The organism is Mesorhizobium sp. M8A.F.Ca.ET.165.01.1.1, from assembly GCF_004792065.1.
In the GTDB taxonomy this organism is placed as follows: domain Bacteria; phylum Pseudomonadota; class Alphaproteobacteria; order Rhizobiales; family Rhizobiaceae; genus Mesorhizobium.
This window is the reverse complement of the sequence record NZ_SRTH01000029.1, coordinates 1-47,100: the sequence shown is the minus strand read 5'-3', so window position 1 is coordinate 47,100 and position 47,100 is coordinate 1. Positions and strand designations below refer to the sequence as shown.

At 58.3% G+C, this 47,100-nt stretch carries 32 protein-coding genes and 5 pseudogenes; 33 read left to right on the top strand and 4 right to left on the bottom strand.

The annotated features are described in order from the left end of the window. The 12 genes and pseudogenes from EN808_RS34165 to EN808_RS34110 all read left to right on the top strand — a co-directional run. A partial coding sequence (locus EN808_RS34165; RefSeq protein WP_127302982.1) for an ATP-grasp domain-containing protein occupies positions 1 to 894 on the top strand: 894 nt, incomplete at its 5' end. Between the two features lie 493 nt (positions 895 to 1,387). Beyond that, positions 1,388 to 2,557 carry a Xaa-Pro peptidase family protein gene (locus EN808_RS34160; RefSeq protein ID WP_126080651.1) on the top strand — a complete coding sequence of 390 codons (1,170 nt, stop codon included), beginning with the start codon at positions 1,388 to 1,390 and terminating at the stop codon, positions 2,555 to 2,557. Positions 2,558 to 3,070: 513 nt separating this feature from the next. Further along, a pseudogene (locus EN808_RS37430) lies at positions 3,071 to 3,440 on the top strand (transposase); the annotation flags it as partial. Positions 3,441 to 4,637: 1,197 nt separating this feature from the next. After that, positions 4,638 to 5,801, top strand: coding sequence for a M20 aminoacylase family protein (locus EN808_RS34150; RefSeq protein WP_126080652.1), 1,164 nt, complete (start codon positions 4,638 to 4,640; stop codon positions 5,799 to 5,801). Between the two features lie 190 nt (positions 5,802 to 5,991). Beyond that, the gene (locus EN808_RS34145; protein WP_126080653.1) at positions 5,992 to 7,107 is read left to right on the top strand and encodes an ABC transporter substrate-binding protein; all 1,116 of its coding nucleotides are present in this window, start codon (positions 5,992 to 5,994) and stop codon (positions 7,105 to 7,107) included. A gap of 85 nt (positions 7,108 to 7,192) precedes the next feature. Continuing rightward, positions 7,193 to 8,290: an ABC transporter ATP-binding protein gene (locus EN808_RS34140; protein ID WP_126080654.1), complete on the top strand. Its 1,098-nt coding sequence runs from the start codon at positions 7,193 to 7,195 to the stop codon at positions 8,288 to 8,290. Between the two features lie 17 nt (positions 8,291 to 8,307). Next, positions 8,308 to 10,080 (top strand): ABC transporter permease subunit, encoded by a 1,773-nt coding sequence (locus tag EN808_RS34135; protein ID WP_126080655.1) that lies wholly within the window; start codon positions 8,308 to 8,310, stop codon positions 10,078 to 10,080. Between the two features lie 122 nt (positions 10,081 to 10,202). Further along, the gene (locus EN808_RS34130; protein WP_126080656.1) at positions 10,203 to 11,909 is read left to right on the top strand and encodes an acetolactate synthase catalytic subunit; all 1,707 of its coding nucleotides are present in this window, start codon (positions 10,203 to 10,205) and stop codon (positions 11,907 to 11,909) included. A 15-nt stretch (positions 11,910 to 11,924) separates the two neighbouring features. Beyond that, positions 11,925 to 12,941, top strand: a complete 1,017-nt coding sequence (locus tag EN808_RS34125; RefSeq protein ID WP_126080657.1) for a cyclase family protein — start codon at positions 11,925 to 11,927, stop codon at positions 12,939 to 12,941. 12 nt (positions 12,942 to 12,953) lie between these two features. Then, positions 12,954 to 13,739: an SDR family NAD(P)-dependent oxidoreductase gene (locus EN808_RS34120; protein ID WP_126080658.1), complete on the top strand. Its 786-nt coding sequence runs from the start codon at positions 12,954 to 12,956 to the stop codon at positions 13,737 to 13,739. A gap of 64 nt (positions 13,740 to 13,803) precedes the next feature. Next, positions 13,804 to 15,245: pseudogene (locus tag EN808_RS34115) on the top strand (NAD-dependent succinate-semialdehyde dehydrogenase); the annotation flags it as partial. A 565-nt stretch (positions 15,246 to 15,810) separates the two neighbouring features. After that, a complete protein-coding gene (locus tag EN808_RS34110; protein WP_245466449.1) occupies positions 15,811 to 16,710 on the top strand; it encodes a hypothetical protein in 900 nt (299 codons plus the stop codon). 780 nt (positions 16,711 to 17,490) lie between these two features. On the opposite strand, the gene EN808_RS34105 is transcribed toward EN808_RS34110, so the two are convergent. Further along, entirely contained in the window at positions 17,491 to 18,498 is a 1,008-nt protein-coding gene (locus EN808_RS34105; RefSeq protein WP_126080659.1) for a hypothetical protein, read from the bottom strand. Between the two features lie 252 nt (positions 18,499 to 18,750). Here EN808_RS34105 and EN808_RS34100 point away from each other — a divergent pair, with 252 nt between their 5' ends. Continuing rightward, on the top strand, positions 18,751 to 19,224 hold the full coding sequence (locus EN808_RS34100; RefSeq protein WP_126080660.1) for a hypothetical protein: 474 nt from the start codon (positions 18,751 to 18,753) through the stop codon (positions 19,222 to 19,224). Positions 19,225 to 19,626: 402 nt separating this feature from the next. Here the strand turns inward: EN808_RS34100 and EN808_RS37425 are convergent. Further along, positions 19,627 to 19,747: pseudogene (locus EN808_RS37425) on the bottom strand (IS256 family transposase); the annotation flags it as partial. 379 nt (positions 19,748 to 20,126) lie between these two features. Here EN808_RS37425 and EN808_RS34095 point away from each other — a divergent pair. The 7 genes and pseudogenes from EN808_RS34095 to EN808_RS34065 all read left to right on the top strand — a co-directional run bounded on the left by EN808_RS34095 (position 20,127) and on the right by EN808_RS34065 (position 28,898). Continuing rightward, on the top strand, positions 20,127 to 21,791 hold the full coding sequence (locus EN808_RS34095; protein WP_245467327.1) for an ABC transporter substrate-binding protein: 1,665 nt from the start codon (positions 20,127 to 20,129) through the stop codon (positions 21,789 to 21,791). 1 nt (position 21,792) lies between these two features. Then, a complete protein-coding gene (locus tag EN808_RS34090) occupies positions 21,793 to 22,791 on the top strand; it encodes an ABC transporter permease (RefSeq protein WP_281013029.1) in 999 nt (332 codons plus the stop codon). After that, complete coding sequence (locus EN808_RS34085; protein WP_126080661.1) at positions 22,788 to 23,720, top strand: ABC transporter permease; 933 nt, start codon at positions 22,788 to 22,790, stop codon at positions 23,718 to 23,720. The genes EN808_RS34090 and EN808_RS34085 overlap by 4 nt, the downstream gene beginning before the upstream one ends. Continuing rightward, complete coding sequence (locus EN808_RS34080; RefSeq protein ID WP_126080662.1) at positions 23,717 to 24,724, top strand: ABC transporter ATP-binding protein; 1,008 nt, start codon at positions 23,717 to 23,719, stop codon at positions 24,722 to 24,724. Before EN808_RS34085 ends, EN808_RS34080 begins: the two co-directional genes overlap by 4 nt. Then, a complete protein-coding gene (locus EN808_RS34075) occupies positions 24,717 to 25,778 on the top strand; it encodes an ABC transporter ATP-binding protein (protein WP_126080663.1) in 1,062 nt (353 codons plus the stop codon). Before EN808_RS34080 ends, EN808_RS34075 begins: the two co-directional genes overlap by 8 nt. 187 nt (positions 25,779 to 25,965) lie before the next feature. Further along, a complete protein-coding gene (locus tag EN808_RS34070; protein WP_126080664.1) occupies positions 25,966 to 28,062 on the top strand; it encodes a S9 family peptidase in 2,097 nt (698 codons plus the stop codon). Between the two features lie 99 nt (positions 28,063 to 28,161). Then, positions 28,162 to 28,898 (top strand): annotated as a pseudogene (locus EN808_RS34065) (IS5 family transposase). A gap of 102 nt (positions 28,899 to 29,000) precedes the next feature. Here the strand turns inward: EN808_RS34065 and alr are convergent. After that, positions 29,001 to 30,170 (bottom strand): alanine racemase, encoded by a 1,170-nt coding sequence (gene alr, locus EN808_RS34060; RefSeq protein WP_126080665.1) that lies wholly within the window; start codon positions 30,168 to 30,170, stop codon positions 29,001 to 29,003. Positions 30,171 to 30,547: 377 nt separating this feature from the next. Between alr and EN808_RS34055 the strand changes: the two genes are divergently transcribed. The 13 genes from EN808_RS34055 to EN808_RS33995 all read left to right on the top strand — a co-directional run bounded on the left by EN808_RS34055 (position 30,548) and on the right by EN808_RS33995 (position 46,793). Then, complete coding sequence (locus tag EN808_RS34055) at positions 30,548 to 30,964, top strand: GNAT family N-acetyltransferase (RefSeq protein ID WP_126080666.1); 417 nt, start codon at positions 30,548 to 30,550, stop codon at positions 30,962 to 30,964. A gap of 223 nt (positions 30,965 to 31,187) precedes the next feature. Then, positions 31,188 to 32,441: a methylaspartate ammonia-lyase gene (locus EN808_RS34050; RefSeq protein ID WP_126080667.1), complete on the top strand. Its 1,254-nt coding sequence runs from the start codon at positions 31,188 to 31,190 to the stop codon at positions 32,439 to 32,441. A gap of 15 nt (positions 32,442 to 32,456) precedes the next feature. Then, positions 32,457 to 33,608 carry a CaiB/BaiF CoA-transferase family protein gene (locus EN808_RS34045; protein WP_126080668.1) on the top strand — a complete coding sequence of 384 codons (1,152 nt, stop codon included), beginning with the start codon at positions 32,457 to 32,459 and terminating at the stop codon, positions 33,606 to 33,608. Positions 33,609 to 33,744: 136 nt separating this feature from the next. Next, positions 33,745 to 34,656, top strand: a complete 912-nt coding sequence (locus tag EN808_RS34040) for a CoA ester lyase (RefSeq protein WP_126080669.1) — start codon at positions 33,745 to 33,747, stop codon at positions 34,654 to 34,656. 133 nt (positions 34,657 to 34,789) lie between these two features. Continuing rightward, a complete protein-coding gene (locus tag EN808_RS34035) occupies positions 34,790 to 35,716 on the top strand; it encodes a LysR family transcriptional regulator (protein ID WP_126080670.1) in 927 nt (308 codons plus the stop codon). A 195-nt stretch (positions 35,717 to 35,911) separates the two neighbouring features. After that, positions 35,912 to 37,345, top strand: a complete 1,434-nt coding sequence (locus EN808_RS34030; protein WP_126087044.1) for an NAD-dependent succinate-semialdehyde dehydrogenase — start codon at positions 35,912 to 35,914, stop codon at positions 37,343 to 37,345. Between the two features lie 6 nt (positions 37,346 to 37,351). Continuing rightward, positions 37,352 to 38,896 (top strand): fumarate hydratase, encoded by a 1,545-nt coding sequence (locus tag EN808_RS34025; RefSeq protein ID WP_126080671.1) that lies wholly within the window; start codon positions 37,352 to 37,354, stop codon positions 38,894 to 38,896. 502 nt (positions 38,897 to 39,398) lie between these two features. Next, positions 39,399 to 39,896, top strand: coding sequence for an Lrp/AsnC family transcriptional regulator (locus EN808_RS34020; protein ID WP_126080672.1), 498 nt, complete (start codon positions 39,399 to 39,401; stop codon positions 39,894 to 39,896). 1,413 nt (positions 39,897 to 41,309) lie between these two features. Then, positions 41,310 to 42,170: a DUF4231 domain-containing protein gene (locus tag EN808_RS34010; RefSeq protein ID WP_126087045.1), complete on the top strand. Its 861-nt coding sequence runs from the start codon at positions 41,310 to 41,312 to the stop codon at positions 42,168 to 42,170. A gap of 9 nt (positions 42,171 to 42,179) precedes the next feature. Continuing rightward, a complete protein-coding gene (locus EN808_RS34005) occupies positions 42,180 to 42,686 on the top strand; it encodes a TIR domain-containing protein (protein WP_126080675.1) in 507 nt (168 codons plus the stop codon). 676 nt (positions 42,687 to 43,362) lie between these two features. Beyond that, positions 43,363 to 43,539, top strand: a complete 177-nt coding sequence (locus tag EN808_RS36595) for a hypothetical protein (protein ID WP_164781893.1) — start codon at positions 43,363 to 43,365, stop codon at positions 43,537 to 43,539. 239 nt (positions 43,540 to 43,778) lie between these two features. Then, positions 43,779 to 45,185, top strand: coding sequence for an aminotransferase (locus EN808_RS34000; protein ID WP_063169303.1), 1,407 nt, complete (start codon positions 43,779 to 43,781; stop codon positions 45,183 to 45,185). Between the two features lie 870 nt (positions 45,186 to 46,055). After that, positions 46,056 to 46,793, top strand: a complete 738-nt coding sequence (locus EN808_RS33995) for a LuxR family transcriptional regulator (RefSeq protein ID WP_082826574.1) — start codon at positions 46,056 to 46,058, stop codon at positions 46,791 to 46,793. Positions 46,794 to 46,968: 175 nt separating this feature from the next. Here EN808_RS33995 and EN808_RS33990 read toward each other — a convergent pair. After that, positions 46,969 to 47,100 (bottom strand): annotated as a pseudogene (locus tag EN808_RS33990) (IS481 family transposase); the annotation flags it as partial.

Sequence of the window (47,100 nt, the reverse complement as noted above, 5' to 3'; positions counted from 1 at the left end):
AAATTTACTCAACGTCAGCTCCTCGCGGAGGCCGGCATTCCAATACCTGCTTATCGCTTAGCAGCGAATGCAGCGGAGGTTGAAATCTCTGCCGCCGAGATCGGCCTGCCGGTGATTCTGAAGCCAGTCATAGGCAGCGGCAGCATCGGTGTGCGATTATGCAGCACCGTCGATGAGTTAGCCGAACATACCACCTACCTATTGGGTGGGAAGCATATTTGGCGATCTTCACCGAGGATACTTGTTGAAGAATACGCGAATGGTCCAGACTACGGCGCTTACGCAATGGGAAATGAAATCGTTGGGATAGAGGCTGCTGTATATGGCGGCCAGCCGCATTTCGTCTGTAGTGAAGGAACCTTCCCAGCCCCGCTCATTGATGACGAGTACAAACTTATGGCCGATGTTTCGCTGAGTTGCTTGCGATCTCTCGGCCTTGGCTGGGGGCCAACCAGTATCCAATTCCGATGGACGACACGTGGTCCAGTCGTTATTGAAGTCAACCCGCGGCTTGGTGGTGGTCCTCAACCGGTTCATCTGGCTTACGGAGTCGACCTCGTCACCGAACACATCAAGCTTGTCATCGGTCGCGAATGTAACCTGCGCAAAAGCCATTCACATATCGCGGCCTGGCGCTCATTGTTTCCTGATCGCGATGGCATCCTCGATTGGATCCATGGCGGCAGTCAGGCTGCTGCTGTACCGGGTGTCGCCGAAGTCAAATTTTATGTTGAGCCCAAGACGCCGATCATCAGGAAGGGCGATTACCGAGACTCCATGGGGTACATTATCGCCGTTTCATCCAACCGTTCTCGGACAAAGTCGATACTCCAGCAAGCCATCGACCTAATCGACTGGTCGATCACACCATTTCCGACTGAACAGGAACAATAATCGGTTCCTCGTCTCTCCGCACCAGCGCAGATGTCCCAGCCAAAGAGTGATCGTTGCCGAACATTGGTGCGATTGAGAGCACGAAAGAGATGCGGAGCCATAGCTATACTTTGCGATCCGTGGCGAATCGCGATCGGTTGATTTTTGCTGATTCACAGAAGCCTCGTGCTTTGCTTTCCGCGACACGATCGTGAGTGGCGACTGATTACCTGCGCTCCAAAGGGGCTTTGCGCGAGCTAGGCTTCGCTTGATCAGGCGGCCGCCACCTGCTGAACAAGTCTCTCGGAGACATCTTGCAGCCAGATGACGTCGATATGGAAACTGCATTTGACCATGGCCGCTGGGCGTTCAATCGTCTGACTTCTCTAGCCGCGAGTTGAACAACAAGCACAGGACGATCAAGCCTCAGCGACCGGATTGTGCTGGCCAGTCTTAGCGGAGGCTGTGTCATTGTTGCGCGAATGCAAACCTCAAAAATCAATGGAGTAGACTCATGACGATCCCAAAGGGTGTACAGGCATTTCCACGCACTGAATACCTGCGCCGGCTGTCCGCCGTGAAGGCTGAAATGGAGGGACGCGACGTGGACGTACTGCTCGTTTTGGACGCTTCCAATATCACTTATCTTTCAGGCTATACCACGCCGTCCGGATATGTTCCTCAGGCGCTTGTGATTGACGGGGTGGCTGAGGAGCCGACATTCATCCTTCGTCGTTGCGATGCGCCGGCGGCCATGTACGAATGTTTCATGGAACAGGATAAGATCATCGGCTACCCGGAAGCGCTCATTGGCAATCTAGCCAACGACGGATACGATGCCGTCATCGACTTCCTGAATGAAGCTGGTCTCGCGAAACGGGGGCTGGGTATCGAGATGTCGAGCCTGCCTGCAGCGACATCGGAAAAGTTCAAGTCACGGCTGCCTGAGGCTCGCGTTGTAGACTGCACCAAGCTTGTCAGCTGGCTCCGCCTAGTCAAATCCGATCTCGAAATAGAAGTCATGCGGGAAGCCGCCGCCATTTCCGACGCCGCGATGAAGCGCGCCAGCGAAGTCATACGTGCCGGTGTAGCGGAAGCCGACGCGGCGGCAGAGATCGCGGCGGCGTTAATCCGGGGAGCGAATGGAAAGCCGGGAACGGCGCTGAAGGCCTTCTATCTCTGCGCCTCGCCTCGGATAGGTACCTGTCACATTCCGTGGACGGGGGACGTGTTCCGCGACGGGTCCCAGATCAATCTCGAACTCGGCGGCACTCGCCATGGATATTCCGCGGGCCTCATGCGTACTTTCTCGATCGGCGCCCCGTCCGAACGCCTGCGCCGCATTCATGAGGCCCAGGTCGAAGGCCTTGAGGCGGCACTCGCCGCAGTCCGGCCGGGATCAACGTGCAGCGAAGTGGCCAACGCGTTCTACAAGACGCTCCGCAAACACGGTTTCGAAAAGGAAACGCGCTGCGGCTACGCGCACGGCATTGGCTGGCTCGAACCGACTGCAAGCCTCCGGGATGGCGACACGACTGAGCTGAAGCCGAACATGACCTTTCATTTGATGCTGGGCAACTGGATTGAGGACGACTTCGGTTACGTGATCAGCGAGACATTCCGGGTCGCCGGCACCGGCGCTGAGGTAATCACAAACACGCCGCGGAAGATCTTCGAAATCTGAACGGGCAATCGTGTCCGGTCGCCTATCTATTCGATCGTGTTGATGTCAGGCGCTTCTAAGTTGTCCGAATCGCCGGCGTTTTGATGTCCTCCGGAGGGTCTTGCTTCTCTCCGGATTGGCTCTTGGGATTAGAAGAATGGCGGAAAGATCTGTTCGGCGTCTGATTCAATGATGCGATCAGCACGTGGACCGTAGCGAACTCCCTCCGAAGGACTTCTGTCCGCCAGTTGGCGGATTTGAGGTGACACTAGTTGCGATGGCTTCTGGAGCGATTGCGGTCAAGCTTGTTAGTGCTTCATGTCCTATTCGATTGTTCGATCGGTTGGCGACCATCTCCTCGTCCTGACTTGGCTTCGGCTGTGCCGCGGGGGACTGGCCGGTCGTGTTGGCCGGCAGGTCATCGCGTGCGCGACGTGGCTTTGATGGAGCTACGAGCCCGATGGCTGCGATCGCGGCTGGTCTCGCGGCGCACCGCGACGATTTCCAGATCCGTGCCTTCCTCATCGAACAGGCGCATGGCTTGGCCTCGTGCCACGGCAATACAGTACCGGAGGGAAGCCGACTGTCCGCCGCATCTCAAAACCAGGAAGCCGCTTATCTGCGAATTCTGTTAATCCAGGCGGCCAGCTTCGGCGCATGGCTGCAGAATGCCGCGCCGCGGCTTCATCGCAGCAAGCTCGCCACGGCACTGGCTATCGCTGAAGCGCCAAAGTCCCGACAGCGATCGAAGGCTTCGCTGTGCCGATCGCCGCGACCAGGAGATCATCGGCGCGACGCCGGCACGCTCATCAGGCGACGGCAGTTCGCCTCGTTCTGGCTGATCTCCTCGATCTCCTGGCTGACCGTTTCGATGAGCTCGTCGAGCCACAGCCAGTCCTCGTAGAGTCCAACGATCGGATCGCTCATGCGCGGCGATATCTCGTCGGCACGGTTCTCCAGGATTGCGAACTGCGAGTTGCGAAGTGCTCTCGCGCCGGGCAGCACGGCAATACCGTGCTGCGCAATGGCTGGACATTCGGCAGCACCGAAACGAGGTGACGGCCATCTAAACCGCCACCCCCCAGTGCGCGAGAAGCATGGAGCGAATATGAACGCACCCGGAATCTGTTTGACCCAAATGGTTGCCTGGCAACCTATCCGCTAATGAGATTAACGGTGCGTGCGAATTCCCCATCAAGGCCATGACACGCGAGCCGACCAAAAGGGCCGGATACATATGAGCGACTTCCGCTATCCTCCACGCCTCACTTGCGATCAGCAGCCGGTCCATACAATTGGGTCAGGTGGCCGCAAGCATGGTGTCTTGCCGTTTCCAGCGAAGTTCGGTGGCGTCCAGCCACGTGCGAGGCATGATCACCGCCAGTCTTCTGGCAAGCGCGACAATGGCTTTTTGCGTCCCTCGCCGATTGGCGACGTTCTTCGCCCCGGCCTTAAACCACGACCAATTTGCCAACGCGTCAGCGGGACTGGGCGGCCTCGAAGGCAACGACCTCTTCATGCCTAGGCCCGCAGGGGGACATGCATTCAACGCGCTCCCTTTCTCCCTGCTGAAATTACCCGGTCATGGCCGACTTCATTATCTCCGGAGGGACAACCCCGGTCGCCTACGAAACAAGATCGATCACGACCAAACAATTGCCCTAGCCACCTGACGGCGATCATCGATGCTGTGATTTGCGACAATGACGCTGCTTCCCGGACCCTTTTTCGATCGCAGCCTGATTATGCTCGATGTCGGAGGGAAATCCTAGCTTCCGCCGCCCCGTGACTAGTGCCATCGCCGAGGCCGCGGTCCACGCTGTCATGGATGATCTGGTCAGAGAGGGCCTCACGATCTTAATTCGGTGGGCCGGGCCGACGCGCGAGGACGCAGACATCCAAGGGTCAGTTCCGTAACCGACTTGCCCCACGGCGACCTAGCATGTGCTGGCCGGGACCGACCTCTGTGCTGAAAAGCGAGCCTCGGGTCCATCTCGTTACTAGATGTCGATGATACACAAAAGGCATTTGACGAAATCGTGCTGCGGAATGATGCTCGCTTAAATAAGGCACTAGGACAGAAAAAGCTGGGAACTAATAGATGTACAGCGTCGACACTTTCCGACATCTCCAGGAAGAAGCCACGCAATGGCGCCGCTACCTGCACCAGAATCCGGAACTGGGATACGAGGTGCACAATACGGCGAAGTTCGTTGCTGAGAAGCTGGCCTCCTTCGGTATCAATCACATCGAGACGGGCATCGCCGAGACCGGCGTGGTTGCCCTGATCCAGGGTGAGGGCGGGGAGGGGCCGACGATCGGACTGCGCGCCGATATGGATGCCCTGCCGATCCTGGAAGCGTCGAACAAGGCCTGGTCCTCGCGGATACCCGGCAAGATGCACGCGTGCGGCCATGACGGCCACACCGCGATGCTATTGGCGGCTGCAAAACACCTCGCCGCGACGCGCAACTTCAAAGGCTCAGCGGCTTTGATCTTCCAGCCCGCCGAGGAAGATGGACGAGGTGCTTTGAAGATGGTCCAGGAAGGAATCATGGAGCGCTTCAACATCTCCCAGGTCTACGGCCTGCACAACTCACCCGGCACTGACATTGGCCAGTTCGCCATCCGGGAGGGCGGTATGATGGCGGCGCTTGACGAGTTTGACATCATCGTCAAGGGGAGGGGCGGGCATGCAGCTTCGCCCCACAGGACTGTCGACCCTGTGGTCACCGCCGCACAAATCATCGTTGCCCTCCAGACCGTGGTGTCCCGCAACACCGACCCCACTGACGCCCTCGTCGTTTCTGTCACGAAGTTCACGGCGAGCCAAGCCTACAACGTCATCGCGGACCAGGTCGAAATGGGTGGGACTGTCAGGAGTCTGACCTCCGCCGTGCGCGATCTGGCGCAGCGGCAGATCAGGTTATGCGCCGAGGGCGTGGCCCACGGGATGGGCGCGGAAATTGAGTTCAGGCATCGGCGGCTCGAACCCCTTACATTCAATCACACGGCCGGAACACATTTCGCGATCACCGCAGCCCGCGGCCTCGTGGGCCATGACGCCGTAAACGACAACGTCAAGCCTTCGATGGGATCCGAAGACTTTGCCTACATGCTGGAAGCGCGGCCGGGCGCGATCATCCTCTTGGGGAACGGCTCGACGCCGGGCTTGCACAATCCCGCTTACGATTTCGACGACGAGGCGATCCCGTATGGCGTGGGCTATTGGGTAACCCTCGTCGAGAAGATTCTGGCGGCCTGACTTGTCGGGTTACGGCTCGTGAACCGGGCTGAACGGCGAGAGATGCTTCAGTTGACCGTGAAACGCGCAGGACAGGACCGCGTCGGCACCGCCACGTAGATCACTTCGCGAAGTCTCGATTGCGGCCGTCCGCTGGGTCGGCGAAAATTGCATATTCAATTATGCTCAACATTAAAAAAGGGGAATGGCCATGAGCTTCTCTATTATCATTAACCGCAGGCGTTTCCTGCAGGCAGCATCAACCGCCTTGGCTGCCGGCGCACTTCCTTCCATTGCCAGTAACAAGGCATCGGCGCAGACTCCTGGCGAACTGCGCGTCCTTGTCTACGGTGGCGATACCGGAAAGGCGATGATTGAGGCCTATGTAAAACCATTTGAAGCCGAAACAGGCATTAAGATGACCCCGATTACCGATCAGGGCGACCGGGCATCGATCGAGATGATGGTTGCGCAGAATAACGTCACCGTCGATGTTGTCACCGCTAACCAGGGATCTTCGTTCGAGTTGTCCCAAAAGGGTCTTTTTGAGCCGATCGATTATTCTATTTACAGGAATGAAGACCTAGACGGGCTCGCCGACTTCGCAAAGCAGCCGTTTGGCGTAGCTAACGTAGTTTATGCGTTCGTCATGGTCTACAATACCGAAAAATTCCCAGCGGGTAAGCTGCGGCCGACCACATGGGCGGAATTCTGGGACGTGAACAGTTTCCCGGGTGTCCGCAGTCTTGTCAGCGGCCAATATGGTTCAGAAGGCCCTTGGGAGGAAGCCCTTCTCGCCGATGGCGTAAATCCAAAGGATATATATCCTATGGACCTAGATCGTGTTTTCAAAAGTTTGGACAGAATAAAGCCCGATATTCGCAAATGGTGGGGAACAGGGTCCGAAATCCAGCAGATGATGCATGACAAGGCAGTAGATCTTGTAAATGCCTATGATGGTAGGGCCGGCACGTTGATCAAGCAGGGAGCACCGCTTGAAATTAATCGTAACCAGGCGAAAATAACTTGGGACTACTGGCAGATTGTGAAGGGGTCTCCTAACGCGCACGCTGCGCAACAGTTTGTCGCATTTACCGCGCGCGCCGACCGTCAGGCAGCATTTTCACAACTCATGCCGTTCGGCCCGAGCAACCTCAACGCGTTCAAGGTTCTACCGGAAGATATTGGGCGCTCGCTGGCCAGCCACCCCGACTACCTGAGGTCAAGTGTGCTAATCGACTCGAAATGGTACGCCGAGAAGGGATCGGACGGGCTCACGAACACCGAAAAGCTGGTCCAGCGCTGGAACGAGTGGATCCTGCTTTAAGCCCCTGTCGGCCTTTTGCGACGGCATTTACCGATGACGTGCCGCACCGAACCAGCACGTCATCGTTCGGCTTGGAGTGACGAACATGAATGCACCAGTCAGAACGCTGCATCCGCTAGCTAAGGATAGACCATTGGAGAAACTCGCTCTTTCCGAGCAAATCGAATTTCGGAACGTCACCAAATTATACGGTCAGGTCATTGCGGTCAGGAGCCTGTCGTTGACCGTTGGGCGCGGCGAGTTCCTCACGATCCTTGGTCCGAGCGGTTCTGGCAAGACGACGACACTCATGCTGCTGGCGGGGTTCGAGGCGCCTACCGAAGGTGATATCCGCATCGCTGGGAAGTCCGTCGCCTCGGTACCTTCCTATCGGCGCGATCAGGGCGTCGTCTTCCAAAGCTATGCGCTCTTCCCGCACCTCACCGTTCGCCGCAACCTTGAATTTCCGCTCGAGATGCGCGGCATCAGGTCGGCTGAGCGGGCCGCGAGAGCCGAACGCATCCTGTCACGTGTCCATTTGGACGGCTTGGGTGACCGCATGCCATCACAGCTCAGCGGTGGGCAGCAGCAGCGCGTGGCGCTCGCCCGGGCCCTCATAGCCGACCCTCCAATCTTGTTGCTAGACGAGCCGTTGGGAGCACTAGACCGTAACTTGCGTGAGCAAATGCAGGGTGAGATCAAGGGGCTTCACAAAGAGTTCGGAATCACTACGGTGTGTGTCACACACGACCAGGAGGAGGCGCTCACGCTTTCCGATCGGATCGTGGTGATGAACGCTGGACGAATTGAGCAAACTGACACGCCTGAGGCGCTATATGACCGTCCTGTCTCCCGGTTTGTCGCGAATTTCCTTGGGGACGCCAACATCCTCGATGATCCGTCATTCGCTGTTGAGTCGGATACGCCGCAACCGGACGGCACCGTCGCGATGATCCGGCCGGAACGTATACGGATCTCCGCCCCTGGCGCCACGAAGAGTGCCGACGCCGATCAGCGCCAGCATGTCGCCGGCACCGTGACCGATATGATCTATGCCGGCCCGCTGCGAAGATACCATGTGGCTGTCGGCGATAACGACGTGGTCATACGCGAACACGTCGCCGCGGGGCGTCAGATCTTCCAGATCGGGGACACCATTCAGCTCGACTGGTTGAGATCGGACATCCGCTTCGTCACGACGTGATCTCAGGGGACTCGCAGATGTTGACTTTACAAAAGCTTACGCGGGCCTCTGTTGTGCTGACCTTTCCGGCGCTCTGCCTCCTGCTACTCGTCTTTGCCATACCGATCGTCCAGCTCTTCTTAAACAGCATCAACGCCCCCGCGCTCTCCCTCGTCAATTACGTGACGTTCTTCGTGCATCCTGCGAACGTTCGCGTCCTCATCCAGACCATCGAGGTAAGCATCGTAGCCACGGTCATCTGCGCTATCATCGGCTACCCGACGGCCTACCTGATCACGGCTGCTTCGAAGCAGGTCCGGTCTGTCTTGGTCATCCTCGTCCTGATCCCGTATCTCACGAGTTCGCTGGCCCGAACCTACGCCTGGGTCATGATCCTAGGTGACCGCGGCCTTATCAATAACCTGCTGCTCGATCTGCGCGTCATCACCAGTCCTCTGCCTCTGATTTACAACCGTATGGCCATGTATATCGGCATGGTCCACATCATGTTGCCGATCATGATCCTGCCGCTAGTGAGCGTGATGCTCGGCATCGATAAGTCGCAAGTGGCAGCCGCGCGCAGCATGGGCGCGCGTCCGTTCTCGGCCTTCTGGCGCGTGTTCTTACCGCTCAGTCTGCCCGGCTTACGCAGTGGTGCGTTGCTCGTCTTCATCCTGAGCCTCGGATTCTACATCACGCCCGCAGCCCTTGGTGGCCTGCGCGATGCCATGCTCTCGACTTTCATCGCGGCTGAGGTGCAAAGCTCATTCAATCTCGGCCGGATAGGGGCAGCGTCATTTATTCTCCTCGCGATCGCGATGACGGTGCTCGCCGTCCTCAGACTCAATCCGGCCGGCCCCAAAGGCAATGCTGCGTCGGATCGGCGAAACCGTTTTCCCGCAGCGGGGGCCTTGGTGCGACATCTCACTGAGCTCGGCACGCTTCGGCGGGCGCGTCGCTGGAACATGCATCTTTACCGCGCTGGCGACGCCACCCATGTGTGGAGGTTCATAGGGATCACGGTAGTCATATTCACCCTACTCTTTCTCCTCTTCCCGGGCGTGGTGGTGATCATCGTGTCTTTTAGCGCCGGAACGCAGTTGGAATTCCCTCCATCCGGCTTTTCCGTGCAATGGTATCGTTCGTTTTTTGCCGATCCGTCGTGGAACGGGGCCGCGCTGAGCAGTTTCGAAATTGCAATCTCGGTAACCATAATCTCGACCATACTCGGCACGCTGGCCGCCTATGGACTCAGTCGCAGCGCGCCAATGCTGCGCAACGTGCTCACGTTGGTCCTCCTAGCACCGATCACCTTTCCGGTGATCGTGGTCGGCATCGCAGCCTACCTTGGTCTGGTATCCTTCGGCCTAGTCGGATCGAAGACAGGCATCGTCTTGGCGCACAGCATTGGCGCTATGAGCTATGTCGTAGTTGTCGTCGCGGCAACGCTGGCCAACTTTGACATTAGTCTTGAGCAAGCCGCTAAGAGCATGCGGGCCGGGCCGTTCCGGACATTCATGAGGGTGACTCTGCCTTTGATCCGGCCAGGCATCCTCGGCGGGGCGGTTTTTGCGTTCCTCCATTCGTTCGACGAAGTGGTCATATCCTTGCTCGTCAGCGGTCTATCCATACGCACGCTTCCCTTAAAGATGTGGGAAAACATCCGGCATGAAATCGACCCCACCGTCGCCGCGGTGGCGTCGCTGCTGATGCTTCTGCCCGTGCTCTGGCTCGTCGCCATGTACTTCATCTGGTGGCGGTCAAGATCCAGAATGCAAGCTGCCTCAGCCCGCATGCTCGCCGCGGTCTGAATCCGCACTACTCGTTAGGGCTCCCGGGCAGTGCCAGCGTGTCAACCGCACGGCATGTTACGCGCCTTGGGGCCGCGGTCACTCTGCGCCTGACCATTCAGAACTCTATAGGAAGAAACACGATGACAGAAATCGAACCTACCGTTGCCGTAACAATCGCTCGTGCGTTGTCGCGCCACGGCGTGAAGTTCATATTCGGTCAGAGCCTTCCTTCCGCCGTGATCCTCGCTGCGGAGGAAATCGGAATCCGTCAAATCGCCTACCGCCAGGAGAATATGGGTGGTGCGATGGCCGATGGTTTCGCGAGGGCCTCGGGACAGGTCGCGGTGGTCACCGCCCAGAACGGTCCAGCAGCGGCACTGCTCGTTGCACCGCTGGCCGAGGCCCTGAAGGCCAGCATCCCCGTGGTGGCTCTCATTCAGGAGGTAGAGCGACTGCAGGTGGATAAGAATGCCTTTCAGGAACTCGATCACCTGGCGCTTTTCGCATCCTGCGCCAAGTGGACGCGCCGTATTGGCACCGCGGATCGGGTTGACGACTACGTGGACGCCGCGTTCGTGGCTGCGGCGAGTGGCCGGCCGGGGCCTGCCGTCCTTTTACTGCCGGCTGACCTGCTCCGCGAGACAGCCCAGCCCAGCGCCCACAAGCGCGAGGCATGCCTCAGCGCCTGGCCCCTCGACCGGACCCGGCCGTCGGATGCCAGCATTGCCGAAGCGGCTTTCCTAATCGCGAAAGCCCATTGCCCGGTGGTCATGGCGGGTGGGGGCGCCCTTTCCACCGGCGCGCCATCGGCTCTGGCGAACCTTCAGGAATTTGCCTCGCTCCCTGTATTCACGACGAACATGGGGAAGGGTGCCGTCAATGAATTCCACCCCCTTTCATTCGGCGTGCTCGGATCCCTCGTAGGGCCAACATCGCTTGGCCGCTTCACGCGGAGCTTGGTCGAGGATGCCGACCTGATCCTGCAAGTTGGAACACGAAACAACCAGAACGGCACCGACAGCTGGCGCCTCATTCGTCCGGGTACAAGGATCATCCAGATCGACCTTGACCCGCAGGAGATCGGGCGCAACTACGAGGCAGTCCGCCTCGTCGGGGATGCAGCAGAAACCCTCAAAGCACTCACGCAGGCCCTCAAGACCCAAGATCTCAAGGCAAGGTCACAGGCGCGCCCCGGTCTGGCCGAGCGGATTGCCGATGCCTGGCGCCAGTTCGAGACGGTCAGGGCACCCCTTCTAAAGCAGGCAACCGCAGGGATCAGGCCAGAACGCGTGATGGCGGAACTGCAGAATCTGCTCCAGCCAGAGATGATCATCACTGCTGATGCAAGCTACTCATCGATGTGGGTCGTCGGTCATCTGCGAGCGCCACGGGAAGGGACGCGCTTCCTCACACCCCGTGGGCTCGCCGGGCTCGGATGGGGCCTTCCGCTCGCCATTGGAGCAAAAGTCGCGCGGCCTTCGGCACCTGTTGTGGCGCTTGTCGGGGACGGCGGCTTTGCCCATTCCTGGGCCGAATTGGAGACGATGGTCCGCATGGGAATTCCGGTGACGGTCGTCGTCCTGAACAACGGCATCCTCGGCTTCCAGAAGGACGCAGAAACCGTGAAGTTTGGGGCCTATACCACAGCCTGCCATTTTGCAGCGGTTGATCACGCGGCGATTGCGCGCGCCTGTGGCTGCGAAGGGATAAGAGTCGAGGACGCTGCGGCTCTGCCGGAGGTCCTCAAGCGAGCCCTCGTCGCCGAGCGGCCGACACTCATCGAGGTGATGACGGATCCCGATGCGCATCCTCCGATTTCGCTGTTTGCCGGGACCCTGGATCACTGAGCGGAATGGCGTTACGTGGGCAACCGATGGAACAATAAGCCGGAAGGCGCAAACCGGGGCCTGTTCGGCGCCGACGACGAAGTCGGGCGCCTCAACCTGATCACGGATGACATCCGACTGAAAGCGGCCGCCGAGATCAGGACCGGCCGGGCTTTCTGCCTCAGCTTGCCACTGGATCTCCCCGGCGGGACTGCGCTCAATCCGAACCGCAAGCCGCCGCGTCGTCATGTGGCGATACGCAAGCAGGGACTGCCGGCGGTGAACTATCCCCTATATCTGGAGAACACTCATTACATTGACGCGTCCTGCGATGACAGCGTGACACTATTCACACAATATTCGACGCAGTGGGACGCCCTTAGCCACATCGGGCAGCATTTCAACACCGACGATGACGGCACCGCTGAGATCGTCTATTATAATGGCTTCAGGGGCGGCACGGATGTTCTTGGACCCGATGCCGAAGGCGGAGCTCGCGCGCGCCGATTAGGCATCGACAAGTTCGCCGAGACCTGCGTCCAAGGTTGGGGCGTGCTGCTTGACCTAGGCAGGATCTATGGACGGGACCGAACCCTGGTCGGCTACGATGCCCTAGTGCGTGCTATGCAGACTCAGTCCGTTAAAGTCGAGGCGGGCGACATACTGTGCGTTCACACCGGATTCGCCAAACTTGTTGTCGACATGGACGGCAGCCCGGATCCGCGTGTTCTGCACAATGCCTGCGCCGTACTAGAGGGGCGGGACGACAGGCTGCTCCGGTGGATCGACGACTGCGGTATCGCCGCGCTGGTTGCCGACAACTTCGCGGTGGAGGCGTATCCGAATCGCGTACCGGACGGCTGCGACCACTGCGCCGGCCTGCCGCTGCACCAGCATTGTCTATTCAAGCTTGGCCTTGACGAGCTCTGGTATCTATCGGACTTGGCTGCGTGGCTAAGAGATCATAACCTTAGCCGGTTTTTCCTTACCGCTCCGCCTCTGCGCCTGCCCGGCTCGTTCGGCTTGCCGCTGACACCCGTCGCCACAGTGTAGGAGAAGTAGGTCGTGGACCAGGTTTCGCACGCGACCGCATTCGCCGGCAAGGTGGCTCTGGTGACAGGCGCCGCGCGGGGCATCGGACTTTCGATCGCCACCCGGTTTCTCAACGCCGGCGCCAATGTTGTGCTGGCGGACCTCTCCGAGAGTGACCTGAACGCCAGCATTTCGACCCTGTCTTCGGACTGTACTGGGCGGGCCTTGGCGGTGCGCGTTGATGTGTCCACAGACGCTGATGTCACGCGAATGGTCCAGGCTACATCGGCTCGATTCGGGCGGGTCGACATCCTGGTCAACAACGCGGGAATCTCTCCGAAACACGGCGGACGGAAGGCAACGGTTGAGGAGATGCTCGCCGTGGAGTGGCGTCAGGTTCTCGAAGTAAATCTGACAGGCGCCTTCCTCTGCTGCCGGGCTTGTCTTCCCCACATGCGGGCGGCGAAATGGGGCCGGATCATCAACATCGCATCGGTGGCCGGCCGAACGAAAACCGAGATTGCAGGAGCACACTATGCCGCGTCAAAGGCCGGCATGATGGCCCTTGCCCGCACCCTTGCGGTTGAAGTCGGCTCAGCGAACATCACGGTGAATTCCATTGCGCCGGGTCGCATCGAAACTCCGATGGCTGCCGCGGCTGGTGCCGAACTTAACCAGGCCTACGTCGCCAGCATTCCTGTCGGCCGACTGGGCACCGGTGACGACATCGCCGCTGCGGTCGCCTACCTGGCATCTGAAGACGCTGCCTTCCTCACGGGTGTCACGCTCGACGTTAACGGCGGCTCATTCATGATCTGATCCGCCTGGCGGCTGAATACTTACAAGACTTGAAAGTGGAGCTCTGGGTATGGGTGTACTTACCATGATGCCGGAGGGACTGGCCGTTCCTTCTCTTCTGATCGAACGCGCCTATGTCGCCGGCGAATGGATTTCGGGCGGACGTCGCTTTGACATGACCAATCCCCTCGACCGGCGCGGTCGTTTCGTCGGTCCCCGATGTCGGAAGGGATACGGTGGAGCAGGCCATCGACCCCGCGCACCGCGCGTAACGGGAATGGACCCGACGCACAGGCAAGGAGAGAGCTGGGGTCCTGCGCGCCCTCCATGACCTCATGGTCGCGAATGCCAACGATCTCGCGGCCGTCCTCACCGCCGAGATGGGCAAACCGTTCGCCGAAGCGCGCAGCGAGATCCTGTACGGCGCGTCCTACGTCGAGTGGTTCGCCGAGGAAGCAAGCGTCCTACGGCGACGTCATTCCCGGACATCAGGACGACAAGCGCATTATGGTAATACGCCAGCCGGTCGGCGTGGTCGGTGCGATCACCCCGTGGAACTCCCCGGATGAGATGCTAGCGAGGAAGGTGGCGCCAGCGCTTGCTGCGGCTGCGCCATCGTCTCCAAGCCCGCCGCCCAGACACCGCTCTCGGCGCTGGCACTGGCGCTGCTCGCCGAGCGCGCGGGACTGCCGGGCGGACTGTTCTCGGTGATCACTTCGAAGGACGCGGTCATGGTGGGCAAGGCGTTCTGCGAGAACACCAAGGTTCGCAAGATCACGTTCACAGGCTCTATGCAGGTTGGCCGCACGCTGATGCGGCAGGCTTCCGGCCGGATCAAGAACCTTGGCCTCGAACTCGGCGGCAACGCCCCTTTCATCGTCTTCAACGACGCGGACCTGGATGCTGCCGTCGAAGGCGCGATCCTGTCGAAACTCCGCAATGCCGGGCAGACCTGTGTGTGCGCCAACCGCCTCTACGTGCAGTCCGGGATCAATGATGCCGCCGCGGCGGCGTTGACGAAGCGCGTCAGGAGCCTCAAGGTCGGCGACGGCTTCGAGAAAGGCGTGGCGATCGGACCGCTCATCGAGGAGAAGGCCGCCGCCAAGTGAAGGAGCACATTGCCGACGCATGTGCAATGGGTGCTCAAGTCGTCGCCGGCGGCGAACCGCACGAAAGAGGTGGGCTGTTCTTCACGCCGACGATCCTGACCGATGTAACGCAGGAGATGAAGGTCGCGCGCGAAGAGACATTTGGGCCGGTCGCGCCTCTCTTCCGATTTGATACGGAAGAAGAGGTCATCAAGCGCGCAAACGCTACCGAGTTCGGTCTCGCGTCCTACATCTACACCCGCGATGCATCCCGGATCTTCCGTGTCTCCGAGGCGCTGGAATAGGGCATGGTCGTCATCAACACGGGGCTCATCTCCACCGAGGTTGCGCCGTTCGGTGGCATCAAGCAGTCCGGCATCGGCCGCGAAGGTTCGAGTACGGCCTCGAGGACTACACCGAGTTGAAGTATCTATGCCTGTCCCTCCAGGATCCCGGGCAGAGAGTTATCTCCTGCACTAAGCCGGGTAGGGACCGCGTTGCTGCAGGTCATGAGCGGTCTGGATGATCCCAAGCTGTCGACCTCGAGCGCGGGACGCTTGTTGCCGGTCCGGCCGGATTGCGTCTCCTCGAAGATCTACTCGCAGCCGGCGCGCATCAGAGCATCAGAGCATTGCAGGTCCAAGTTCTGGCCGTCGAAACGTGCGCGTAGCCGATCTGCATGTCCGGATTGAATCACAGAATTACAGAATCGATTCCGTAAGAGCTCACGTCCGGACATACAGACGTTATTTCGGCCGGATGCCGCCAACGCGCATGACGCTCCGCAGATGCCGGGAAACGGTCGCTATGCAGATATGCGGCTGGTTTGCTGCGGGGAGACAGCCGCGACGTCGCCGGGAAAGCCATCTGGCCTCACGATGGTGCCGCCTGCATTCGATATTTGACCGGCCGGCACAAGTGCGATCACATGGGCACGTGACCACCCGCAAGGGCGGCGCTGCCTCCGATGATGATGATATAGAATACTGCTCGAGGTTCCCCGCGTGACATCACATAGACCTCCTGCCTCCTTAGGCTTTCTCGAGCTTGAGCGCGGGCTCGCGCCGGGCGAGAAACCTCCGCAAACGTATCCCGGTTCCCTGCTCAATCCAGATACTTACGACTTTCCGATCATCATCGAGACAGTGGAGGGTGCTTGGGCGGATCGCGTCATCCGAGGCGATCCGTCGCTTGAACCGGCCTACGTCACGTCAGCGCAACGCTTGGTCGAACGGGGCGCCGTTGCCGTGATCGCCAACTGTGGGTTCGCCATCCGACATCAGGCAGCGGTGGCCGCGTCGGTGAACGTACCCGTGGCGCTGTCAAGTCTCCTGCTTATACCGACCCTGCTACGTCAGCTTCCACCCGGCGCCAAGCTCGCGGTACTGACTGCCGATTCCACGCATTGCAGCGAAGGCCTATTCGGGATCGACGACCCGGCCGAGCGTGCGCGGATAGTGGTCGGCGGTATCGAAGGTGGAAAGCTCCTGGATAACGAAATGCAGCGCCCGCCGCGGCGCACGCTAGTGTCTGAAATCGAGGACGATGTCACGGCGTGCGTCACGCGACTGAGAAGGAGATATCCGCACATCGCGGCTTTTCTGTGTGAATGTACCGCATTCCCTCTGGTGTCCCCGATCATACGCCGGTTGACTGGGCTGCCTGTTTTCGACACGGTGATGCTGAGCCGAATGTTATTCACCAGCGCGGCGTGGACCGAATCATTCGAAACCAATCAGCGGACCCTCGCAGAAATAGTGAAGGACCGGGATGAAGGCGCTTATCTGGATAGGCGAGTGAAAGTCTTCACGGCGTCGCGATGGGCACCAGCGGCCGGGTCGCCAGCTCCCTCAAGCGACGCCTGTCAGTCGACGTCGACCATGAGCGATGGCAAGACATCGTAGTTATAGCGTCACCTTTAAGCGTTGGCCGTGCAGGAAAATCTGTCGGGCGAGACGCTGCACATTTGGGGGAACGGCATGACATCACCCGCACCCTGATCCTTGTCTGGATTGGCAGAGGCAGGTGGAGTGGTTCGATGAACATACGGCTTCGGCCGCTCTGATCACGGAAATGAGGCGCGAATCGCCGCAGCTGATCGGCAAGCAGGCTCAGGAGCTGGAATTTCTAGGGCGATCACGGCCTGCAACCGAAGGTCAGACGCCGGTTCGTCGCCGCGACCGACAGCATTCATAGCAGTCCGATCTACTCCAATCTGGCAAAAGGACATTGTCCCGACCTGCCAACCAACTCTAGGTCGGCGATATCACCTATGCCGCGCTACCGGCCCGCTTCGTCTACGTCGCCGTCATTCTCGACGTCTGGTCGCGCATGATCGTCGGCTACGCCATCGCCCGCGCGATCGATGCCCCCCGACGGTCGCCGTTGCGCCGCAATCGAGCGCAGAAAGCCGCCGCCAGGCCGCGTCCAGCGGCTCCCGGCCCGCAACGATCGAGGATTAACACATCCGGCAGACGAGCAAAACCGCAGCCCGATCGGTGTAACCCTAGAGCGCACTCCAGATCGCGGTCAGTTTCTGCAGTCGAGCATTGCGACCAACATCTCATGTCGACCGCCGTCATCACCGCCGCCTCGCACTCGGCGCAGCACCGAAATCGGTTGGCGACGTCTCGGCTGCCACGCTGATGGGGCACCGAGTGGGCGCCGACTCGACGCGTGACCGGCTACGGGATGCCGATCCCGAAATACCGCTTGTGGGCCACATCAAGGATGCGATTGATCAAGCTCGAATAGCTGTGCCCAGCGGCGATTGCGGCTAGGACATATTCGGATTGCATACTGAGCCCAGGCATCGTGTTGATCTCCAGCACAAAGGGTTGGCCGGAGCGGTCGATCCGGACGTCGAGGCGTGCATAGTCCCGGCACTCGCAGGCACGGAAGGTTGCAATCGAAATATCCCGCAGCAAAGTCGCAAGACTGCTCCCGACTCGCGCCGGGCAAATCGTCGACGCCTGCTCGGCAGGCAGGTACTTCGCTTCCCAAGTCAAAAGGCCAATTTCGCGTTCGCCGAAGTCGATCTCTGCGAAGGGCAACACCTCGGGTTTTCCGTTTCCCAGCAGCGCGACATGGATTTCCCGCCCATCGATGTATTCTTCCACTAGCGCATCCTGCCCATATTGCCCAATGATCATTTCGACGGCTTGCGCCAGCTGAGAGGGCTCATGCACGAGTTGCAAACCGAAGCTGTTGTCTTCACGGCGCGGCTTCACCACAAGTGGGAATCGCAAATCGCCGGTGCTGTCGGTGCCGCAGCGCATGATGCGAAAGTTCGGCGTCGGCACGCCGCAACTGCGCATGAGCGTCTTGCTGATAACTTTGTCGTCCGTCAGTCCATGCCCGAGTGGGCTCGATCCGGTGTATGGAACGCCGGCCATCTCAAGCATGCCCGGAACGTGCGTGAAACGGTAATCTCCTTGAATCCCCTCCGCCAGGTTGAAAACAAATCCTGAAGGGCGGGCTTGCGGATCGGGTGGCATGAAGCGCTCGAGCGTATTGAGCAGTCCTTTGTCGCCTTCACACAAAAGCGTTTCATGGCCGCCATCTTGCAGTGCCGCCACCGCCCTTTCGACTGTCTCGCCGGGCGGCCAAGGCTGCGGGGGCTGTGGATAAGGCTGACCGAATCGGTTGATCACGCCTGTAAAATCACGATTCCGGACGACGGCTACTCGCATGACGTACTCCTTGATGGTTCGGTTCTGCACTTCATTCGCTCGGATTTGTTTTCTCGAGGGAACAGCCCGCTTTATCCGCGCTCGCCTTCACGGAGTCCTATGCAATCCGCGTGCCACCAAGAGACGGTGCGAATAAAGGGGCAAGCGCTATGTGTCTCGCGGCGCGCCCGCGCGGGACACTTGTGCCTATGCCGCCGCTTGACTTCTGCCGAGGGACCCAGCCCGAGCCAGGCGGCGAAATCGCGACCGCACTTGAAGGGTTCCATCGGTGGCGAAAATGCCAAGGGCAGCAATAGGGCCGACACCGGGCATGGTTTGCAAGCGCCGAGATGTTGCAGCTTGCTTGGACAGCATGTCGATCGTCTTCTTCAATGCCGCGAAACGGCTGCTCAACTGTTTGATTTGGTCAAGAGCGCTGCAGATGTCGCGGACCAGATCCGGCAGGTCTGCACTCTCGTCCTCGACGATCTCTGCCAGACGTGGCAGGTGGCCGATGCCTTGCGGAACAACATAACCGAACTCCTAGAGGTGCGCGCGCAACGCATTCACCCATTCGGTTCTCTGATTCACGAACTGCTCTCTGGTGCGAAACACGATAGCCCGGGACTGCTACTCCTTGGTCTTCGGTTCGACAAAGCGCGTTGTCGGTCGTTGCGCTGCTTCGACGATCGCCTCCGCTTCGGCGACGTCGTTCTTCTGCCGCTTGACGGACGGTTTGGGACATAGGCCGGGACAATCAGTCTTGGCTCATGGCCAAGCCGAGCCATCTGACAGGTCTGTAGTGGGAGCTGCCGCACGCTTCCATTGCCACGACACATGCCGGTTGACTCGCCATGAACTTGCAAAACTGCAGGCGCGACAGCTTCTTGCGGAATACAACCGATCCATCAGCTGCCGCCCCCTGCAGCTGAATGCCGTTCTTTCCCAGATCGACCCCAATGATAGTAACTTTTCCATCGATGCCTGCCTCTCCTTTGCGTGGCGCTAACACCACCAACTTGGCACATTGCGATGCCGTCGGAGAAGGCTGGCATCCACCCCATCAGTAAAATGGGACAGCCATGGTGCTGGTCGCGCGGCTTGGCGCAGAGCATGTTTCTTGTGCTCACGCAGATCGTCCATGTTGATCTAGCGGTTGGCGCCATCCGTTTTCGTTGGTTTCGACAGCCAATGTCCTGACGGGGGCGGCATCTCTATGTTTTGGAAAGATGAGCACGACACAGGTGCGCCGGCGGATTTCCTCGTTGAGGCCGCCCTCGTCCATCTCGGCCTCGAGCACCTCCTGCATCCGCACGGATCACTTCGTGCGGACCTGCGGGGCTGGAAGCAGAATGTCTTTGGCGGCAGCGCTGGTCGATTACCGGGGAATCAACAGGTGCGATTTTCAGAGCTGCACCGTCGACAGAAAGCGTCCATCTGGGCGGGGAGAGTCGTTAGCCATCTACTTATTAGATGGCGATTATATCGAGTCTCTATTTGCCAATTCAGCAGCTGTCGAAGAAATCTAACTTAAGACTATAAAGGGGAACCGCCACACCAATTACCTTGTGCACGCGCTGGCCATCAGTTCCAAATGGGCGCGACGAGGTGCGGGAATGCGGCGTGGCGAGGCTTAAAGGAGGACCAGAATGATGTGGTCTATGAATCGCCGTGCGGTCGTCAAAGCAATGCTGGTGGGATCGGTTGCCCCGTGGGTCATTAACTCAAGGGCGTTCGCTTCGTCTTGTAGCGACCATATTGTGCGTGTCGGCTCGATGGGTGCTCCCGATTCCATGAATCCATTCGCCACCTGGAGTTCGTTCTGGCCGCTTGTCTTGTCCTACGATTCGCTGGTCGGCGTTGACGCCCAGCGACACCCTGACCGGAGGGGGTTTGCGAAGGCGTGGGCCGTTGCTGATGACGGGCTCACTTGGACAATCAAGGTATGGCCCGGCATGAAGTGGTCGGACGGCCAACCCGCCACCGCCAGAGACGCCGCGTTCACCTATAATTATCTGCTTGGCTCCGTGGGCAAGCCAGACGAGCTGAATATTGGCCAAAACAGCACAGACGGCATGGAACAAGTCGCATCCGTTACGGCCATTGATGACGAAACTCTGCGGATCGTGACCAAGGCTCCTACGCGCTGGCCAATTGACAACTTCGTTCTAATGGTCCCTGAGCACGTTTGGAAGGACATCGGCTACGCGGATGCGCGCAGCACTTTTCGCAACGACCCGCCGCTGGTGGGAACTGGGCCTATGATCGTTGCGGAGTTTCAGCAAGGCCAATTTGTGCGCCTTACGCCAAACGCGTATTTTCGCACTGAGCAGCCGAAGACGGCCGGGATGATTATCCACTTCTTCACCACGCAGGATCCAATTGCCCAGGGTCTGAAGAGTGGGAGCTTCGATTGTGGGGGCGTGACAACCGCACAGTGGGCTGCCTTCTCGAAGGAGAGCGATATCGGGGTCTATGAATCTCGCGTGGAGCAGCGGGACTATCTGGCATTTAATACGGCCTCCGGGAAGGGGGCGGGCAGCACCAAGGCCCTGCAGGATCCAGCGTTTCGCGACGCGATCGGCTATGCGATCGATCAGAAAGCGATCGTGGATCGCGCCTACCGCGGGCACGCAGACCCTGGTGTCGGAATTGTGATGCCGGTAGCCGCCGACTATTACTCAGACCTAAGCGACATCAGGCGCCGCTTCGATCTAGCCGAGGCGGGTCGTCGGCTAGACGCGGCCGGATATCGGGACACGAACGGCGATGGTGTCCGGGAGGACAAGGAGGGAAAGAGCTTACAGCTTGAGCTAATCACAGGAAAGGCTTCGGGTGTGAGCGAGATTCCGATTGCAGCCGTGCAGCTTGTTGCGGGCTGGCTGGGACAAATTGGCATTCCCGTGTCGGTGACCCAGCTCGATTCCGGTGCGCTCACAGCCCGCACGACAGCGCCGACGGACGGCGGCGGAAGCTGGGATCTGCTAATCGCCAGCAACTGGCTGTCTTCCTCGCCTCACGACCTGCTCGTCTTGGGCAGTAGCAAGTCCATCGGCCTCACTAACAGATCGTACTGGACAAATGAGAAGTTCGACGCGCTCCTGACTGAGGTCGACCGTACCGTCGACCTGAAGAGGAGCCAGGAGCTGGTCGATCAGGCAGCGCGCCTCATCTATGCTGAGGCGCCGTATATCATTCTGAGTCACCCCTTAACGCTCGGTGCCTATCGTAAGGACTGCTTCCAGGGCTGGGGACCGGAGGACGCGATATCGGATTGGAGCTATTTCCCGTTCGATCGGTTGAGGCCGATCTAACGTGGCTGGCAACGCACAGGAAGGGCGAACAAGCCGCATTGGGAATGTCCTGATCAGGGCGGCCATAACTCTTTCGATGGTGGCCACACTGAACTTCGTCCTGTTCAGGGTCATTCCCGGTGACCCTGCAGCGCTTCTGCTTGGCGGTGCTCGGATGAGCGTGTCCGCTGAACGGATCGAGGCGCAGCGCCAGAACTGGGGACTCGACCGGCCGCTTTTCCCGGACCAGATACTTGACTACCTGTCGGCAACTCTACATGGCGATCTCGGCTACAGCTTCAAGTTCAGGGGTAGACTTGTCTCTGACCTTATTTGGGAGCGCTTGCCGGCCACCATCGCCCTGGTTGGCTTGGCCCAATTAATCGCCATGCTATGCGGTGTCATGCTTGGGCTCTATGCGGGTTGGCGCAGAGGAGGAGCTGTCGACCGTATCGCCATGGGAGCATCTCTAGCGCTCTATTCTACGCCGTCTTTCTGGCTTGCTATGGTACTAGTAGTCATTTTTAGCACGGCATTGGGGTGGTTTCCGGGTTATGGCATCTATTCACCCGGCGCTAGCATAGGTTCAACTGATAAGATCCTAGACTACTTGCGACATCTCGCACTTCCGGTCGCCGCGGTAGCCCTTGGGCTGATCGGGCAATACGTTGTGGTCGCGCGTGCAGCGATGAGTGACGTCGTTACTGAGGACTACATGGTGACCGCACGCGCCAAGGGACTTACCAACGGTCAGATGCTGATGCGCCATGCATTTCGTAACGCAATGCTGCCGCTCGTGACCTTGATTACTCTCAATCTTGGCTACGTGGTCGCTGGTGCGATCACCGTCGAAGCCGTCTTCGCCTGGCCGGGAATTGGTGGTCTCACGGTCGAAGCGCTCAACGCGCGGGACTACCCAGTTCTTCAAGGGATATTCCTGTTGCTTGGTGTATCGATCGTTGTCGCGAACCTCCTAGCCGATCTTGCCTACGGCATTCTTGATCCGCGAATCCGGCAATGAGTGAAAGTATCGTGCGATATTCCTCGCGTAGCCGGGCGAGAGCGATCAAGAGCTTTCTATCCAATCTTCTTGGTCACGCCGGGGCTCAGCTCGGCCTGTTGTGTCTGGTGTTTTTCCTTGTCCTCTCTGCTGTGCCCAATATCCTCGTAGGTCCACTTGAGACCGTAGCCACCGCAACTGGTGATTTCCTCGTTCCACCATCAAGCCAGCATCTGCTGGGGACCGATGAGGTGGGGCGTGACGTGCTCAATCTGGTCGTCCATGGTGCCCGGATATCGCTCACGATCGCGCTGCTGGCGACCGTCATCAGCCTCGTCGTCGGCACTACGGTTGGTATCATTGCTGGCTACTACGGTGGCAGAGTTGACGTCTGGCTGATGCGGCTGACGGATTTCTTTTTCGTCATGCCGTCCTTCGTCCTTGCGCTGGTCATCACACCCGTGGTGCTCGAAGTAATGGGGCGGGGCAGAGAAATCCTCGGCTTCCGTCCTTCCCTCTTCGTGATCCTTGTCGTCATCGGCATAACAAGCTGGGCGTTTGTCGCCCGTATCGTTCGCAGTCAGACACTATCGCTTAAGGAGCGAACATTCATTGATCGCGCACGAGTTGTGGGCAGCAGCAATTTGAGCATCATGGTGCGGCATATCCTCCCCAATCTCGTTCCGCAAATCGCAGCGAATGGTGCGCTGGTCGTCGCTGGCGCAATCTATGTCGAGACGTCGCTCTCGTTCCTCGGGCTTGGCGACCCATTGCAGCCTTCATGGGGCACTTTGCTTTCGCTCGCTCAGCGCGCCGGTGCGGCCAGTACCGGAGCTTGGTGGTACCTCGGCGCCCCCGGGCTGTGCGCCCTCGCGGTTTCCCTTAGCTTCGTCCTGGTCGGCAATGCCCTCGACGACACGTTCAATCCACGGCAGAGGGTGATCCCATGACAAACCTCTCCCAAGACAAGGCATCGCTTTTGGAAGTCGACGGGCTTTCTGTTGAGTATCGGCTCAAGGGCGTTTCATTGCGAGCGATCGACCGCGTGAGCTTCGCGCTCCAGGCTGGAGAGGCCGTTGGCCTCGTCGGTGAATCGGGCAGTGGCAAGACTACCACCGCCATGGCGATCGCTGGTCTACTATCGCCCAATGCACGGGTCAGCGGCGGCCAAGTGCGCTATCGTGGTAACCTGCTGTCGATCGACAATGATGCGGCGATGCGGCCACATCGCTGGACCGAGACGTCCGTCGTTTTCCAGGGCGCGATGAATGCGCTCAATCCCGTTCACCGCATTATCAAGCAAATCGCCGAGCCATGCATCCTGAAGCTCGGCATGTCGCGTGCCGAGGCGACCGCGCGGGCACGGGAGGTTCTAGAACTCGTCGGCATTCCGACGGATCGCGGCACTGCCTATCCCCACGAGTTGTCGGGCGGTATGCGTCAAAGAGTGATGATTGCCATGGCGCTCGCATGTCGCCCCTCGATCATCATCGGTGACGAGCCGACCACGGCGCTCGACGTCATCACACAGGCTCAGATCCTCAAGCTGTTGGGGAAGTTGCGATCGCAGCTTAACCTAGCGCTCATTTTAATCACCCACGACCTGTCTGTCGTCGCTGAGTCGTGTGATCGCGTGATGATCATGTACGCCGGCCGGATAGTCGAGGATGGAACCGTCGCGGAGATCTTCGCTAAGCCCAAACATCCCTACACTCGCCTGCTGATCGAATCGATCCCCAACCCGGCGAGCGGCATACGGATAATTCGCCCTATCCCCGGTGATCCTCCCAACTTAATGAATCGACCGTCAGGCTGCGCCTTCCATCCACGTTGCCCGTCAGCAACGGGGGTCTGCACGACCGAAGTTCCCAGCCTCGAAAAGTTCGGGTGGGGACGCGTCGCCTGTCACCTTCACCGTTCCTCGCAAGAAGGCAGGGTTGCAGTTCATGCCTGACACCTCCGACATCCTGAGTCTCGAGAGCCTGAAGGTCCATTTTCCTATCCAGGGCGGACTGTTCGACCGGGTCCTGGGGCGATCTGCCGGGGCGGTGCGTGCGGCGGATGGAGTCGACCTCAACATTGGACGAGGTGAAATCGTCGCCCTGGTTGGAGAATCCGGAAGCGGCAAGACGACAGTGGGCCGCGTCATCACCAAGCTAGCCCAGCCCACAGGAGGCAGGTTGCTGTTTGAGGGCCGCGATATGACGTCTGCAAAGGGCTTCTCGGCTCTGCGTCCCTACCGGCGACGCGTGCAAATGATCTTTCAGGATGCTTATCAGGCGCTCAACCCGCGACACACCGTGTTCGACAGTGTGGCAGAGCCGTTGCGCTCCCTGCGGCTGGTCAAGAACCATGCTCAACTCACAGAAAGGGTCAGCGAAGCGCTTTCGGCGGCCGGGCTCAATCCTCCCGGTGATTTCTTCGCCCGCTTCCCACACGAACTCTCCGGCGGCCAGCGCCAGCGCGTCGTGATTGCCGGAGCGCTTGCCGTGAAGCCGGAGCTCATCGTTGCCGACGAGCCCGTGTCGATGCTCGATGTATCGATACGCGCACAAATTCTTCAGGTCCTGGTTGACCTGCGCGCCAAGCACAACATGGCGCTACTGTTCATCACCCACGACCTGCCGCTCGCCTGGCTGATCGCCGACCGGATTGCAGTCTTATATCTTGGGAGATTGGTCGAGATCGGCAGCGCCGATGACATCACATTCAACCCCCGGCATCCCTATACGGTCGCGTTGCGCAACGCCACGCCGCAGATTCGCAGCGACGCAAGTCGCTTCGAGCTGCCGGCGTTGCAAGGAGAGGTTCCAAGCGCCGCACGCGTGCCGAAGGGCTGTCGTTTCCATCCTCGCTGCCCGCTTGCTTTCGACCGGTGCAAGGAGGAGGAGCCGCCGGCCATCGAAGTCGGGCCGCAGCATATGTCCGCATGCTGGCTGCCGACGTCAGGTGCGAAAGCAGAATTGTCGACACCCAACCTGAAAAGTGCCGACCATGGTTCCGTCTGACAGTAAGTAATAATAGGGCACTCGAAGCGCTATTCTGCCAGAACGGAATTAACGGATGTTGGTAATAACGCACCGTGGCTCGTTAAACGGTTTACACTATATCGCCTAGGAGCAACATTGATGCACAAACTGTCTGCTCGCGGACTGCCGCGCCAATTCCTTGCTCTTTTTTCCTGAGGGCCTTGTGATGGTAGACAAGCACCTGCAGCCACCGCTTCCTCGTTCCGAGGCACGGATCCGGGTCCTTCATGGCGACGTCACGATAGACTCGTATGGCTGGCTCAGGGACTGGGAGAATCCCGACGTCCGCGCGTATCTTGAAGCCGAGAACAGCTACGCGCAGCAAGCGACAGCCCACCTGGAAGGGCTCAAGGCGGAACTTATCGCCGAGATCGAAGGGCGTCACACCTGCGAGGGCGCCCCACCAACCTTCCAGGTTGGGCCTTTCGAGTACTTCGAAAGACACGGGCGGGGCCTGTCTCATCCTGCGTGGTGGCGCCGGCCGGTGACCGGAGGCTCGGCCGAGCTTGTTCTCGACCCGAACGCGATCCCGGGGGCCGAGATCTTCTATTCGCTCGGTGTCTTCGAGCCGAGTGACGACGGGCGTTACGTGGCGTTCAGCTTCGATGTCATCGGGGACGAGAACTTCGAGCTTAGGGTGCGGGACATAGAGACCGGCCATGACGTCTGGACGGGCTCGAGGCGGGCTGGGATGGTTACTTGGACCGCGGACGGCAACACGCTCTTTTTCACGCGGGAGCGGGCGGACCGGCGGCGGCAACGCCATGAGCTTATACGCCTGGACGTCAACGATTCGCACTCTGAGGTAGTGTTCGAGGAGGCGGACGAGCGACTGAACTTGCGGATTTGGCGCTCTGATAGCGGCGCCTGGCTGCTTTTGGACGTTATGGACAACGCCGGGGCGGTGGAGGTGTGGTGCCTTCCTGCCGACCAGCCGGGCGTTGGGTGGCGCCGGATTGTGGCGCGTGATCTTGGCCACCATGTCTTTGCCGAGCACTGGGGCGACAGGTTCTTGTTTCGGGTAAACGACGCTGGACCCTACTGGCGGCTCGTGTGTGCGCCGATAGGTGACCCGTCACCATCGTGCTGGGAGGAGGTCATCCCGCATCGAGCGGGCGTGACGCTTGAGGAGGTCCACGTGCTCGACCAGCACCTGGTTGTCCTGGAACGAGAGGGCCTTCGTCCTCGCCTCGTCTCGCATAACCGAAGCGGGGGGGTCGCCGCCACGATCGTTCCCGACGAGCCGAGCTGCACTCTTAAGGTCGGCTTGTCTGCAGGGGGTAGCTATTCGGTCGCACGGCATCCGTTCCGAAGCTCGAAGTTGGTCTACTCGGTTAGCTCATTCGTGACGCCCGACACGTTTGTAGAGCATGATCTCGCCGACGACCGATCGGCAGTCCTGTACCAGGCCCGCGTTCCCGGATATGACCCGGCTCAATACGTGGCGACGGTCGTCATGGCGCAGGCGGAAGACGGGGTGGATATACCAATTTCGCTCGTCGCGCGGCGCGATCGAACCACCCCAGGGCCGGTGTTATTGAATGTCTACGGCTGTTATGGAAAACCGAGATGGCCCTCGTTTTTCACTTGGCCCTCATCCATGACCAAACGTTTGAGCCTGCTCGATCGCGGAGTTGCTTTCGGCATCGTGCACGTACGGGGAGGCGGGGAGCTTGGACGTCCGTGGCACGAGGCGGCTACCCGCGATCGAAAACGTATCACCCACACAGATCTGATCGTCGCTGTCGAGGCGCTTGTTAGGCAGGGGGTCGCCACCGGCGACGGCATCGTCATTGAGGGAGCGAGCGCTGGCGGGGGTACCGTGCTTGCCACGGCCGACTTGCGGCCCGACTTGTTCCGCGCCGTACTCGCCGAGGTTCCGCTCGCCGACATCATAGATACCGAGCTGGACTTCACGATGCCGTACGCGCTGCCGGAAATAGCGGAGTACGGCGATCCCCACATAGCCGACGAATATCGGCACCTGCGCAGCTACGATCCTTACTACAACCTCAGTGCCGATCGCCCGCGCCCGCCAACTTACGTCGACGCCGCGCTCGACGACAGCCAGGTGCTCTACTACCAGCCTGCTCGGTACGTTGCCCAGCGACGTTCCTTTACGGCCGGTCGAGACCCAGGTCTTGTTTTCCACATGCGTATGGTCGGTGGCCACGGCGGCGCTTCACATGGGCCTAGTGTAGCCGAAGAAGCAGCACTTCGTATGGCTTGGATTCTAGACCAGGTCCGATGCTCGGGCAATTAGGCATTTCTATGTTACAATCGGAATCAAAGCTAGGGTCAGGACCCATAATCTATTGAGTTGATATCTGTTTGGTGATTCAGGGTGGCAGGAGGTGCTGCCTTGAGTGATTTGCTGATGTTGACGCCGGAGCAGATGCGCCGGATCGAGTCCTATTTTCCTTTGTCGCATGGTGTTCCGCGTGTGGATGACCGCCGGGTGCTGAGCGGCATCCTGTTCGTGATCCGAAATGGCCTTCGCTGGCGAGATGTCCCTTCCGACTACGGTCCGTACAAGACCATCTACAACCGCTTCATCCGCTGGAGTCGGCTGGGTGTGTTCAACCGCATCCTAGCGGAACTGGCCGCGCAGGGCGGCGAAACGGACAATCTGATGATCGATGCCACCCATCTCAAAGCGCACCGCACTGCCGCCAGCCTCCTTAAAAAACTCTATCCCGATGTATCGGACGCAGCCGAGGCGGACTGACCACCAAGGGACGTCCGCGGCTGCTGCATCTGAGCGAAGGGCAGACCAATGATCACAAGACTGCTGCGGCCGTGATCGAGGATTTGCCCGCCGCCAACGCCCTGCTGGCCGATCGGGCCTACAGTTCAGCGGCCTTCCGCCAGGCGCTCGTCGAGCGCGGTATCAGGCCATGCATCCCACCCCATGCCAAGCATCGTGTTCAGCACAGCTATGATCCTGTCCGATACCGGCAACGTCACAGGATCGAGAACATGTTCGCACGCCTCAAAGACTGGCGACGCATCCACACCAGATACGACCGATGTGCTCACACCTTCCTGTCGGCTATCGCCTTCGCTGCAGCCTTCATCTTCTGGATCAATGAGTCCTGACCTAGCTACATGTTTGATCCGGGGCTTTGATGGGGCATCCTTATCTTTCGAATCAAAGGATGCCCTATGGACCAAGTTCTCCATGGGAGCGCCATAACGAAATCAAAGGCGTGCCTTGCCATCATTCATCTCGCTGCTGCCATCAAAGTCTAACGCCTTATTCCTAGGGGTCGTAGGTAACAAGGAAGAATTCAGATACCGTCTTGTGCAACCAGCACCTAGGCGGGTTAAGACTTCGTGTGGGCTGAGGCCCACAGCTTCTGCAAGGTCATCTAAGGTAAAATCATTTCCCAGTAATTCCACAAAGTTACCTGGCCCACAAAGCGCTTCTGGAACATCTGTTATATCAATTGTCATGTTCTCCATGCATATTGTTCCGATTAGAGGGGCCGAATAACCTGCGAACCGAGCTGATATCTTGTTCGCGCAGGCCCATGGAAGGCCATGTGTGTAGCCGATCCCGACGGTCGCTACGCGGGTAGCTCGACCCGTACGAAATGTCGCACCGTAGCCAACAGCCTCCCGCCTAGCGACATTGCGCACGTCGAGTATTTTCGCTCGGAGCCTTGCAACCGCTTGCAGCGGATTTGGTCGAATGCCAGCATCGTTGAGCCCGTACAGGGCTGAGCCCACCCGTACCATGTCGAAATGATAGGATTTACCTAGCCAGATACCGGCGGACGCTGCGAGACTGCCGCAGGTGGGCTTAATCAGATCGTAGATCGCCCGGAAGCGGTTCCGTTGCAACACATTAGTTGGGTCCGCAACGGTTTCGCTGCACGCTAGATGGCTGAGTACGACCGAAGGGGGATACATGTCGAACGTACCAGAAAAATACGCGCGACGCACGTCCGCAATGGCGAGCCCAAAGCGGGAAAATCCCGTTTCCACGTTAAGAAAATATGTCTTCGTTCCTGTTGCAATAACGGCTTCCAATTCGGCGCAATTGTTCACAACCGGTATGAGGTTATTGGATTGGTAGAATCTACCAAATTTCGCGAAATCATCGCAAAAAACCGCGATTGCCTCGTCTACATGGGACGATCTTAGAAGCAGCGCTTCCTCAAGATTGCCGACGAAGAGCAGATCGCAGCCGACATGAATAAGCGCCCTTGCAATCTCTACAACACCAAGTCCATAGGCGTCGCTCTTGACGACAGCGGCGACCCTTACGCCTAACCCAACGAGGGCCGTGATGGCCCGGAAGTTCGCCTGAATAGCCCCAAGATTGATTTCAAATATAGCATTTCTGGGGCGAACTAACGGCAACATCTTTTGCTCTCCAACAGTCCCGTTTTTTATAAACCTCGCCGCCCCGCGATGCAGCCTACTATCCTAGGTAGGCGCGCGAGCTGAGATTGCCGTTTAAAAAGGGGCGCCGTCGAAGCACGGATTAGACACTGGTTAAAGCGGACTGAGACGCAAGCAGTCGCTTCGGCAGGGCACTTGCACGCAGATGACAAAGCATAGTCGTTCAACTGACTAGTAAGCTGTGTTCTGGATAGGGCAGTTGCTGCGCAGCTCTTCGTGCCAAAATCCGCCACAAGCTACTGCTGGTTTCACGCAGTCAGGGCGAAAATCTCGGCACCGGCTGCGAATACAAGGTATTGCGTAAGCTTAGATCAATCAATTTTTGTTAAGGGGTTGGCATGAGCGAACAATCTGAGATCCTTTACGTTAGTGAGCCGAACCTTGACCCGGCCGAATTCTGCCGCGTGTTGGCCGAATCCGGCTTCGGGGCGACCCATGGCGAGCTTCGGCTGCATGCGATGCTCCGCCAAGCCGACTTGGTGCTGACGGCCCGGCTCCATCGGCCGGGGCGGAAGCTGGTCGGAGTACTTCGATGCGTTACTGACTTTTCCTGGATCTGCTACGTCTCCGAGCTTGCCGTATCGGCGTCGGCGCAAGGCCTCGGCATCGGCAAGGGCCTCCTGTATGAAGCCCGCCGGCAACTCGGGCCTGCTGTGGCCATAGCTTTGATCTCTACACCCAACTCTGTCGGCTTCTATGAAGGGATTGGATTGACGCGCATTTCAGACGCATTCTGGTTAATGCGCGAATGCTAACCCAAATGAGGTGAGTACGACGTTGCAATGTCCACCTATACAATAATTCGACGTTCGTCGAATGCTTGCCGGAATACGGGGTGCATGTGTCTGACGCCGGCCATCTGAAAACGCGATGGGACCGTCCGGGACATTATGTTGGCGAACTCAAGATCAAGTGGTGCATAGTCGGCGCAGCAAATCCAACTGCCATCAACGATGTCCGAAAATCGAGCGAAGTGAAATGCAGATCAAAGACGTCCTCCTTGCGCCTGGCAATGGCGCTTTTTTCTATGACGATCAGGGTGCCATCAGGGCCGGCGCGCCCCAGGACGGTTTCGTCTATAGCGGCGAGGCGACAGCGATTGGGTTCACGTCCATCCGCGTTCCGGCATCTTCGCTCAGCATCGGGCTTGCTCTCACCGACGGGGCCGTGGTTTGGGGTGACATGATGAGCGTTCAATATTCTGGTGCTGGAGGACGAGATCCTTTGTTTGAGAGTGCTCAAATCTCGGAGTTAACCTCGCGTATAGTCGTGCCCCGGCTTCTCAATGTCGACGTATCTCGTTATCTCGATGCCTGTGCAAAGGTTTTTGAGCCTCTCCAGCACCAGCGGTTACCTCTCGCGATTGAGTATGGCGTTAGCCAGGCGCTCCTTCGCGCCTCGGCCCATCTTCAAAGTACCACGATGGCGGAAGTCGTTTGCAGTGAATTTAACCTGCCGCTGCCAATTCGCAGGGTTCCGATCTACTGCCAAAGCGGCGATGCTCGCGAAATCAACGTCGACAAAATGATCTTGAAAGCGGTAGATATACTTCCCCACGGCCTGATCAACTCACGGCAGAAATTCGGCGTCGAGGGCCAGGCCTTCATGGAGTTCGTGAAGTGGGTTGCGGCGCGGACGCGCGAAATTGGCCGCCCGGGGTATCATCCGGTGCTGCATTTCGATGTGTATGGCTGGATCGGCCAGGAAATCAGCCTGGAGCCGCAACTCATCGCCGACTTTATCTGCAGGGTCGCCGACGCTGTTCCGGGTTTCACCCTCAATGTCGAGTCCCCGGCGGATTTTGGTTCGACGCAAGCTCAAATTGAGAACTACGCCAAGATCGTATCAATTTTGGACAACCGGGGTTCCACCGCTCGCATTGTCGTGGACGAAAGGTGCAACACGCTCGAGGATATTCGGCTCTTTGCCGAAGCGAAGGCCGCGCATCTCATTCAAATCAAGACGCCTGATGTCGGCTCATTGGCTGACACGGCACGTGCAGTGCTCCTGTGTAAGGAGAACAAGGTAGGCGCGTACGTTGGAGGAAGCTGTACCGAGACAGATCTCTCTGCCCAGGCTTCCGTCCACATATCGATGGCGACCCAGGCAGACATGATGCTTGCGAAGCCTGGAATGGGAGTCGACGAGGCATTCTCGATCGTGGGCAATGAACAGAATCGGTTGCTTGCGATGCTGAATCGTCGTCGGGCTCAAAACGAAAATGTTGGATGAAGAGCGCGGTGTTGCATGCAGAACTCTCTTGAGGGGATCACTGTCGTAGCTGTGGAGCAGGCCGTTGCTGCACCGTATGCATCGTCTCGTCTTGCCGATGCAGGCGCCCGGGTGATCAAGGTTGAGAGGCCTGAGGGAGACTTTGCCCGGAAATACGATAAGTTGGTGCGGGGGCAAAGCGCCTATTTCGTTTGGCTCAACCGGGGTAAGGAGTCAGTATGCTTGGATTTGAGGTTGGAGGCGGACCGTGCTGTGCTGGACACGCTTGTTGCTGCTGCTGACGTCTTTATCCAGAATCTGAAGCCAGGCAGCATCGAAAAACTCGGCTTCGGATCTGCGGATCTGCGTCGCCGTTTTCCGCGGCTAATCACCTGCGACATTTCGGGATTTGGGGAGGGGGGGCCATTTTCTCACCTCAAGGCCTATGATCTCATCGTCCAAGCCGAAACCGGTCTGTGTGCGATCACCGGGACGCAACAGGGACCCGCCCGTGTGGGTGTGTCGGTTTGCGACATCTCGGCAGGCATGACGGCACATAGCGCCATACTTCAGGCGCTGTATCATCGCGAGGTCACTGGCGAAGGGGCTAGCATTCAGGTGTCCCTGTTCGATGCCGTCGCCGATTGGATGAACGTGCCGGTCCTGCAACACGACTACAGCAGCTACCACACGGTACGCGCGGGCGTGAAACACCCCTCGCTGGCGCCTTATGGCGCCTATCGCTGCGCCGATGGCAAGGACGTCATCTTTTCCGTGCAGAATGACCGGGAATGGGTGAATTTCTGCGAGAAATTCCTGAAGCGGCCTGAGCTCACGCGTGCACTTGGTTTCGCCGACAACATGGAGCGCCTCGGCCACCGTCCTCAACTTGATGAGATAATTGAGCTGCGGTTTTCCGAGCTGTCCTGCCACGAAGCGATGCAGGAGCTTGAGGCGGCCGGTTTGGCATATGGGCGACTGAACGAAGTGGCGGACATTTCAAAGCATCCACACGTTCGCAGGGTTGAGATTGGCACACCTGAAGGAACAGTAGAGACGATCGCCCCGGCGGCGATCTTCAACTCTGAGCGCCCCTCGCTGCGCCCAGTTCCGGGCCTTGGTGCGCATACGGAGGCTGTCCGCGAGGAGGTTCGAGCAGGTTTGCGCGCAAGAGCCGCGTCAGCATGAGCGTGCCTGTTGTCGGGAAGGAAGCGCGATCGCGATTCACAGAGTGCATGCCTAGTCCTGGCCCCTCTGGGTGCCACGGCCGCCCAGCAAACTCACTGACAGCGCCCACGCTAGAATCGACCGCAGAGGCGACTTCATGAATGACGCCGTTCAGGCCGTTGAAAGCCCGATGTCTGTTCCCCGCTGGAGATCTCTGCTCTTTGTTCCCGCTCATGTTCCGCGCTTTGTGGAGGCGGCTCATGAGCGCGGGGCAGATGGCGTCATACTCGACCTTGAGGACTCCGTTCCCCAGGATCAAAAAGGTGAGTCACGGCGCCAGCTTTCTGCATCCGTGGCAAAGGTGGGCCGCAGGGGCGCTTATGTTTTAGTTCGCGTGAATCGCGGTTTGCGTGCCTTGGCGGCCGATCTCGATGCAGCCGTAGTAGCGGGTGTTGATGCACTTGTCCTTCCGAAGACGGATTCGGCAGCGTGGGTAATAGAGATCGCAAATGCGGTATCGGAACTTGAACGAGAAAGAAATCTTGCGGTGGGTCGAATCCGGTTCCTTGCCTTGATCGAGACCCCGGCAGCATTACAAAGTCTCTCAGCCATTGCGTCGGCCCATCCCAGGATGGTTGCAATGGCGCTGGGTCCTGAAGACTTCAGTGCCTCCGTTGGCGGTGCCCCGGAACTCGACCTTCTTTTGACACCGAACCTTTCTGTTCTGTTTGCCGCTCGCGCCGCTGGCTTGCTACCGCTTGGTTTCATAGGAAGTATCAGCGAGTTCTCAGACAATGATAGACTTCGTGAGGCCGCGGCCCATGCGCGGCGGCTTGGCTTTACCGGGGCTTTGGCGATCCATCCAAATCAGGTTGCCATATTCAATGAGGCTTTCTCACCAAGCCCACAGGAACTCGAGTGGGCCCGTCGTGTCCTCGCGGCGGAAAAAGATGCGACGGCGCAAGGCAGAGGCGCGTTCGCATTGGACGGAAAGATGGTCGATCCACCGGTTATTCGAAGGGCCCGAGAAATCATCGCGACGGATCCGGGCGCCGAGTTGGCCGTTTGAGTCCTCAGCGGGTTGATCAACAAGACTGGGACGACGACAGCAAGCGTCAGCAGCTCGGCACAATTATTGCTGTCGTGCCATCACATTTTAAGATAGATTGCGTCAATTGCAGTCCGCCCTCGGAAGAGTACCCGTGGAAATCAGGCAGTTAAGATACTTCGTCGGCGTGGTCGAAGCAGGCAGTTTCACGAAGGCCGCTGGCTTTCTGAATGTCGCCCAGAGTGCGCTGAGTCTGCATGTACGCCAATTGGAGGAAGGCTTCGGCACTCAGCTGCTGATACGCGACAGAACCGGCGTGAGCGTGACGGCGTCAGGAGCCAAACTGCTCGAGCGGGCGCGGGCAATTCTCAAAGAAATTCGACTTACCGAGGTGGAATTGACCAACACAGCCGCTTCCCCTGCCGGGGAGGTGACTATTGGGATTCCGTCTGGAGCTGCTCGCGTCCTGAGCGGTCCGCTGCTTGAGGCGGTGAGACACGAACTGCCCAAGGTGTCCCTCAAGATGGTCGAGGGTATGACGGGACCGCTAGAGGAATGGATGGCGGCTGGACGCTTCAATCTGGCGGTTCTGTACCGCACAGCAGACAGTGTGGGGCGAATGACGGTGCTAGCGCGCGAAGACCTTTGTCTGGTGGTTCCGTCCGGCGAGCCACCGTTTGAAGATGCGATATCGCTGGTCGACCTGCATGAATTCCCCCTGGCGGTTCCCATGCGCAACAACAATGTCAGGCGTTCGGTGGCTGATGTCGTCGCACAACACGGTTGCGCGCTGGACGTCAGGTTTGAAGTGGACTCCCTCTCAACGATCATCAACATGGTCGTAGAGGGAAAAGCGCATTCTATTCTCGCCCCGTCTGCGGTTCAGAAAGAAGCCTCCCAAGGGCTGGTCCGGACTGTCAAGATCGTCGATCCGGTGATTACTCGGTCCGTGGTGCTCGCTGTAAATCCCAAAGATGAGCGTTCTGCGGCCGTTTCTGCGGTCTGCAAGCTCATTCCGAAGGTCGCCAGAAAATTGATTGAAATCCGGGACTGGGCGGCGGTGGCGCCTGAGGCGACCTGACAAACTAACCTGTAAAGCTGGGCATGATCTTTTGCGGCCATAAGGACCAGCCCGATCTGGATTCCAGATGGATTTCGGCAATATTCGATATTTGACCCGCCGCGACCATCGCGATGAAACTGGCTCAAGCGAGTTCAGCAGTTTCGATATCGAAACTGCGCTCGTATGCAAGAATTCAGTCAAGTGGAGCCCGTGATGTCCGACGCCAAGAGCTACGAGCTCTTCATTAATGGCAAATGGCGAGCCGGTGGTAGCCGAGCCACTTTGCCGGTGATCAACCCGGCGACGGAGAAGGTATTTGCCTCAGTGGCCTCGGCTACGGTTTCAGACTTGGATGAAGCTCTTGCCTCGGCAGAACGCAGCCGCAAGGCGTGGTCCTCACGACCCGCCAAAGAGCGTGGCGAGATCCTCGTCTCTGCCGCCAGCATTCTGGCAGAGAAAGCTGGCGCCGCAGCCAGGGACCTGTCGTCCGAACAGGGAAAGACGATTGCCGAAGCGACAGGAGAATACGCGCGCGCAGTCGAAACGCTGGAATGGAATGGCCGGCATGCCGATGAGTTGTCGGCCCCGATTCCGTTGGGCTCGAACAGGATGATAGCCCCCGAGCCGCTCGGTGTCGTCGCTGCATTTACGCCATGGAACTATCCGGCCGTTCTTATCGCCCGCAAGCTCGCCCCCGCGCTGGCGGCAGGCTGCCCGGTGATCCTCAAAGGGGCCGAGGAGACGCCAAGTGTGGCTGTCCATATCGTGGAATCTTTGCGTCAAGCAGGGATACCAGAAGGCGTGGTCAACCTGGTGTTCGGTGTTCCTGTGCATATATCGCGGCATCTGCTCAGTTCGCCAATTGTGAAAGTCTTGACGTTCACGGGGTCGACGGCTGTTGGAAAACAGCTAGCCACGCTGGCCGCGAATAATCTGCAGCGTTGCATCCTTGAGCTCGGTGGACATTCCCCGGTTATTGTGTGCGAAGATGCGGATCTGGCAAGGGCGATACCGGCTATTTCGGAATACAAATTCGAGTGCGCGGGCCAGAGCTGTAATGCGCCCAGCAGGATTCTTGTCGCCCGGTCCCGCTATGAGGAACTCCTGTTCCGGATGACGGAGGCGGTCCGAAGAATCAGGATCGGACCACCGGATGACCCTGCAACGCAAATGGGGCCAATGGCAAACGCGCGGCGAATAGAGGCCATGCAGCGCCTGACCAAGGATGCGGTAGAAGGCGGCGCCCGCATCGAGACCGGTGGCATCCCCCTTGACCGACCGGGGTTTTACTGGCCGCCAACCATCCTGACGGGCGTACCGAAGCAAGCGAGAGTGCTTCATGAAGAGCCGTTCGGACCGATTCTCACCGTGGCGCCTTTCGATACGATCGAAGAGGCGATCGAGGAAGCCAACGCCACCGAGTACGGTCTGGCCGCCTACTTGTTTACTGGCGCGGCCGATACGCAACAGAAGCTTATCAATGGTCTCTCTGCGGGCGCAGTTAGTGTGAATTACCTGAAAGGGGTTTCCGCGGATGCGCCTTATGGGGGCGTCAAGCAAAGCGGCTATGGATATGAAGGCGGCGAGCAGGGGGTGCGAAGCTTCCAGATTTTGAAAATGGTCAATGGCCTCGGTTCGTTTGGATAAAATCCGGTGGGAAACAGAACACGGACCATCGCAGGTCGCGACATCACAAGGAGCGTCGCCGACGCCCTTCAGTACATCTCGTACTATCATCCTCCAGATTATATCCGGTCTCTTTCTCACGCATACACGCGAGAACAGAGCCCGTCGGCGAAGAATGCCATAGGTCAGATTCTGCTGAACTCCCGCATGGCGGCCTTTGGGCGGCGCCCGATCTGTCAGGACACCGGACTTGTGGTTGTCTTCGCAAAGGTCGGCATGGATGCCCGCATTAAGTCAACAGCCAGTTTCGCTGATCTTGTGAATGAGGGCGTACGTCAAGCCTATCTCGATCCGGACAATCCCCTTCGGGCATCGATCGTTGCGGATCCCCTCGCTAGACGGGTCAACACCCGCGACAACACGCCGGCAGTTGTCCATGTCAACTTGGTGCAAGGTGACCAGATTGAGATCACTATCGCCGCAAAAGGCGGCGGGTCCGAGAACAAGGCACGTTTTACCACCCTTAATCCCAGCGCCTCCGTTTCCGACTGGGTGGTCAATACCGTTTCGACCCTGGGCAGCGGATGGTGTCCGCCTGGGCTGATCTCTGTTGGTATCGGTGGTAGCGCTGAAAAGGCGATGCTGCTGGCCAAGGAAGCCATGAACGAGCCCATCGATATGGCGGAACTAATCGCAAGGGGGGCGTCAAGCCCGGAAGAGGGACTGCGGATTGAGCTTTATGAGCGGATCAACGCGCTTGGCATCGGCGCCCAAGGGCTTGGTGGTCTGACGACAGTCGTTGACGTCAAGGTTGCGACCTATCCTACTCATGCGGCGTCCAAGCCTGTGGCGCTCATCCCGCAATGCGCCGCCAACCGGCACCTGAAGTTTACTTTGGACGGCTCTGGACCCATCAGGCTCCAGCCGCCCGATTTGCGCGAATGGCCCGACATCGGAGCCGACGAATTGAACCCAGCCGGCGTCCGGCGGGTCAATTTAGATACGCTGACGAAGGAAGAGACGGCATCGTGGCGCTGCGGTGAAACGCTCCTGCTGTCTGGAAAGATGCTGACGGGCCGTGACGCTGCCCACAAACGAATGGTCGAGCTGATCGATGCCGGCAAGCCGCTTCCGGTCGATCTGACGGGACGCGTGATCTACTATGTCGGTCCCGTCCGGGCAGTGAGGAATGAGGTCGTTGGACCCGCCGGTCCAACAACCTCCAGCCGCTTGGACGATTTTACGGACAAGGTGCTCGCCGAAACCGGCCTTTTTGCGATGATCGGCAAAGCGGAAAGGGGACCGGCGGCCATCGAGTCGATTATAAGACACAAAACGCCCTATCTTGCTGCAGTGGGTGGCGCTGCGTACCTGATTTCAAAATCGATTAAGAAGGCGCGGATCGTTGCCTTTGAAGACCTGGGCATGGAAGCCATCTATGAATTCGATGTGCAGGACATGCCTGTTATCATGGCCGTCGATGTTGAGGGAAACTCCATTCACAATTCCGGGCCTCTCGAGTGGCGTAGGCGTATGGCGGCCGACAGCATCGCACGCAACATCGGCGTTTGAATCTTCCCAGTTAGGCGATTTCGGCCAGACACCAGCGTCAAATTGTTGGGCACGCCGTACGACGAGCGGCATTTGCGGTGCCTTGCGCCTCGGCGAGCCGGACGAGCAAGGCCTTCAATTCACCCCAATAGCTGAATGTGCCACTGAATACTGCATTGAGTATGCCGTCCACGCGATCGAGGCTCGAATGCAGTCGCGCGTCTATCAAGTACGGTAGCGGGGATTCAAGAAAATGGGTTATCTATTTTATTTATCAGAAGGTCTCTGCCGCCGCCGACTTCCTCTCCAGCTGCACCATTGCCCGTTAGGCGCTGGGGCGATAGCCAAATTACTTCTGCAGCTTTTCTCAGCGGATCGCTCTCCTTAGCTGATTTTCATACCCATTCTAGCACATCTCGGGCCTGGAACGGATGCCTTCCACTGCTACATTCGGTCGTTTCAATGATAATAGAATTGATCGGCACACGGCGCGCTGTCGATCGCTGCTTGAGAGCAACAGGTTATGAAGTCGAAACCCGATCCCGTGCAACTCGACAGTTGGGACGTCCGGATTCTCTCCGAGATTCAGGCAGACGGTCGGATTTCAAAAAGTGAGCTTGCAAAACGAGTTCATCTTTCGGCGTCGGCCTGTTCGGAGCGGCTCCGAGCACTCAAGGCCGCAGGAATTATTGAGGGATTTTATGCGCGACTGAGTCCTGCACTCGTCGGCGGCATGATCTTTGTGATGGTAGAAGTCGTGCTGGATCGCCATCGTCTTGAGGACCAACGAGTCTTCGAAACTGCAATCCAAGAGATTCCGGAAATCCTGGACTGCTGGGCAATTGGGGGGCGCGTGGATTATTTGATGCGGGTCGCATCTCGTTCTATGGCCGCCTATCAGGATTTCATGGAGGGACTGCTGCAGGCAGGCTTGGGGATTGATCAATACTATAGCCTTGTCGTCACGAAACCAGTGAAGTCCAATTCACCGATACCTTTGTCCGCCCTGAGGCAACGGTGAAAGCGAAAGTTTAAGTTTCAACGGCGTTTGGCACGGATCCCGTAGATTCGTCGGCAAAAGGCGCCCATTCCGACGAAACTCAAGGGACATTTGCGGTATACTAATTGCTGGAAAAAGGTGGCCGAGCGCTATCCGCCAGTTGATGGCGAGGAAGGACGATGCGCTTGAGCAATCTGGAACCGATCATTCCAGGAGACGGATCGAAGCAGCCATCGGACGCACTTGGCCAGCACGGTTACGGCGAGAAGCCAAACCGGATCGTGCCTGGTTGAGGAGGCGTCCATATCTAAGATGCGAAGTGCCGAAAAAATGCCTCTACCGCTACTTCAAGGGGGGAACTTTCGCCCTGGATTGGCGATCAGTGGCGATTGAGCTTAGTCGCGGTCAGCGCATCCGTGTGGGGGGGGCGAAATCTACAGCGAGGGTTTGGCAAGCCGACGGGTAGCGGGAGTGCAAGCTGGCCCGCTCGGCCCTGGCGACCAACCCGGCCCTCGACGCCTGCGGACATTCGGAGATCGCTCCATCGCGTTTTTACGTCGTAAGTTCGTTGCTGATCGAGATTAGGAGATCGTCTGTCCTGTTTGACATCGCTGGTCTCGCAGCCTTCTAAGCGAGGAGCATGGCTGTGCCGGGGTCGCGTAGGTGGGTGACAAGGCCGGTCACTCCTGCCAGCCGACGTGGTCTTTGAGAAGGTGGAGGTTGCGCTACCGGCTGGAGAGCATGGTGCCAGTTTTCACAAGACAAGGGTCGCTTAATCGAATGGGCGTCAAGTTCATAGATTGCGAACAGATCATGGGGGATTTGAATAGTGCTACTGACCGAGGCAGAGCTGAAAAGAGTTGCGAATGCCAGTCGAGGACATAGAGCCGCATCGATCGTTCTAAAGGAAGAGACGGCCGCAGCTACAGCCAGATCTTCATTCGACGTTTTTCTGTCACATTCTTTCAAGGACGCAGAGATCATTCTCGGTGTGAAGCGAATTTTCGAGGAGCTTGGGTTCACTGCTTACGTAGATTGGGTCGAAGATTCACAACTGGACCGCACAAAGGTCTCCTCGGCCACCGCCGAGTTGCTGCGGACCCGTATGAGGCAGTCAAAGACGCTAATCTATGTGCATTCAAACAATTCTCCAGAATCCAGATGGATGCCTTGGGAGCTTGGCTTTTTCGATGGGTTTCGGACCGCGGTAGCGGTTCTGCCCGTGGCAAAAAATTCTTCGGAAACATTCTCCGGGCAAGAATTTTTGGGCCTATACCCTTACATTGATGGGACAGGACCTGCATTCCTGTTTATGAACAGAGGGACCGCGCCTCGCTCAAGAATAGGCTCTGTAAGCTCGACTGCTAACCTCACGTTTGCCAAATCCTGGCTTAAAGAATTTACCGCCACAAAATAGACTGGTGTGCTTCAAAAATGAAATATCCTGGACTCTATAATAGCGCCGACGTGGCATCCAACGAGCAGCAGGCGACGTTTCTCCGCCTGATCCGGGCAGAGTACGTTCTTCTTTTTTTAGCGTCGGTGCTCTCTTTGGACTTGTCGCCATCAAAAGCCTATTTCGGTGTCTATGCTGCGGTATTTCTTTGCTCAATGGGAGTCCTCATTTTCCGGTCGGTCACAAAGCCCGAGCAGGTCTGGTATCAGGCTCGAGCTCTTGCAGAGTCGGTGAAGACATTGACTTGGCGCTTCGCGATGCGAGCACAGCCGTTCGATGACGCGCGCGCCGCTGACGCCAGAGCTGATTTTCGAAAGCTCATGGAAGGTATCCTTGATAGCAATCGTCACCTTGGTAGCGCGTTGAGCGGCACCGATTCAGCATCCCCCCAAACAACCGACCAGATGATGTCGATAAGGGACTCCCCGCTAAAAGAAAGAAAAGACATATATCTGCAGAGACGAATCTGCGACCAGCGGAAGTGGTACGAGAAGAAGGCGCGCTCGAACAAGAGGTCCGCGAAAGTCTGGATGGGCCTTGGTATTTTTGCATACGCTCTGGGATTCTCGTTCATCGTAGTACGCATCGCTGACCCCGCGATGCCTGGCTGGCCGACCGAGCCGCTAATTGTCATCGCCGCCTCGCTTATCGGGTGGACCCAGATCAAGAAATTTAACGAATTGGCATCGGCTTACACGTTGACAGCTCACGAGATCGGCTTGACTGCCGACCTTATTACGGACGCCAACTCGGATGAGGCATTCTCCGCCGCGGTGAACGAAGCCGAACTGGCTTTCTCACGGGAGCACACCCAGTGGGTTGCTCGTCAAAACAACTAAGAGACAACAATGGCATACAGCGATCCGACCTATGTAATATTTGACGGCGATGAAGACGCTTGGGCATACCGCTTTATGAAAGGGTGGAATGCCAGCGAGAATGTGAGTTTTGAATTCGCGAACGCTCACGATCTGGACAATATGACGAGCCGAGCACAGGACGAAGATTATGTTAAACGCAATCTTCGCAACAGAATGAATGGATCGAGCCAGGTACTTGTCCTGATCGGTGAGAAAACGAAAAACCTTTTTCGCTTCGTGCGCTGGGAAATGGAATTGGCCCTTGATCTAGGTCTGCCGATAATCGCAGCAAACCTTAACGGCTCGCGGCAACAAGATGCGAGCTGTCCGCCTATCATCAGGGACAAATGTGTTGTGCACGTGCCGTTCAAGATGAAGGCCATCAAGCACGCGCTAGCCAATTGGCCCAGCGAATTTCATCGGCTTTCAAACGCTCAGCGTGGCGATGGCGCCAGGAGCTATGGCGAAAGCACCTATCGCGATCTCGGCTTATAATCGCCCACCTAAAAGCACTTAGCCGCCAAAACATCCTCGCCATCCGCTGGCGGCGACTAGCCTTAGCAACGTCCCCCAGCGTGTTCCGAGCTTGCCGAGCGATGATAAGAAGAGACGTCCGATTTGCTGAGTTTGGCTGAAAGCTGCAGGTCATGTGCAACCTATTAGAGGAGCCCCGCTCGAAGCGTCGGATCGTCAGACAAGATCATGTCGCGCGAGGGCGCTGGTTTCGCGAGGAAAAGGAGCGGCTGTTCGATGTTTGAGGCTTGATCCAGCGTTTCGAGACTGCACGAGCGGCCAGCATTGATGGAGGCAGCTTTTCAGGCCGCGCAATTCTGTCGGCTCGCCCCCTCCTGCGAGCCGCAGCTCGGCTCGCCCTGCGCAGCAACCACGAATTTGCGATCGCAAGAAAGGCAACACGCTCACGATAGAACTTGGCGGCGCTGGTCGGCTGCGAATCAAGATGTCAATGGCAAGGAGCTCTCGCCGCGCGTCTTTGCCGGGCCGAACCTTCTGGCTATGCTCCTTCGAGAAGTCTGCCGAGCACCAGCCGCCGCACCGCCAAAGCGATCAATATGCGCGAGGGCACGACCTCAGCCTCTCAGCGCTGGCCAACCAGGTTGGAGCCTGTGCCGCGGCACGGAACCCGCTGCCTGCTGATCGAGGCGAATGTGCTTTGCCCCTGATCACCTGCATTACCACCCTTGGGAACGGCAAGACCGATCCGGACCGTCAGAATGTAAGGGATGACCGGCAGTTCGGCGGAACATGGCCGCCGGCGCTCTATCGTGCCTCGCGCGGCCGGCGGGAACAGCGTCCCGAGCGCTATTCATCCGTCAATATCGCCCGCTAATCGGGCACTATGCTGGGCGCATGCGCGTCGTAAGCTGTTCGTGTTTGCATGACGCGCCCCCGACCCTCGGCTAAGGCGAACGTGACGCCTTAGTTTTCACGGCAATTCGGGCCGATCCCGCGAATTTCACGGCGAATAACCTGCATTCCCGAGAAACTCAAGGGACGTTTCCGGTATGCTATTTGCTAAACAGGTGGCTGGCCGAGTGCCCTCCGCCAATTTATCGCGAGGAGAGGGACATGCGCTTGAGCAATCTGGGAACCGAGCAACTCCGGGAGAAGGATAGAAGCTTCGTCTTCCATCCTTCTACGCATTTGGCCAAGCACAGCCGAGGCGAAACGCCAAATAGGATTATGGCCGGTGCGGAAGGCGTCTATATCTGGGACACCGAAGGCCGAAGGAGCCTCGACGGTTTCGGAGGACTCTACTGCGTCAACATGGGATATGGATGCACGGAGATCGCCGAGGCCATTGCCAGGCAAGCACACGAATTGCCGTTCGCACACGTCTATGCCAGCCAAGGTACGGAGCCGGTCGCCCTGTTGGCAGAGGCCGTGGTCGAGTATTTCGGTCAGAACATGCGAAGGGTCTATTTCGGCCTCTCCGGTTCCGATGCCAACGAAACCAACATCAAGCTGGTCTGGTACTATAATAACATTCTTGGCCGGCCCGAAAAGAAAAAGATCATCTCGCGAAATCGCGGCTATCACGGGTCTGGATTGGTCACGGGTAGCCTAACTGGCCTTCCCTTCTTTCACAATTTCTTCGACCTGCCTCTGGATTTGGTGCGCCATACAACCACGCCGCACTATTACCGCCAGGCGCGTGTCGAGGAGAGCGAGGAAGCGTTCTCCCGGCGCTGTGCCGATGAGCTTGAAGCCTTGATCCTGGCCGAAGGACCGGAAACGGTTGCAGCTTTTATCGGAGAGCCGGTACTTGGGACAGGAGGTATTGTGCCGCCCCCCAAAGGGTACTGGACGTCCATTCAAGCGGTGCTCGACAAATACGATATCCTTCTAATCGCGGATGAAGTGGTCTGTGGCTTCGCGCGAACCGGCGAGAAGTTCGGTTCCCACCTGTATAACATGCGTCCGGATTTCGTGACCATCGCAAAGGGTTTGAGTTCCGCCTACCTCCCCATCTCCGGGTCAATCATTGGCGACCGTGTCTGGTCGGTTTTGGAACAAGGAACTGAGAAGCACGGCGCACTCGGCCACGGCTGGACATATTCGGGGCACACGCTTTGTGCCGCAGCCGCGCTCGCCAATATTCGACTGCTTAAAGAAAAAAATATTCTGGAGCATGTCCGCGATGTTGGACCGTATTGGCAAGACCGGATGAAGGCCGAGCTGGCGGGACATCCCATCGTTGGTGAAGTTCGCGGAGTGGGTATCCTGTCGGCCGTGGAGATGATGCGGGACCCAAAACAAAGGATACCATTCGAACCCGACCTTCAGGTCGGGGTGCGCACTGCAGCTGCTCTGTTTGAGAATGGCGTCATCGGACGGGCCATGCCGCATGGCGACATCCTCGGTTATGCCCCCCCCCTGATCATTACCCGAAAAGAGATCGACATCATTGTCGACGCGACGGTAAAGTCGGTCGATACCACCTATCGCGCGCTGAAGGCCGAGGGTGCCGTATGATTTTGCGATCGCGAAGGAGCGAGTCCGGAGGCAGGCATGTCCCTGCGCGCTACTGCGCCGAGCAGACCCAAAACTGTTGAATTCCAGATATCTGATCTTGAGCATGCTCCGGGCTATTTCAGTCACGATTTGTAACCGAATCAGTTCTGCCGCCGCTGTCCTGTTGCCCAACGACCAGGACCTCTGTGCGGCGCGCCCTGCGGGTGTACCTCCCCGCCGGCAGGGCGCCCTTTTTGACCCACGTAATCAGTATCATTATGGCCCGTGCGGGATCGAGGGTCTGGTAAAGGTCATCTGCACGTTCCGATGCAGATTGAGCTTAGACGTGCCCTTTACATCATTGCAGCGGGCCATAATCATTGCGGTGAATTTTATCACGTCAGGTATATAGAAGGACGATACTCACACGCCACCCCGTTCACAAGGAAAGGCATTTTAATATTGTTGAGACGATTTGCCTATCAAAGAAAAGAAAGCATCGCAACACTTCTTTGCGGATCACGGCGCCCCGGGTGGGGGATGAGCGGCTATCCGAATTGTTATGCTAATGCCGACCCAAATTCCTGCAAAAGCTGGGGTCAATGATGGCTTTTGGTCAGCGCAGGATGATTTCTCCTGATTTGGTCGGTGCAGGGGCGGTCATGATTTAATGCATGGAGATTCTCTGATTGAGCTGTTGAGATCATGAGGCGTCTGCCAGACGCCCATCGGGTGAGCCCAGCATGATTGGGATGACCGACGAAGATCGAAAGTGTGGCAGCATTCTGGAGCCCGGTCAGCCCAGCGACGCCCGCGAATTCAATCACGTTTGTCGGGACATACACGACGCAGCCGGAAGGCGTGCAGAAAGAGGAAGAATCGAGCGCGACGATGACGAGGCACATGCCACTTGTTTTCGAGACATTCCTTGAAAGACTGTCACAGAGTATCGATGAGGCAGATTTCCGGGATGCCATGGCTGAGGCGGCCGGACGACTTGACCTAATCTTCTTTGCCTACCTCTCCTTGCCAGCACGGCCTTCCGGCAAACCGAGGTTAATTTCAAACTATCCACCCCGCTGGACCAGACAGTATCTGGAAAATCAGTATGAGAAACTCGATCCTGTGGTCTTGCGTGCTCGAAATGGCGGCTGCCCGTTTCACTGGGGATCGAATTTGGGAGGCGATAAAATGTCGCCGGCTCAACAGCAGCTATTCGATGAGGCGGCTCAATTCAGCATCTGCTGCGGTTTGACGATCCCAATTGTCGATCTCCGCGGCCGCATCGCTGCGGTTACTTTTGCCGCCGATGAGCCTCGTCCAGTATTTCTTCGGGTCGCTGAGCGGTACGAACAAGCTCTTCAACTGATGGCGGCCTGCTTTCATCGTTGCGTTCGCCGCAAATTGCCGAGCGATCGAACAGTGGATGGGGTTTCGCTGACATCCCGCGAATATGAGTGCCTGAGGTGGGCAGCGCGGGGTAATTCAGCCTGGGTGACCGGCCGCATCTTGGGTATCAAGCCACGCACGATCGCTTTTCATTTGGACAATGCCAAGAAGAAGCTAGGCGTGCGAACCCAAAATCAGGCTATAGCCCTTTTGGGGTCCGAAGGGTCCTCAATTGTCTGAGAAGCTTTTTGATCCCCTTGTGCTCGGGCCATTCGATCGCGCGCTTTGTATCGAGCGTTGACTGGATGCCGAGATCTTCTGTTCCGCCGGCTCGGGCGATGCAGCCGTATTCTTCCAGTCCGCGCCGGTGATCATAGTCTATGGGTGCTCGAGCGGGTGTGTCGTCGCTGACGAGCTAGTTGTGGAGCCTCAACAGGTTGTCCTCGGTTAGAGCGAGGCGACTGATAGGTGTTTTGGACTTTAGGCTCCCGTGGGGACGGTGCCAATTGTATCTGTGCAGCCAGACCGGCAACTCTGCGGCGCGGTG

What these genes read in the sequence shown, in the direction of transcription:
- EN808_RS34080 (WP_126080662.1), top strand. Translation starts at nt 23,717, where the DNA reads ATGACAAACCTCTCCCAAGACAAGGCATCGCTTTTGGAAGTCGACGGG.
- EN808_RS34040 (WP_126080669.1), top strand. Translation starts at nt 33,745, where the DNA reads ATGAATGACGCCGTTCAGGCCGTTGAAAGCCCGATGTCTGTTCCCCGC.
- alr (WP_126080665.1), bottom strand. Translation starts at nt 30,170, where the DNA reads ATGTTGCCGTTAGTTCGCCCCAGAAATGCTATATTTGAAATCAATCTT.
- EN808_RS34075 (WP_126080663.1), top strand. Translation starts at nt 24,717, where the DNA reads ATGCCTGACACCTCCGACATCCTGAGTCTCGAGAGCCTGAAGGTCCAT.
- EN808_RS34130 (WP_126080656.1), top strand. Translation starts at nt 10,203, where the DNA reads ATGACAGAAATCGAACCTACCGTTGCCGTAACAATCGCTCGTGCGTTG.
- EN808_RS34030 (WP_126087044.1), top strand. Translation starts at nt 35,912, where the DNA reads ATGTCCGACGCCAAGAGCTACGAGCTCTTCATTAATGGCAAATGGCGA.
- EN808_RS34055 (WP_126080666.1), top strand. Translation starts at nt 30,548, where the DNA reads ATGAGCGAACAATCTGAGATCCTTTACGTTAGTGAGCCGAACCTTGAC.
- EN808_RS33995 (WP_082826574.1), top strand. Translation starts at nt 46,056, where the DNA reads ATGACGAGGCACATGCCACTTGTTTTCGAGACATTCCTTGAAAGACTG.
- EN808_RS34000 (WP_063169303.1), top strand. Translation starts at nt 43,779, where the DNA reads ATGCGCTTGAGCAATCTGGGAACCGAGCAACTCCGGGAGAAGGATAGA.
- EN808_RS34050 (WP_126080667.1), top strand. Translation starts at nt 31,188, where the DNA reads ATGCAGATCAAAGACGTCCTCCTTGCGCCTGGCAATGGCGCTTTTTTC.
- EN808_RS34085 (WP_126080661.1), top strand. Translation starts at nt 22,788, where the DNA reads ATGAGTGAAAGTATCGTGCGATATTCCTCGCGTAGCCGGGCGAGAGCG.
- EN808_RS34140 (WP_126080654.1), top strand. Translation starts at nt 7,193, where the DNA reads ATGAATGCACCAGTCAGAACGCTGCATCCGCTAGCTAAGGATAGACCA.
- EN808_RS34010 (WP_126087045.1), top strand. Translation starts at nt 41,310, where the DNA reads ATGAAATATCCTGGACTCTATAATAGCGCCGACGTGGCATCCAACGAG.
- EN808_RS34105 (WP_126080659.1), bottom strand. Translation starts at nt 18,498, where the DNA reads ATGCGAGTAGCCGTCGTCCGGAATCGTGATTTTACAGGCGTGATCAAC.
- EN808_RS34135 (WP_126080655.1), top strand. Translation starts at nt 8,308, where the DNA reads ATGTTGACTTTACAAAAGCTTACGCGGGCCTCTGTTGTGCTGACCTTT.
- EN808_RS34005 (WP_126080675.1), top strand. Translation starts at nt 42,180, where the DNA reads ATGGCATACAGCGATCCGACCTATGTAATATTTGACGGCGATGAAGAC.
- EN808_RS34095 (WP_245467327.1), top strand. Translation starts at nt 20,127, where the DNA reads ATGATGTGGTCTATGAATCGCCGTGCGGTCGTCAAAGCAATGCTGGTG.
- EN808_RS34160 (WP_126080651.1), top strand. Translation starts at nt 1,388, where the DNA reads ATGACGATCCCAAAGGGTGTACAGGCATTTCCACGCACTGAATACCTG.
- EN808_RS34020 (WP_126080672.1), top strand. Translation starts at nt 39,399, where the DNA reads ATGAAGTCGAAACCCGATCCCGTGCAACTCGACAGTTGGGACGTCCGG.
- EN808_RS34070 (WP_126080664.1), top strand. Translation starts at nt 25,966, where the DNA reads ATGGTAGACAAGCACCTGCAGCCACCGCTTCCTCGTTCCGAGGCACGG.
- EN808_RS34150 (WP_126080652.1), top strand. Translation starts at nt 4,638, where the DNA reads ATGTACAGCGTCGACACTTTCCGACATCTCCAGGAAGAAGCCACGCAA.
- EN808_RS34145 (WP_126080653.1), top strand. Translation starts at nt 5,992, where the DNA reads ATGAGCTTCTCTATTATCATTAACCGCAGGCGTTTCCTGCAGGCAGCA.
- EN808_RS34045 (WP_126080668.1), top strand. Translation starts at nt 32,457, where the DNA reads ATGCAGAACTCTCTTGAGGGGATCACTGTCGTAGCTGTGGAGCAGGCC.